At 71.1% G+C, this 56,759-nt stretch carries 50 protein-coding genes and 1 pseudogene (2 of these 51 running past the window's edge); 26 read left to right on the top strand and 25 right to left on the bottom strand.

Annotated elements, in window-relative coordinates; all coding sequences use genetic code 11:
- The 3 genes in view from hmgA to ACFY0U_RS28490 are tightly spaced (at most 27 nt apart) and all read left to right on the top strand, a layout consistent with a single transcriptional unit that may run on beyond the window.
- Positions 1–453: the final stretch of a homogentisate 1,2-dioxygenase gene (hmgA, locus tag ACFY0U_RS28500; protein ID WP_388640551.1), read on the top strand. 864 nt of this gene lie to the left of the window's left edge; 453 of the gene's 1,317 nt are visible here — the last part of the coding sequence; the start codon falls outside the window, past its left edge; its stop codon occupies positions 451–453.
- Between the two features lie 27 nt (positions 454–480).
- On the top strand, positions 481–1,230 hold the full coding sequence (locus ACFY0U_RS28495) for a GntR family transcriptional regulator (protein WP_388640548.1): 750 nt from the start codon (positions 481–483) through the stop codon (positions 1,228–1,230).
- 26 nt (positions 1,231–1,256) lie between these two features.
- Positions 1,257–2,414: a type ISP restriction/modification enzyme gene (locus ACFY0U_RS28490; protein ID WP_388640546.1), complete on the top strand. Its 1,158-nt coding sequence runs from the start codon at positions 1,257–1,259 to the stop codon at positions 2,412–2,414.
- Here ACFY0U_RS28490 and ACFY0U_RS28485 read toward each other — a convergent pair.
- Positions 2,411–3,130, bottom strand: coding sequence for a TetR/AcrR family transcriptional regulator C-terminal domain-containing protein (locus ACFY0U_RS28485; protein ID WP_388640545.1), 720 nt, complete (start codon positions 3,128–3,130; stop codon positions 2,411–2,413). The genes ACFY0U_RS28490 and ACFY0U_RS28485 overlap by 4 nt on opposite strands.
- Before the next feature lie 62 nt (positions 3,131–3,192).
- Here ACFY0U_RS28485 and ACFY0U_RS28480 point away from each other — a divergent pair, with 62 nt between their 5' ends.
- Complete coding sequence (locus tag ACFY0U_RS28480) at positions 3,193–4,140, top strand: ATP-binding cassette domain-containing protein (RefSeq protein ID WP_388640542.1); 948 nt, start codon at positions 3,193–3,195, stop codon at positions 4,138–4,140.
- Positions 4,137–4,919, top strand: coding sequence for an ABC transporter permease (locus tag ACFY0U_RS28475; protein ID WP_388640539.1), 783 nt, complete (start codon positions 4,137–4,139; stop codon positions 4,917–4,919). Before ACFY0U_RS28480 ends, ACFY0U_RS28475 begins: the two co-directional genes overlap by 4 nt.
- Before the next feature lie 232 nt (positions 4,920–5,151).
- Here ACFY0U_RS28475 and ACFY0U_RS28470 read toward each other — a convergent pair whose 3' ends face one another.
- The 3 genes from ACFY0U_RS28470 to ACFY0U_RS28460 form a co-directional block, all read right to left on the bottom strand.
- Positions 5,152–5,421 (bottom strand): hypothetical protein, encoded by a 270-nt coding sequence (locus ACFY0U_RS28470; RefSeq protein ID WP_388640537.1) that lies wholly within the window; start codon positions 5,419–5,421, stop codon positions 5,152–5,154.
- Between the two features lie 126 nt (positions 5,422–5,547).
- Positions 5,548–6,372 carry an anti-sigma factor domain-containing protein gene (locus ACFY0U_RS28465; RefSeq protein WP_388640534.1) on the bottom strand — a complete coding sequence of 275 codons (825 nt, stop codon included), beginning with the start codon at positions 6,370–6,372 and terminating at the stop codon, positions 5,548–5,550.
- A complete protein-coding gene (locus ACFY0U_RS28460) occupies positions 6,369–6,911 on the bottom strand; it encodes a sigma-70 family RNA polymerase sigma factor (RefSeq protein ID WP_388640531.1) in 543 nt (180 codons plus the stop codon). The genes ACFY0U_RS28465 and ACFY0U_RS28460 overlap by 4 nt, the downstream gene beginning before the upstream one ends.
- Positions 6,912–7,142: 231 nt before the next feature.
- Between ACFY0U_RS28460 and ACFY0U_RS28455 the strand changes: the two genes are divergently transcribed.
- The 4 genes from ACFY0U_RS28455 (at position 7,143) to ACFY0U_RS28440 (ending at position 13,498) form a co-directional block, all read left to right on the top strand.
- A complete protein-coding gene (locus ACFY0U_RS28455) occupies positions 7,143–8,678 on the top strand; it encodes a DUF4331 domain-containing protein (protein ID WP_388640530.1) in 1,536 nt (511 codons plus the stop codon).
- 93 nt (positions 8,679–8,771) lie between these two features.
- Positions 8,772–10,139 carry a tetratricopeptide repeat protein gene (locus ACFY0U_RS28450; protein ID WP_388640528.1) on the top strand — a complete coding sequence of 456 codons (1,368 nt, stop codon included), beginning with the start codon at positions 8,772–8,774 and terminating at the stop codon, positions 10,137–10,139.
- On the top strand, positions 10,136–11,848 hold the full coding sequence (locus ACFY0U_RS28445) for a sulfite exporter TauE/SafE family protein (protein ID WP_388640525.1): 1,713 nt from the start codon (positions 10,136–10,138) through the stop codon (positions 11,846–11,848). Before ACFY0U_RS28450 ends, ACFY0U_RS28445 begins: the two co-directional genes overlap by 4 nt.
- Before the next feature lie 57 nt (positions 11,849–11,905).
- The gene (locus ACFY0U_RS28440) at positions 11,906–13,498 is read left to right on the top strand and encodes a protein kinase (RefSeq protein WP_388640522.1); all 1,593 of its coding nucleotides are present in this window, start codon (positions 11,906–11,908) and stop codon (positions 13,496–13,498) included.
- Between the two features lie 4 nt (positions 13,499–13,502).
- On the opposite strand, the gene ACFY0U_RS28435 is transcribed toward ACFY0U_RS28440, so the two are convergent.
- Complete coding sequence (locus ACFY0U_RS28435; RefSeq protein WP_388640519.1) at positions 13,503–14,297, bottom strand: SGNH/GDSL hydrolase family protein; 795 nt, start codon at positions 14,295–14,297, stop codon at positions 13,503–13,505.
- 316 nt (positions 14,298–14,613) lie between these two features.
- Here ACFY0U_RS28435 and ACFY0U_RS28430 point away from each other — a divergent pair, with 316 nt between their 5' ends.
- The 7 genes from ACFY0U_RS28430 (at position 14,614) to ACFY0U_RS28400 (ending at position 24,295) form a co-directional block, all read left to right on the top strand.
- Positions 14,614–15,816, top strand: a complete 1,203-nt coding sequence (locus ACFY0U_RS28430) for a S8 family peptidase (RefSeq protein ID WP_388640516.1) — start codon at positions 14,614–14,616, stop codon at positions 15,814–15,816.
- A gap of 179 nt (positions 15,817–15,995) precedes the next feature.
- On the top strand, positions 15,996–16,385 hold the full coding sequence (locus tag ACFY0U_RS28425; protein ID WP_388640513.1) for a hypothetical protein: 390 nt from the start codon (positions 15,996–15,998) through the stop codon (positions 16,383–16,385).
- Between the two features lies 1 nt (position 16,386).
- The gene (locus ACFY0U_RS28420) at positions 16,387–17,484 is read left to right on the top strand and encodes a GNAT family N-acetyltransferase (protein ID WP_388640510.1); all 1,098 of its coding nucleotides are present in this window, start codon (positions 16,387–16,389) and stop codon (positions 17,482–17,484) included.
- Positions 17,485–17,862: 378 nt separating this feature from the next.
- On the top strand, positions 17,863–18,684 hold the full coding sequence (locus tag ACFY0U_RS28415) for a glycosyltransferase family 2 protein (RefSeq protein WP_388640507.1): 822 nt from the start codon (positions 17,863–17,865) through the stop codon (positions 18,682–18,684).
- Positions 18,681–19,670, top strand: a complete 990-nt coding sequence (locus ACFY0U_RS28410; protein WP_388640505.1) for a glycosyltransferase — start codon at positions 18,681–18,683, stop codon at positions 19,668–19,670. The genes ACFY0U_RS28415 and ACFY0U_RS28410 overlap by 4 nt, the downstream gene beginning before the upstream one ends.
- Positions 19,663–20,463 carry a polysaccharide deacetylase family protein gene (locus ACFY0U_RS28405; protein WP_388640504.1) on the top strand — a complete coding sequence of 267 codons (801 nt, stop codon included), beginning with the start codon at positions 19,663–19,665 and terminating at the stop codon, positions 20,461–20,463. Before ACFY0U_RS28410 ends, ACFY0U_RS28405 begins: the two co-directional genes overlap by 8 nt.
- Positions 20,456–24,295, top strand: a complete 3,840-nt coding sequence (locus ACFY0U_RS28400; RefSeq protein ID WP_388640501.1) for a lipopolysaccharide biosynthesis protein — start codon at positions 20,456–20,458, stop codon at positions 24,293–24,295. The genes ACFY0U_RS28405 and ACFY0U_RS28400 overlap by 8 nt, the downstream gene beginning before the upstream one ends.
- A 31-nt stretch (positions 24,296–24,326) precedes the next feature.
- Here ACFY0U_RS28400 and ACFY0U_RS28395 read toward each other — a convergent pair whose 3' ends face one another.
- Positions 24,327–25,748 (bottom strand): xylan 1,4-beta-xylosidase, encoded by a 1,422-nt coding sequence (locus ACFY0U_RS28395; RefSeq protein WP_388640498.1) that lies wholly within the window; start codon positions 25,746–25,748, stop codon positions 24,327–24,329.
- Between the two features lie 158 nt (positions 25,749–25,906).
- On the opposite strand from ACFY0U_RS28395, the gene ACFY0U_RS28390 reads away from it, so the two are divergent.
- Positions 25,907–27,001 carry a DUF5925 domain-containing protein gene (locus tag ACFY0U_RS28390; protein WP_388640496.1) on the top strand — a complete coding sequence of 365 codons (1,095 nt, stop codon included), beginning with the start codon at positions 25,907–25,909 and terminating at the stop codon, positions 26,999–27,001.
- Positions 27,002–27,111: 110 nt separating this feature from the next.
- Here the strand turns inward: ACFY0U_RS28390 and ACFY0U_RS28385 are convergent, their stop codons facing one another.
- Positions 27,112–27,480: a GntR family transcriptional regulator gene (locus ACFY0U_RS28385; RefSeq protein WP_388640493.1), complete on the bottom strand. Its 369-nt coding sequence runs from the start codon at positions 27,478–27,480 to the stop codon at positions 27,112–27,114.
- 72 nt (positions 27,481–27,552) lie between these two features.
- Between ACFY0U_RS28385 and ACFY0U_RS28380 the strand changes: the two genes are divergently transcribed.
- A complete protein-coding gene (locus tag ACFY0U_RS28380; RefSeq protein WP_388640491.1) occupies positions 27,553–28,482 on the top strand; it encodes a GNAT family N-acetyltransferase in 930 nt (309 codons plus the stop codon).
- Positions 28,463–28,966, top strand: a complete 504-nt coding sequence (locus ACFY0U_RS28375; RefSeq protein WP_388640489.1) for a DUF402 domain-containing protein — start codon at positions 28,463–28,465, stop codon at positions 28,964–28,966. Before ACFY0U_RS28380 ends, ACFY0U_RS28375 begins: the two co-directional genes overlap by 20 nt.
- A gap of 54 nt (positions 28,967–29,020) precedes the next feature.
- Here ACFY0U_RS28375 and ACFY0U_RS28370 read toward each other — a convergent pair whose 3' ends face one another.
- Positions 29,021–29,635 (bottom strand): class I SAM-dependent methyltransferase, encoded by a 615-nt coding sequence (locus tag ACFY0U_RS28370; RefSeq protein ID WP_388640486.1) that lies wholly within the window; start codon positions 29,633–29,635, stop codon positions 29,021–29,023.
- 173 nt (positions 29,636–29,808) lie between these two features.
- Here ACFY0U_RS28370 and ACFY0U_RS28365 point away from each other — a divergent pair, with 173 nt between their 5' ends.
- Complete coding sequence (locus tag ACFY0U_RS28365) at positions 29,809–29,943, top strand: hypothetical protein (protein WP_266829305.1); 135 nt, start codon at positions 29,809–29,811, stop codon at positions 29,941–29,943.
- Between the two features lie 29 nt (positions 29,944–29,972).
- Here ACFY0U_RS28365 and ACFY0U_RS28360 read toward each other — a convergent pair whose 3' ends face one another.
- Positions 29,973–30,422, bottom strand: a complete 450-nt coding sequence (locus ACFY0U_RS28360) for a GNAT family N-acetyltransferase (protein WP_388640483.1) — start codon at positions 30,420–30,422, stop codon at positions 29,973–29,975.
- Between the two features lie 159 nt (positions 30,423–30,581).
- Here ACFY0U_RS28360 and ACFY0U_RS28355 point away from each other — a divergent pair, with 159 nt between their 5' ends.
- Complete coding sequence (locus tag ACFY0U_RS28355; protein ID WP_388640481.1) at positions 30,582–31,577, top strand: lytic polysaccharide monooxygenase; 996 nt, start codon at positions 30,582–30,584, stop codon at positions 31,575–31,577.
- Between the two features lie 60 nt (positions 31,578–31,637).
- Here ACFY0U_RS28355 and ACFY0U_RS28350 read toward each other — a convergent pair whose 3' ends face one another.
- Positions 31,638–32,498 carry an esterase/lipase family protein gene (locus tag ACFY0U_RS28350; RefSeq protein WP_388640478.1) on the bottom strand — a complete coding sequence of 287 codons (861 nt, stop codon included), beginning with the start codon at positions 32,496–32,498 and terminating at the stop codon, positions 31,638–31,640.
- Between the two features lie 183 nt (positions 32,499–32,681).
- Complete coding sequence (locus ACFY0U_RS28345; RefSeq protein WP_388640476.1) at positions 32,682–33,125, bottom strand: MarR family winged helix-turn-helix transcriptional regulator; 444 nt, start codon at positions 33,123–33,125, stop codon at positions 32,682–32,684.
- Positions 33,126–33,222: 97 nt separating this feature from the next.
- Between ACFY0U_RS28345 and ACFY0U_RS28340 the strand changes: the two genes are divergently transcribed.
- Positions 33,223–33,597, top strand: coding sequence for a cupin domain-containing protein (locus ACFY0U_RS28340; protein ID WP_388640474.1), 375 nt, complete (start codon positions 33,223–33,225; stop codon positions 33,595–33,597).
- Here the strand turns inward: ACFY0U_RS28340 and ACFY0U_RS28335 are convergent.
- From ACFY0U_RS28335 to ACFY0U_RS28325, 3 genes are read right to left on the bottom strand one after another with little or no spacing between them, the layout of a single operon-like run.
- Positions 33,575–34,624 (bottom strand): NADAR domain-containing protein, encoded by a 1,050-nt coding sequence (locus ACFY0U_RS28335; protein WP_388640472.1) that lies wholly within the window; start codon positions 34,622–34,624, stop codon positions 33,575–33,577. The two genes, ACFY0U_RS28340 and ACFY0U_RS28335, sit on opposite strands and share 23 nt — an antisense overlap.
- A gap of 14 nt (positions 34,625–34,638) precedes the next feature.
- Positions 34,639–35,607, bottom strand: coding sequence for a hypothetical protein (locus ACFY0U_RS28330; RefSeq protein WP_388640470.1), 969 nt, complete (start codon positions 35,605–35,607; stop codon positions 34,639–34,641).
- Positions 35,604–39,059 carry a DNA polymerase III subunit alpha gene (locus ACFY0U_RS28325; RefSeq protein ID WP_388640469.1) on the bottom strand — a complete coding sequence of 1,152 codons (3,456 nt, stop codon included), beginning with the start codon at positions 39,057–39,059 and terminating at the stop codon, positions 35,604–35,606. The genes ACFY0U_RS28330 and ACFY0U_RS28325 overlap by 4 nt, the downstream gene beginning before the upstream one ends.
- A gap of 133 nt (positions 39,060–39,192) precedes the next feature.
- Here ACFY0U_RS28325 and ACFY0U_RS28320 point away from each other — a divergent pair, with 133 nt between their 5' ends.
- Positions 39,193–40,242, top strand: coding sequence for a DUF3533 domain-containing protein (locus tag ACFY0U_RS28320; RefSeq protein WP_388640467.1), 1,050 nt, complete (start codon positions 39,193–39,195; stop codon positions 40,240–40,242).
- Positions 40,243–40,453: 211 nt separating this feature from the next.
- On the opposite strand, the gene ACFY0U_RS28315 is transcribed toward ACFY0U_RS28320, so the two are convergent.
- Both ACFY0U_RS28315 and ACFY0U_RS28310 read right to left on the bottom strand, forming a co-directional pair.
- Positions 40,454–41,536, bottom strand: coding sequence for a S1 family peptidase (locus ACFY0U_RS28315; RefSeq protein WP_388640464.1), 1,083 nt, complete (start codon positions 41,534–41,536; stop codon positions 40,454–40,456).
- Positions 41,537–41,769: 233 nt separating this feature from the next.
- Positions 41,770–42,675, bottom strand: a complete 906-nt coding sequence (locus tag ACFY0U_RS28310; protein ID WP_388640463.1) for a slipin family protein — start codon at positions 42,673–42,675, stop codon at positions 41,770–41,772.
- 89 nt (positions 42,676–42,764) lie between these two features.
- On the opposite strand from ACFY0U_RS28310, the gene ACFY0U_RS28305 reads away from it, so the two are divergent.
- Entirely contained in the window at positions 42,765–43,634 is an 870-nt protein-coding gene (locus tag ACFY0U_RS28305; protein ID WP_388640460.1) for an alpha/beta fold hydrolase, read from the top strand.
- On the opposite strand, the gene ACFY0U_RS28300 is transcribed toward ACFY0U_RS28305, so the two are convergent.
- The 7 genes and pseudogenes from ACFY0U_RS28300 to ACFY0U_RS28270 all read right to left on the bottom strand — a co-directional run bounded on the left by ACFY0U_RS28300 (position 43,629) and on the right by ACFY0U_RS28270 (position 51,715).
- The gene (locus ACFY0U_RS28300; RefSeq protein WP_388640458.1) at positions 43,629–44,285 is read right to left on the bottom strand and encodes a hypothetical protein; all 657 of its coding nucleotides are present in this window, start codon (positions 44,283–44,285) and stop codon (positions 43,629–43,631) included. The two genes, ACFY0U_RS28305 and ACFY0U_RS28300, sit on opposite strands and share 6 nt — an antisense overlap.
- Positions 44,286–44,393: 108 nt before the next feature.
- Positions 44,394–45,299 carry a S1 family peptidase gene (locus tag ACFY0U_RS28295; protein WP_388640455.1) on the bottom strand — a complete coding sequence of 302 codons (906 nt, stop codon included), beginning with the start codon at positions 45,297–45,299 and terminating at the stop codon, positions 44,394–44,396.
- Between the two features lie 189 nt (positions 45,300–45,488).
- Positions 45,489–45,815 (bottom strand): annotated as a pseudogene (locus ACFY0U_RS28290) (DUF1684 domain-containing protein); the annotation flags it as partial.
- Positions 45,816–45,890: 75 nt separating this feature from the next.
- Positions 45,891–47,195, bottom strand: a complete 1,305-nt coding sequence (locus ACFY0U_RS28285) for an NtaA/DmoA family FMN-dependent monooxygenase (RefSeq protein ID WP_388640453.1) — start codon at positions 47,193–47,195, stop codon at positions 45,891–45,893.
- On the bottom strand, positions 47,192–48,241 hold the full coding sequence (locus ACFY0U_RS28280) for an LLM class flavin-dependent oxidoreductase (protein ID WP_388640450.1): 1,050 nt from the start codon (positions 48,239–48,241) through the stop codon (positions 47,192–47,194). The genes ACFY0U_RS28285 and ACFY0U_RS28280 overlap by 4 nt, the downstream gene beginning before the upstream one ends.
- A 39-nt stretch (positions 48,242–48,280) precedes the next feature.
- Complete coding sequence (locus ACFY0U_RS28275) at positions 48,281–50,137, bottom strand: FAD/NAD(P)-binding protein (protein ID WP_388640448.1); 1,857 nt, start codon at positions 50,135–50,137, stop codon at positions 48,281–48,283.
- Between the two features lie 375 nt (positions 50,138–50,512).
- Positions 50,513–51,715: a DUF5685 family protein gene (locus ACFY0U_RS28270; protein ID WP_388640446.1), complete on the bottom strand. Its 1,203-nt coding sequence runs from the start codon at positions 51,713–51,715 to the stop codon at positions 50,513–50,515.
- 290 nt (positions 51,716–52,005) lie between these two features.
- Here ACFY0U_RS28270 and ACFY0U_RS28265 point away from each other — a divergent pair, with 290 nt between their 5' ends.
- A complete protein-coding gene (locus tag ACFY0U_RS28265; protein WP_037715589.1) occupies positions 52,006–52,446 on the top strand; it encodes a cell division protein SepF in 441 nt (146 codons plus the stop codon).
- Between the two features lie 63 nt (positions 52,447–52,509).
- Here ACFY0U_RS28265 and ACFY0U_RS28260 read toward each other — a convergent pair whose 3' ends face one another.
- Positions 52,510–53,700, bottom strand: a complete 1,191-nt coding sequence (locus ACFY0U_RS28260) for an acyl-CoA dehydrogenase family protein (protein ID WP_388640444.1) — start codon at positions 53,698–53,700, stop codon at positions 52,510–52,512.
- A gap of 141 nt (positions 53,701–53,841) precedes the next feature.
- Entirely contained in the window at positions 53,842–55,437 is a 1,596-nt protein-coding gene (locus ACFY0U_RS28255) for an MFS transporter (protein ID WP_388640441.1), read from the bottom strand.
- Between the two features lie 263 nt (positions 55,438–55,700).
- On the opposite strand from ACFY0U_RS28255, the gene ACFY0U_RS28250 reads away from it, so the two are divergent.
- Positions 55,701–56,759: the 5' portion of a mannosyltransferase family protein gene (locus tag ACFY0U_RS28250; RefSeq protein ID WP_388640438.1), read on the top strand. 192 nt of this gene lie beyond the right edge of the window; the window shows 1,059 of its 1,251 coding nt (coding positions 1–1,059); it begins with the start codon at positions 55,701–55,703; the stop codon falls past the right edge of the window.

Raw genomic sequence — 56,759 nt, 5'->3', positions numbered from 1 at the left:
ACGATCTCGTACGACCATCCCGACCCGTCGATCTTCACGGTGCTGACGTCCCCGTCGGACACCCCGGGGCTGGCCGGCGTGGACTTCGTCGTCTTCGCGCCGCGCTGGCTGGTCGGCGAGAACACGTTCCGGCCGCCGTACTTCCACCGGAACGTGATGAGCGAGTACATGGGCCTCATCGAGGGCGCGTACGACGCGAAAGCCGAGGGCTTCGTGCCCGGTGGCGGCTCGCTGCACAACATGATGTCGGCGCACGGTCCGGACCGCGAGACCTTCGACCGGGCGAGCGCGGCCGAGCTGAAGCCGCAGAAGGTGGACGACGGGCTTGCCTTCATGTTCGAGACGCGCTGGCCGGTGACGCTGACCGCGCACGCGGCCCAGGCGGACCATCTGCAACGGCACTACGACGACGTGTGGCAGGGGCTGGAACGCCACTTCCGCCCGTTGCACTGATCGTCGGCGACCGGTACGGATAGCCCCGTGACCTCCTTCGCCCCGGACTCGATCGTCCTGAACCGCAAGCTGCCGCTCTGGTACCAGGTCTCGCAGTCGCTGCGCGCCTCGATACTCGGCCGCTCGCCCCGGGATCCGCTGCGGCTGCCCACCGAGGAGCAGTTGGCGGGCCATTACGGGGTGAGCGTGCTGACCATGCGGCAGGCGCTGAAGGAGCTGGAGGACGAGGGGCTGATCACCCGGCATCGCCGGCGCGGCACGTTCATCGAGCCGAACGCCCTGCGGGCGGCCCCGGTCCGGCTCCTCGGTTCGGTGGACGCGATCGTGGCGCAGCAGTCGGGCATGGCCACAGAACTGCTCGACCACGGCAGGGGGCCCGTTCCGGCCGAACTCGCCGAGTACTTCCCGGACCTGGAGGAGGTGGCCACGTACCACCGCCTCCGGGGCGACGAGAAGACGGGCGAGCCGACCAACCACGCCCGCAACTGGATCCGCCCCGAACTCGGCGCGCGCATCGACCTGGACGACCTGGTCCGCTGGCCGATGACCAAGGTGCTGCGGGATGTCGTCGGGGCGGACATCAGCCGCATCACGGACACGGTGGAGGCACGTCTCGCGGACCCGGAGACGGCCCAGCTGCTCCAAGTGCCGCTGCTGAGCCCGATCCTGCACTACACGGGGGTGACGTACGACGGGGAGGGACGGGTGCTGGACGTGGCGGTGATCCACTACCGGGGGGACCGCTTCTCCTTCACGGTGACGCTCGACGCCACCTGACCCGCATGTCATCGCCAAGTCGTACGATGCCCAGCGTGACGCACGACGACGCTCCGCTGCTCGCGGACCTCATGCCGTGGTCCGTCGCACCGCCGCGGCTCGGCCGGGGGTGGCCGACGGGACCCGACTCGGCATCCCTGAAGGCCCGCTGGGACGCCCTGCTGAAGGCCGAGGGCCCGGACCGGGAGGCCCTGTTCGAGCCGACGCGCTCGCGCACCCTGCGTTCCGCGGTGGGGCAGCTGCCGGGGCAGACGGCCGGGACGGAGAAGCTCGCCCGCGCGGCCGGGCCCTGCGCCGAGCCGGTTCGCGTGCTGCACGCCCCCTTCGACGAGCACTGGCTCATCCCCGACCACCGGCTGATCGACACGGCCCGCCCTGAGTTGTGGCGAGTGGCGGACGAGCACCAGGTCTTCGTCGCGGAGACGGCCGGCGGCCCCGGCCCGGTGCTGATCGCCACGTCCCTGCTCCCGCTGCTCCGCCCCGGTCGCATCCGCCCGCTGTACCGACGTCCCGACGGCGAGGAACCCAATCTGGCGCCGGGCCTGTCGGAGTATCTCGGCGAGCGGCTCAGGCGGCCGGTGGACCCGACGGACGTCCTCGCCTGGACCCTCACAGCCGTACTCCCGGACCTCGCCGTCCCCCTCACCGACGACCCCGAACTCTGGACCCTGGGCACCGAACTGGGCCACCGCCTCCTGTGGCTGATGCGCCGCGACGGCGACCGCCCCAAGCTCCCCGGCGGCCGCCGCCCCTACGTCCGCGCCCCGCTGCCGCCCCGCCCCCTCGGTCTCCACTACGACCGCGACGAGGAGACCCTCCACCTCGACGAGGGCCGCATCTCCCCCGTGCCCCCGCAGGCCTGGGACTTCGAGGTGGGCGGCGTACGCGTCCTGGAGGAGTGGTTCACGACGAGGACGACGGAACCGGAACCGGGCACCCTGTCGGCCATCCGCCCGACGACCTGGCCCCAGACCTGGACGTCGGAGCTGCTGGAGCTGATCACGGTCCTGGCACTGACCGCGGAAGTGACGCGCGAGCAGGCCGAGTTGACGGTGACGCCACGCATCACGGCGACGGAGCTGCGCAAGGCGGGGGTCTTCCCGGTCCCGGAGACGGCACGCAGACCGGCCTCGGTGTTGGATCACCACGAGGAAGGCCCAGAAGGCCAGTTGGGGCTGATTTAGTTCTTGGGCTCGAAGGAGTCCAGCAATCTCGTCAGCATGCGGTCGAACGTCGCCTCCGGGTCGTCCGGCGGAGCCACCCCCTGTGCGAACAGCGCCGCCAGGTGCGGGTACTCCCCCGTCATGACCTGCCCCATCATGTAAGCCCCCCGCACCGCCTCCTCCTTCTCCGCCGACCAGGAAGCGGAACGCGAACGCTCCGCGATGGCCAGCTCGTTGGCGACGAACGTCATCACGGAGCCGTTGATCATCCCGAACAGTTCCAGCTTCGTCCCCGGCGGCACATCGAGGCCCTGAAGCCGGGCAAGGACCCGGTCGAGGACGCGCAGAGCATTCGGGCTGATGGCGTACGCCGTCGACATCACCCGGATCACCCACGGATGCCGCCGCAGAATGCCGCGCGCCTGACGGGCCAGATCCAGCATGTCCGCCCGCCAGTCACCGCTCGGCTCACCGGACAGCTCGTACTCGCCGCTGATCAGATCGACCATCAGCTCGTACAGGTCCTCCTTGCGCGGCACGTAGTTGTAGAGCGACATCGTGCCGCAGCCGATCTCCGCCGCCACCCGCCGCATCGACACCGCGTCCAGCCCGTCCGCGTCGGCGATCCGGACCGCCGCCGCGGCGATGTCCGCTCGGCTGTACGCCGGTTTCGGGCCTCGGCCCGTGCGCTCGGGGCGCGCCCAGATCACCTCGGGTTCGGCCGCTCGGCCCGTCATTGATCATCACCTCCCCATCATCTTAGTTACGTACAGCGTACGTAGTGCGGTACCGTGACCGCATGACTTCTACGTACGCTGTACTTAGTGAGGGTCTGGAGCGGCGTTTCCGGGATGTCCACGCGCTGCGCGGACTCGATCTCGCGGTCGAGGAGGGCACGGTCTGCGGGCTGCTGGGGCCGAACGGCGCGGGCAAGACGACCGCGGTCCGGGTGCTGACCACACTGCTGAGGCCGGACGCGGGGACGGCCCGGATCGCCGGGTACGACGTGGTGCGCGAGGCCCCGCGGGTCCGCCGCCGGATCGCGGTCACGGGGCAGTACGCCTCGGTGGACGGCGACCTCACCGGCGCCGAGAACCTCCGGCTGTTCGCGCGTCTGCTGGGCGCCCCGCGGACCCGCGCCGCCGAGCTGCTGGAGCGGTTCGGACTGGCCGACGCCGCCGACCGGCCCGCCCGCACCTACTCGGGTGGCATGCGCCGCCGCCTCGACCTCGCCGCGAGCCTGATCACCCGGCCCACCGTGCTGTTCCTGGACGAGCCGACGACCGGGCTCGATCCGCACAGCAGGAACGAGATCTGGGACGCCGTACGGGAGTTGGTGGGCGAGGGGACCACCGTGCTGCTGACCACGCAGTACCTGGAGGAGGCCGACCGGCTCGCCGACCGTGTCGTACTGATCGACGAGGGGCGGGTCGCGCACCAGGGCACGCCCGCCGAACTCAAGGCACAGACAGGGCGGTACGCCGAGGTGGTGGTCGCCGAGGACGGCGGTACCCCCGCGCTGCACGCGGCCGCCGTGGTCCTGGACCAGCTGACCGGCGCCCGTCCGGTGCTCGACGCCGAGCGGCGCACCGCGGGAGCGGTCGTCCTCGACCCCGGCCTCACACTCCCCCGCATCGTCCGCGAACTCGACGCCGGCCGGGTGCCGGTCGTCGACGCGAGTCTGCGCCCGCCCACCCTCGACGAGGTGTTCCTGCGCCTCACCGCACGAGAGGAGGTCGCCGCATGAGCGCGGTGATCCACGACGGTACGGCGGTCCTGGGCCGGCACCTCCAGAGGGTCCGGCACGCGCCCGCGATCACGCTCATGACGCAGACGATGCCGATCGTCTTCTTGCTGTTCTTCGGTTACGTCTTCGGCAGCGCGCTCGCCATGCCCGGCGAGGAGTACCGGGCGTTCCTGGTGCCGGGGATGCTGGTGGCGACCGTCGCGAACGGCGTCATGACCGGGATGTTCACCGCCGCCGCGGACTCCCATCGCGGGGTGATGGACCGCTTCCGCACGCTGCCGATGAGCCGTTCGGCGGTGCCCGCGGGCCAGGCGGCCGCCGATCTGCTGGTGACGACGGTCGGGCTGGTTCCGCTGCTGCTCGTGGGGCTCGCGATGGGCTGGCGGATCGAGGGCGGGTGGCTCGCGGCGCTGGGCGCGTTCGGGCTGCTGCTGCTCTTCCGGCTGGCCGCGACCTGGGTGGGGATCCTGCTGGGGCTCGCCTCACGCAGCGAGGAGGCGGCCGGGCAGCTGGGCGGCGCGACCTTCATGCTGCCGCTGCTGTCCAACGCGTACATCCCCGTGGACGGTATGCCGGGCTGGCTGCGCACACTCGCCGAGTGGAACCCGATCAGTGCGGTCACCACGGCCGTACGGGATCTCTTCGGCAACGCGCCGGTCCCGGAGGGGGCCGCCTGGCCGGTGGCACATCCGGTCGCCGGGTCGCTCGCGTGGTGCGCGGTGCTGATCGGCGTGTGCGCGCCGCTCGCCGTGCGTCGGTACACGCGTGGGGAAAGCTGAGACAGGGAAGCGCTGAACTGCTGTTCGCCGGATGTGACTTCGGAGCACTCACGGCCCAACTGAGGGGCCCTGCCGTTGCATTCGAGCGGGGTGGGGTGGGTGGTGCACCCGCGCCCGGTGGACGTACCTGGCGCTGCCGCATGCCGTGGGGATGACGGACGACGGAGTCGCGGCAGGGCGCCGGGGCGGTAAGGCCGGCCGGGCGCGGGTCGGAAACGCCTGAGCGTGCGGGCTAGTGCCCGCCGAACAGCGACCGGCGCAGTCGACGCAGCGGAGCGAAGAGCGAGACGCGACGGACGCGCGCACCCCTGTCGCTGCGGTTCTGCGCGGGTTCACGGGCGGTCAGCTCACGCATCAGCGACGTCGCCTCGGCCGCCTCACGCTGCGGGACGACAGGGCCGCCCAGCACCGAGAGATGGCGGTCGAGGCGCGAACTGGTCGCGCTGCTCCCGCAAGTGATCGCAGGGACCCTCGCCCTGCTGCGCACTGTTATCTGTTCCATGTCACTCCCCACCCGTACGAGTCCACCCGGCCCGGGCAGGGTAACCCTATCGCCCTCATGGGGCACTCGTGTATCGCGGTCACAGGATTCACCTTCCCCGTAAGGGTGTTGACGACCCCTCCGTGGTTACTCTCCGAATCCAACCGATTTCAGGGCGAGTTGGACAACAGGCTGGGTAGTGGGCTGTGGTGATCCACCGTCGGGCTCGACGGTTACAGCCAGTGACGTGGCGGACTTGTCGAGACCGGACGTGACCAAGGGCGTGTCGGCGTCGAAGAGCCCGAGGGAGCGTGGTTGCGCGCCGGGGCGCATGAGCCACAACTGGTTCACGCGGTCCGCCGGAATGTCGTCGTATCCGCTGAGGGTGACGACCGCTTTCCCCTCCGACGCGGACGCGACGACTCCGATACCGCGGCCCTGCGCGTCCTTGCCGGTGCTCGCCCGGGCGTCGGGAGCTGCGAGAACGTGGGCGATCTCACTCGCCCGGGCCCTCTCCGCGTTCAGCTGGTCCCGGGTGTCGTTCGCCTGTACGGCGAACAGGGAGGCGACCACGAGAGCCGCGGCGGCCGTGGCGGTGGCGAACGGCACGAAGAGGGGGCGGCGCTCCCGGGGCGCACGGGAGCGTGCCGGCGGTGCCTGCGTGCCCCAGACGTGCGGCGGCAGCTGCGGCTCGTGCACCCGCATCGATTGCGCGCGCACCGGCTCCTGCGCGGTGGTGCGTACGGCGGCCAGGACCCGGTCGCGCATCGCCGCCGGCGCGGGGGCGGCCGTCGACCAGGCGAGCCGCACGGCGTCCTCGGTCAGGGCACGGACCTCGGCGGCGCAGGCCGGACAGTTCCTCAAGTGCTTCTCGAAGCGGGCCCGCTCGGCGGGCTCCAGGGCGTCGAGGGCGTAGGGCGCGGCCAGCGAGTGCGGGTCGTCGCGGCGGAGCAGTTTGTCGAGGAGGCTCACGCCACACCTCCCAGGCACTCGCGCAGCCGGGTGAGTCCGTCGCGCATACGGGTCTTGACGGTGCCCAGCGGCAGCGAGAGCCGCTCGGCCACTTCACGGTACGTGTAGCCGTCGTAGTAGGCGAGGGTGACGGACTGGCGCTGGAGCTCGGTGAGCCGTTCCAGACAGCGGCGCACCCACTCGCGTTCGAGTCCGGCCTCGACCTCCTCGGTGACGTGGTCGAAGGCGGGGCCGTTCGCCCGCCGGGCCACCCGCAGCTCGCGCTCGCCGGCCGCGCGGGCGCTGCGCACCCGGTCGACGGCCCGGCGGTGGGCGAGGGTGAGGACCCAGGACAGGGCGCTGCCCCGGCCGGGGTCGAACCGCGCGGCGGACCGCCAGAGTTCCAGCAGCACCTCCTGGGCCACCTCCTCCGACTGGGCCGGATCCCGCACCACCCGGCGCACCAGCCCGAACACCGGCCCGGACACCAGCCCGTACAGCTCCTCGAATGCCTTCTGGTCCCCGCCCGCGACAAGCACCAGAAGCTCGTCCGCCTCCAAGTCGCCTCCCCCTCCCGCAAAACCGCATCTGGGCCGGCCGGCCCCACGAGGTATTCGCAACGAACACACCTCCGGATGGGGTTACGGATCAGCGGGCCGAAAACGCGGGTCCGCGTTCGATGAAACATGATCCCCAATCCGCCGTAAGAACGTTTGGGATTCGACCAATCCACCCTGCCGACCGCTCCGAATCAGCGTTCGTCAGGCAAGTTGGGACTGAGGACGGACGGCATGACACCTATCTCCAGGAGCGGTGCGGGGCGCAGGAGCGTCGCGACCCTCATATGCGCTTCGCTGGCCGCCGGCGGGCTCGCAGCCGCCGGTGTGGCCACACTGGAACCGGGGGCGGCCAGCGCCTCCAGTCACCGGGAGGCCCCGCTCATCTCGGGGACCCCGCAGTACGACAACACGGACGTGTACGCCTTCGTCAGCCCGGACAAGCCGGACACGACGACGCTCATCGCGAACTGGATCCCGTTCGAGGAGCCGGCCGGCGGGCCGAACTTCTTCACGTTCGCCGAGGACGCCCAGTACGACATCCACATCGACAACAACGGTGACGCGCAGGGCGAGCTGCTCTTCCGCTACACGTTCAAGACGCATGTGAAGAACGACAAGACGTTCCTGTACAACACGGGGCCGGTCGAGAGCCTGGACGACCCCGACCTCAACATCACGCAGACGTACGACATCGAGCTCCTCAAGCTGAAGAACCAGCACGTGGTGTCGAAGACCAAGGTCGCCGACGACGTGCCCGTGGCACCGTCGAACGTCGGCAAGGCGTCGATGCCGGACTACAACAAGCTGCGCAAGGAAGCGATCTACAAGCTGCCGGGCGGCTCGACGACCTTCGCCGGCCAGGCCGACGACCCGTTCTTCCTGGACCTGCGCGTCTTCGACCTGCTGTACGGCGGCAACCTCTCCGAGGTCGGCCGGGACACCCTCAAGGGCTACAACGTCAACTCGGTCGCCCTCCAGGTGCCGACGGACATGATCACGGAGTCCAAGGACCAGCCGATCGTCGGCATCTGGTCGACGACCCAGCGCAAGAACGCGCAGGGGTACTTCACCCAGGTCTCGCGTCTGGGCATGCCGCTGGTCAACGAGGTCGTCAACCCCATCAAGGACAAGGACAAGTTCAACGCGTCCGCGCCCTGGAACGACGGCCAGTTCCTGAAGAACGTCACCAACCCGGAGCTGCCGAAGCTCATCGAGGCGATCTACAAGATCGACGCGCCCGACGAGCCGCGCAACGACCTCGTCGACGTCTTCCTCAAGGGCGTCGAGGGCCTCAACCAGCCGCCGCACGTGCGGGCGGCGGAGGAGCTGCGGCTCAACACCTCCATCAAGCCGACCGCCGATCCCAAGCGGCTCGGGGTGCTGGACGGCGACAACGCGGGCTTCCCGAACGGGCGTCGGCTCTCCGACGACGTGCTCGACGCCGCGCTCCAGGTGGTCGAGGGTGAACTCCTCGGTGCCAAGAACGACTTGGGCGACGCGGTCGACAAGAACGACAAGAAGTTCGGCAAGTCCTTCCCGTACCTGGCCAACCCGACCGCGGGGTCCCGCGGAGCGCTGGCCAAGGGCACGAGCGGCGGGAACGACGTCCGTAACCAGCTGGGCGACGCGCTCCAGCCCGCCGGCTCCTCGACCGGGATGGACGACACCACTCTGGTCGCCGCGTCCGCCGGTGCCGGGGCGGCCGGTATCGCCCTGATCGGTGCGGGTCTCATGTGGTGGCGCCGGATGCGGACTCGGCCGTACTAGGCCACCCCTGACGGGCGCGGCCCGCACGTACTCATCCCCCACGGCGCGGGCCGCGCCTGCACATCCAGCCGGAACGATCCATAGGAGAGGGCAATGGTCCCGGGTACGAACGACGGCGAGACGGCAGCCTCCGGAGGGCGGCTGCGCGCCGTGCAACTCGGCGGTTCCGCCGTTCTGTTGGCCATTGCCCTCACCGCCGGTTCCATCGCCGTCGGCGCCCTGCGCGACGACGGCGGTACGACCGTCGCGGCCGCGCCGAGCGCCATGTCACCGGCGTTGCTGTCCAGTGGGGACCTGGACGCGAGCATCTCCTCTCTGCAGGCCCATCTCCGTTCCCAGCCGAAGGACTTCGGCGGCTGGGCCACCCTCGGGCTCGCCTATGTCGAGCAGGCCCGCACCAAGGGCGACCCCTCCCGCTACCCGCAGGCCGACAAGGCCCTGAGGCGGTCGCTGGAGCTGAGGGCCGGCAACGAGCAGGCCCTCGCCGGCCGTGCCGCCCTCGCCGCGGCCCGGCACGACTTCGAGGACGCCCTGACGTACGCGGACCGGACGCTGAAGCAGAACCCCTACAACGAACGCGCCCTGTCCTCCCGTATCGACGCCCTCGTCGAGCTCGGCCGCTACGCCGAGGCCGCGAAGGCCGCCGACACGGCGGACTCCCGCAAGCCGGGCATCCCGGTCTTCACGCGGTACGCGTACGTCCACGAGCTGCGCGGCGACGTGAGCACGGCGAAGCGGGTGCTGAAGCAGGCCTTCAGGTCGGCGGCCACCCCCGGCGACGTGGCGTACGTCGCCACGCAGCTCGGCCAACTCGCGTGGAACCAGGGCGAGTACGAGGAAGCCCTCGACCACTACGCGCGAGCCCTGGCCGCCGACGAGGACTACCTCCCCGCGCTTGAGGGCCGCGCCCGTGCGCAGGCCGCGAGCGGCGACGAGAAGGAAGCGGTCCGCGGCCTGGAGAGCGTCGTCGCCCGCTACCCGCTGCCCGGCCCGCTCGTCGAGCTCGGCGAGCTGTACGACGAGCGCGGCGAGACGGACCGGGCCGACGACCAGTACGCCCTGGTCGACGCCTGGACCGCGCTCGCCCGCGCCAACGGCGTCAACGCCGATCTGGACACCGCGCTCGCCGCCGCCGACCACGGCGACAAGAAGGCGGCGCTGCGCGCGGCCCGCGCCGAGTGGGACCGCCGGCACACCGTGCACACGGCGGACGCCCTGGCCTGGGCCCTGCACGTCAACGGCGAGGACGAGGAGGCCCTGCCGTACGCCCGCCGGGCCACCGCGACCGGCTACCGCAACGCCTCGTTCCTCTATCACCGGGGCGTCATCGAACGCGCCACGGGCGACGAGAAGGACGCCCGCACCCATCTCAAGGCGGCCCTGAGGCTGAACCCCGGCTTCTCGACCCTGGGTGCCGGCGAGGCCCGCAGGGCGCTCAAGGACCTGGAGGCGGCCAAGTGAGGTCCCGTCGTCTGTTCGCCTCCGGTGCGGCCGTGCTCACGGCCGCGTGCGCGCTCGTCCTCCTCCCCTCCGGAGCCGCGAGCGCGCACCCCCTCGGCAACTTCACCGTCAACCGCTACGACGGCCTGGTCGCCGCCCCGGGACAGCTGCGCGTCGACCACGTCGAGGACCTCGCCGAGATCCCGGCGACCCAGGCGAAGCCGGACATCGAGAAGCTGGGCTTGGCCGACTGGGCCGCACAGCGGTGCGCGACGGCCGCCCGGGACAGCGAGGTCACCGTCGACGGCCGTACGGCCGCCCTGACGGTCCGGGACAGCGAGGCCCGGGTGCGGCCCGGTCAGGCGGGGCTCGACACCCTGCGCGTGGAGTGCGAGCTGACGGCACCGCTCCCCGAGACCTCCACGATCGCTCTCGGCTTCCGGGGCGCGGGCGCGGACTCGGGGCCCGGCTGGCGGGAGATCACCGCGCGCGGCGACCGGATGACGCTCACGGCGTCGGACGTACCGACGAAGTCGGTCTCCCGTGAACTGACCGACTACCCGCAGGAGTTGCTCTCCTCCCCCGCCGACACCACGACGGCGGACCTGCGCGTACGACCCGGTGGCCCCGCCCTCGCCGAGGAGCGGACCGACGCTCCGGCGGCCTCCGTGCTCCCCCGTGGCGCCGACCGCTGGACCCGGGCGCTGGACTCCCTGGTGGCCCGCCACGACCTCACCTTCGGCTTCGCCGCGCTGGCCCTGTTCATCGCCACAGCCCTGGGCGCGCTGCACGCGCTCGCCCCCGGCCACGGCAAGACCCTCATGGCGGCGGTCGCGACGGCCCGCGGCGGCAAGGCCCGCCTCAAGGACGTCATGCCGCTGGCCGCGTCGGTCACGGTGACCCACACGCTCGGTGTGGTCGCCCTGGGCCTGCTGGTCACGGCGGGTTCGGGGGCGGCGCCCTCGGTGATCACCTGGCTGGGCATCGCGAGCGGGGTGCTGGTGACGGGGGCGGGCCTGACGCTCGTACGACGGGCGTTGCACCACCGCAAGCACGCGCGGGGCCACGGGCACACGCACGGGCACGGTCACTCCCACGACCACGGGCACGACCACGACCACCCGCACGGACCCGACGACGGCGGACACGGGCACGACCACCCGCACGAGCCCGCCCCGACCCCCGAGCGTCAGCTGGCCCTGGTCGCCGCGCACAGCCACGCCACCGCCGACACGCCCGGCCACACACACGATCACCCGCATCACCCGCACGAGCACGACGACAGCCACGACCACGACCACAGCCACCCGCACCCCCATCCCCACCCCCCTTCGCACACCGTCGAGCACACCCACGGCGGCTTCACGCACACCCACTCCACCGCCCCCACCCTCCGCGGCACGATCCTCCTCGGCTTCGCCGGTGGCCTGGTCCCCAGCCCCTCCGCGGTCGTCGTCCTCGTCGGCGCCATGGCGCTCGGCCAGGCCTGGTTCGGCTTCCTCCTGGTCGTCGCGTACGGCGTCGGTCTCGCCCTCACCCTCACCGCGGCGGGGTTCGCCGTCGTGAAGCTGGGTACCGGGATGAACCGGCTGCTGGACCGGCGTCCCCGCTGGACCGCGCATCCGGTGACGGCGCTCGTCCGCAGGTCCGCACCCCTGATGTCGGCGCTTCTCGTTGTGGCACTCGGGGCCGGATTGGTGCTCAAGGGGGCGGCATCCGCACTTGGCTGAGCTACTTTTGGGGAGAAATGACGCTAAGTCACGCGGAGTTGCGAATGGGGGACGCACGTGTCCGAAGATCCGGGCAGTGAACGTCTGATCGCGGGCCGCTACCGCCTCCTGTCCCCCCTCGGCGAGGGCGGCATGGGGACCGTGTGGCGCGCCCGCGACGAGGTGCTGCACCGTGAGGTCGCGGTGAAGGAGGTGCGCGCGCCCTCGGGTCTCGCGGGCTCGGACGTCGAGCGGATGTACGCCCGGCTGGAGCGTGAGGCGTGGGCCGCGGCCCGGGTCTCCAACCGCAACGTGGTGACGGTGTACGACGTGGCCACGCAGGACGGCCGCCCGTGGATCGTCATGGAGCTGGTCCGCGGTGTCTCGCTGGCCGACGTCCTGGACGCGGAGGGCCCCCTGCCCCCGCAGCGGGCCGCGCACATCGGCGCCGAGATCCTCTCCGCGCTGCGGGCCGCGCACGAGGCGGGGGTGCTGCACCGGGACGTGAAGCCGGCCAACGTGCTGCTGTCGAACGACGGCCGCGTGGTGCTCACCGACTTCGGTATCGCCCAGGTGGAGGGCAGCTCGGCGCTCACGATGACCGGCGAGGTCATCGGCTCGCCCGAGTTCCTCGCCCCGGAACGGGCGTTGGGCCGCACCCCCGGCCCCGAGTCCGACCTGTGGTCGCTGGGCGTGCTGCTGTACGCGGCGGTCGAGGGCAACTCTCCGTTCCGCCAGAACACCCCGCTCAGCACCCTGCGCGCGATCGTCGACGAGGAGCTGCCGACCCCGTACCGGGCCGGTCCGCTCACCCCGGTCATCGAGGGCCTGCTGCGCAAGGACCCGGCGGAGCGGCTGCCGGCCGACCGTGCCGAGCAGGAACTGCGGATCATCGGTGCCGGGGGCACGCTCCGCGCGGACTCGCCGCCGCCGACGCCCTATCCGCCGACGATCGCCGCCTTCCCCGCGGAACCGCCGACGACCCCCTTCCCGACGGCGCCCACGCCCCCCACGCCGTCCGTCCCGACCACCAGGACGTCCCCCGAGCCGCCCGACCGCAACCGCCGTGCCGCCGTGGTCCTGATCGCGGGCCTCGCCGCTCTGGCGTTCGCGATCGCGGGACTGACGTACGCGCTGCTGAATCGCGACGACAACGGGGGCAACCAGGGAAACAACGAGACGAGCCGGTCGACGGGTGAGAGCACGCCGACCGAGACGGACGAGGACAGTGAGGAGCCGCCGCCGGCTTCCACCCCGGACCGGACCACGACGAGCGCTCCGCCGCCGGTGACCGTCCAGGCCACGCTGGCGGGCGCGAACACGCAGTACACGGGGCCCTGTCCGCCGCCGAACGCCGAGGCGCCCGCCTTCACGGCGACGATCACGGTGAGCCGGGTGCCGGCGGAGGTGCGCTACCGCTGGGTGTCGTCGGACGGCGATGTCATGGACAACGGCTGGAAGACGCTGTCGTTCCCGGCGGGCGGCTCCACCTCCAAGCAGGACAAGGTGGTCGCGACGACGAACGACGACAGCGGGACGTTCGAGAGCGACATCAGTGTCGAGGTCCAGGATCCGCAGCACGTGACGTCCAACGTGGTGCCGTTCTCGGTGACGTGCGAGACGGAGACCCCGACGGGCGGGGCCTCCGCTTCTCCTTCGGCTACCGAGTGACGGTTCAGGCCGCGCTGTTCAGTACGGGCAGATAGCCGCCGGACTGGCCGGCCGCGGTGGGGTGGTACGACTCGCCGATGTTGAGCCAGTTGAGGCTGTGCAGCCAGGAGCTGCCGGAGCAGATCTCGTGGCCGGTGAAGGTGGGGCGGACGTCGCCCCAGGTGAAGCCGTGGTTCGCGGCGCGCTTGGCGATGGCGTTGTCGAGGTAGTCGGCGGCGTCGTTGATCGCCTTCCGCTTGGTCTCGGAGAGGCCGACGCAGCTGGTGCCGAGCTTGTAGAAGCGCGGGTAGCCGAGGACGACGACGTGGGCGTTGGGGGCGCGGGTGCTGATCGCCGAGTAGACGCTGTCCAGTCGGCCGGGCAGCGTCGAGTCGACGTAGGCCTTGGCGGTGTTGATGCGGGACAGGCAGGAGCTGTCGGACTGGAGCACACAGGTGGTCATGACGTCGGAGAAGCCGGCGTCGTTGCCGCCGATGCTGATGGAGACGAGGGCGGTGGCGCTGTTCAGCGGGGCGAGCTGGTTCGCCAGAACATCACTCGTACGAGCACCTGAGCAGGCCGTGAAGGCGAACGACGAGGGTGAGTTGGCGGCGGCCCAGAGGTAGGGGTGCGCCTTCGTGCTGCGCTTGCAGTCGCCGCTGGAGGAGATGTAGCTGCCGGCGCCCACTCCGGAGGAGTAGGAGTCGCCGAGGGCCACGTACGGGCCGGTGGCGGCCTGCGCGGGGGTTGCCCCCGCCAGTGCGGCGCCGACGGCGAGGAGGAGCGTGGTGACGTAAGCGGCAAATCGGGAACGTCTCATGGAACCTCCCTTTAGCAGGATCTCTGCCACAACCGTCGTAGCAACTACGCGTGTTGACGGGAAGTGTCCATGCCAAGACTTTTCCGTCCTTACTCATCGCACCCGCATATGTTCATGGCGTGTTTGATTACGCGTGCATGACAGATTTGTTGACAGGTACTCAACTCCCTTGATCTACACCCGTAGATCACCCAGTCTTTACTCCAGCCCGGGACGGGAACGCGACGTTCCGGGTCGTGTGCGCGATCACGCGCACACCCCCCACGGACGCGCACCCCACACGAACGCGCGTCGCCTAAGAGGAGGACTCCCTCGCATGGCACAACTGCGTAAGTTCCGGATCGCCGCGATAACCAGCCTGGCGACCGCCGCCCTCGTGGGCGGGCTCACCGCCCTTCCCGCCGAGGCCGCTCCGGCCGAGGGCAAGGTCCTTGCCGCCGACTCCCCCACGGCGATCAAGGACAGCTACATCGTCACCCTGAAGAAGGGCTCCACCGGCTTCAAGTCGACCTCGGCCGCCGGTAAGAGCCTGGTCAAGGAGTACGGCGGCACGGTCAAGAAGACGTTCGGCAGCGCGCTGAACGGCTACTCCGCCACCCTGTCCGCGGCCGAGGCCAAGAGACTGGCGGCCGACCCGGCGGTGGCCTCCGTCGAGCAGAACCAGCGCGTCCACGTCGACGCCACGCAGTCCAGCGCCCCCTGGGGCCTCGACCGCATCGACCAGGCCGCGCTTCCGCTTTCGGGCACCTACACCTACCCGGACACCGCGGGCGCCGGCGTGACGGCCTACGTCATCGACACCGGTGTGCGCATCACCCACTCGCAGATCAGCGGCCGTGCGTCCTACGGCTACGACGCGGTCGACGGCGACACCACCGCCTCCGACGGCAACGGTCACGGCACCCACGTGGCCACCACGATCGCGGGTTCCACCTACGGTGTCGCCAAGCAGGCGAGGATCGTGGCGGTCCGGGTGCTCGACAACGCCGGCTCCGGCACCACCGCGGGCGTGGTCGCGGGCATCGACTGGGTGACCGCCAACCACTCGGGTCCCTCCGTCGCCAACATGTCGCTCGGCGGCGGCGCCTCGACCGCCCTGGACACGGCAGTGCGCAACTCCATCGCCAGCGGCGTGACCTACGCCGTGGCGGCCGGCAACAGCAGCGCCAACGCCTCCTCGTACTCCCCGGCCCGGGTCACCCAGGCCATCACCGTCGGCGCCACCACCAGCACCGACGCCCGGGCCAGCTACTCGAACTTCGGCTCGGTCCTGGACATCTTCGCGCCGGGCTCCTCGATCACGGCGGGCTGGTACACCAGCGACACCGCGACCAACACCATCTCCGGTACGTCGATGGCGACCCCGCACGTCGCGGGCGCGGCCGCGGTCTACCTCGCGAGCCACACCTCGTCCACCCCGGCCCAGGTCGCCACGGCCCTGACCGGCGGTGCCACCACGAACGTGGTCACCAGCCCGGGCACCGGTTCCCCGAACCGGCTGCTGCGGCTCGTGCCGTAACCCGTAGGGAGCGCACCACCTGAACGACCGTTCCCCGGAGGCGACTTCCGCCTCCGGGGAACACGTGTCTCATTGTCCGTACCAACCGCGATACACGGCCCTTTTCGGTCTTGACGACCCCGGCGCCCCTGCGCGACATTGAAGCCTCGCATCCGGCGCTTCGGGGGGCAAAGTCGCCAATGCAGACCATACGTAACAGCACATCATCAACGGACCTGTCGCCGCTGCTCGCGGGTGCCGCGACGGCTGTCGGCGCGTTCGGCGCGATCCTCGCGCTCGCCGGCTCGGACTCACCGCTGCGCGGCCCGTTCACCCTGTTCTTCCTGCTGACGGCACCGGCCGTGGCGATCGCCGCCGCGCTGCGCGGCCTCGAACCGCTCGGCCGGGTGCTCACCGCGCTCGCGGGCTCGGTCGTCGTCAACATGCTGGTGGCGCAGGGCATGCTCGCCACGCACCGCTGGTCGTGGCGGGGCGGGATCGTGGCCGTGACCGCGATCAGCTCGCTTCTTCTCCTGCTGGTCTGGGTGCGGCGACGACACGGCCGCACGACGACGGGACGGACTCCCTGACGTGGACATCAGCGTGTACCGCCCCGGTGAGCTCAGCGCCGCCGACCGGGCGGCGTGGACGTCGTTGCAGTCCAAGGCCCATCTCCAGGGATCGCCGGAGCTGGCGAACCCGTTCCTGTCCCCCGAGTTCGCGCTCTCGGTGGGCCGCTACCGGCGAGGGGTGCGGATCGCGGTGGTGCGCGAGGGCGGGGAGCCCGCCGCGTTCTTCCCGTACCAGAGAAGCGTCACCGGGGTCGGCCGGGCCGTCGGACTCGGCGTCTCGGACGCCCAGGGTCTGGTGCACCGGCCCGGGTTCGTGTGGGACGCGCGGGAGCTGCTGCGCGCCTGCGGGCTCGCCGTCTGGGAGTTCGACCACCTGGTGGAGGGCCAGGAGGCGTTCGCGGTCGGGGCCACCGGCGGTTTTCCGTCGCCGGTCATGGACGTCGACCAGGGCTACGAGACCTATCTGGCCCATCTGCGGTCCCACGCGCCGAAGTTCACCAGAACCACGCTCGCCAAGGAACGCAAACTCGGCCGGGACGCCGGCGAGGTGCGCTATGTGCACGACGAGCGCGATCCGGCGGCCCTGCGCACCCTGATGGACTGGAAGTCCGCGCAGTACCGCAGGACCGGGCGGAGCGACCGCTTCGCCCACGAGTGGATCACCCATCTCGTGGAGCGGCTGTTCCACACCCGTTCCGATCCGTTCGCGGGGATCCTGTCGGTGCTGTACGCGGGCGGCAAGCCGATCGCGGCGCACTTCGGGCTGCGCAGCGAACGGGTGCTGGCCTGCTGGTTCCCGGCGTACGACCCGGCGTTCTCGAAGTACTCGCCGGGTCTGGTCCTGCATCTGCGGATGGCGGAGGCGGCCGCCGCGGACGGGATCGCGTATCTGGATCTCGGGCGGGGGCAGAAGGAGTACAAGGACTCCCTGAAGACACGGGAGATCACCGTGTCGGAGGGGTGGGTGACCCGGCGTCACCCGGTCGCACTCGGGCACAGGGCGCGCCGCGCCCCCGTCCGGGCGCTGCGCAACACCGTCCAGTCGCGGCCGGAGCTCTTCGAGCCGGCCGACCGGATCCTGAAGAGGATGGGCAGGATCCGTTCACGGACCCCATAGGTTCCGTAACGGTCAAACCAACAAAAAACGTGAGGCCTGGTTCCAGGTCTTGCCATAGGGGTTCAATCGTCAATACCGTCGTACATCTCACCCGCATCGGAACGTCACCCAGCGGTACTAGGGGAGGGCTCAAGGACCGCGACGGACCGGGGCGGGGCGCGGTAGGGGGGTGCCGTGCTCGGTGACCGCACATGTGACCGAGTCGTACCGCGCGACCGGCGGCCGTTTCGGGCGTCGGCCGGCTTTGCCAGCTCACCCGGGTTTGCTCGGAGATTCCTTTCGGCATGCCGCAGGTGAAACAAACCCCCCTTTCGAACCGGACAACAGCCGGGCCGCCCAGGGGCGGGCGGTCCAGCCGGACGAGAGGGAACCAGACTCATGAGCTCTGTTCTGCGCTCGGCGACCACGGGCCAGGATCTGTCCGCGGCCGCCAAGTACCGGCCTGTCTCCACTCACCTGGCCATCGCGCCTCCGGTGAGTGTGGTGATTCCCGCCATGAACGAGGCGGAGAATCTTCCGTACGTCTTCAAGACCCTGCCCGACTGGATCCACGAAGTGGTCCTGGTGGACGGGAACTCCACCGACGACACCGTCGAAGTGGCCCGTGATCTGTGGCCGGAGGTGAAGGTCGTCCGCCAGCGCGGCAAGGGCAAGGGTGACGCGCTGATCACCGGGTTCGAGGCGTGCACCGGCGACATCATCGTGATGGTCGACGCCGACGGCTCGGCCGACGGGAACGAGATCCTCAGCTATGTCTCCGCCCTGCTCTCGGGCGCGGACTTCGCGAAGGGGTCCCGGTTCGCCAACGGCGGCGGCACGGACGACATGACCTTCATCCGCAAGCTCGGCAACTGGGCGCTGTGCACGATCGTCAACCGCAAGTTCGGCGCCCGCTACACGGATCTCTGCTACGGGTACAACGCGTTCTGGCGGCACTGCCTCGACAAGATCGACCTCGACTGCACGGGGTTCGAGATCGAGACCCTGATCAACATCCGGGTGGTCAAGGCGGGCCTGAAGGTGCAGGAGATACCGAGCCACGAGTACCTCCGCATCCACGGCGCGAGCAATCTGCGGGCCGTGCGCGACGGGTTCCGGGTGCTCAGGGTGATCCTCGGCGAGCGCTCCAACCGGCGTGAGCTGCGCCGCCAGGCCCATCACTCCCCGATGCTCGACTCGGTCCGGGGAGAGGTGTCTTGAGCGGTCCCGACATCTCCGTCGTGATCTGCGTCTACACCGAGGACCGCTGGGAGGACATCCTCGCGGCGGTCTCCTCGGTCGCGGCGCAGTCGTATCCGGCGCGGGAGACGCTGCTGGTCGTCGACCACAACGCGGCGCTCCTGGACCGGCTGGCCAAGGAGTACAAGGAAGTCGAAGCCGTGCGGGTGCTCGCCAACGCGGGCCCCCGCGGCCTGTCCGCGGGCCGCAACACCGGGATCGCCGCCTCGCGCGGCGAGGTGATCGCCTTCCTCGACGACGACGCCGTCGCCGAACGCGACTGGCTGCGCCACTTCGCCGCGGGGTACGCCGATCCGCGGGTGATGGCCGTGGGCGGTCGTACGGTGCCGATCTGGGCGTCGGGGCGCCGTCCCGCCTGGTTCCCCGAGGAGTTCGACTGGGTGGTGGGCTGCACGTACAAGGGGCTGCCGCCGGGTCTGGTCCGGGTGCGCAACGTCCTCGGCGGCAACGCCTCGTTCCGCCGTACGGCGTTCGACGCGGCCGGCGGTTTCGCCACCGGTATCGGGCGGGACGGCGACAAGCGGCCGCTGGGCTGCGAGGAGACCGAACTGTGCATCCGGCTCTCCCGGGCCAGACCGGACGCGGTCCTGCTGATCGACGACCGGGCGGTGATCCACCACCGGGTGCCCGAGGCGCGTGAGCACTTCGGGTACTTCCGCACGCGTTCCTACGCCGAGGGCCTGTCGAAGGCGCTGGTGGCGCGCAGTGTCGGCGCGGACAAGGGCCTTGAGTCCGAACGCCGGTACACCACCCGGGTGCTGCCCGCCGGGGTGGTGCGCGGGCTGCGCGACGCCGTGCTGGCGAGGCCGGGCGGCGCGGGGCGCGCGGGTGCGATCGTCGCGGGGGTGCTGACGGCCGCCGGTGGGTACGTGGTGGGCAGTGTCCGGGCCCGCAGGGGCGGCGCCACGTTCCGGGTGGCGCGGATCGAGGGGGACGCGCATGGGTGACGCACGTGTGCCGATTCTCATGTACCACGCGATCGCGAGCGAGCCGAACGAGGCGACCCGCGAGCTGTCCGTGACCCCGGAGGCGTTCGAAGAGCAGATGGAGATCGTCGGGAGTCTCGGGCACACCCCGATCACCACGGCCCAGCTGGCGGCGAGTTGGTGCTCGGGCCGTCCGCTGCCCGAACGGCCCGTCCTGGTGACCTTCGACGACGGCTACGAGGGTGTGCACCGGCACGCCCTGCCCGTGCTCGCCAAGCACGGGTTCGCGGCCACGCTGTTCGTGTCCACGGGATGGCTGCGCGGCCCGCACGACAACGGCCACGCCCTGGACACCATGCTGGACTGGCCGCAGGTCCGCGAACTCGCCGCGGAGGGCGTCGAGATCGGCGGGCACAGCCACACCCACCCGCAGCTCGACCAGCTCGACGACGACGCGCTGCGCCGTGAGCTGATCCTCTGCAAGGAGATCGTGGCGGACCAGCTCGGCACCGTCCCGGCCTCGTTCGCCTACCCGTACGGCTACTCCAGCCGCCGGGTGCGCGAGAAGGTCCGCGAGACGGGGTACGCCCAGGCCCTCGCCGTCGGCAACGGGCTCGCCCGCCGCCGCCAGGGGCCGTACGCGCTGCTGCGGGTCACCGTGCGCCGCGGCACGGACGCCGAGGAGTTCCGTCGGCTGATCGAAGGCCGGGCCATCGCCCGGAACTTCGCCCGGGACCGCGCGTTCACCAAGGGGTACGCCATGGTCCGAAGAGCACGACAGGTCCGCCGGAAGGCCATCCGTTCCCGTGTCTGACACGACGACCACCCCTGAGGCCACCGAGCCCGCGGCCAAGGCGCCCGAGCAGCCGGGGCGCCGCCTCCGGCTGCCCGGGCTCGGCCGGTCGCCGGGCGGCAGCCAGCTGTTCCGCAACGCCTACGCCCTGATGCTGAACACGGGGATCTCCGCCGTGCTCGGCCTCGGCTTCTGGCTGGCCGCGGCCCGCTACTACTCCGAGTCCGCGGTCGGCCAGGGCTCCGCCGCGATCGCCGCGATGAAGCTCCTGGCGGGGCTGACCGCGGTGACCCTGACCGGCGCCCTGGCCCGCTTCATCCCGGTCGCGGGCCGGGCCACCGGACGGCTCATCTTCCGCACCTACGCGGGCAGTTCGGTGGTCGTGGCGCTGGCCGCGGGCGTCTTCCTGCTCACGCTGGGCCTGTGGGGGCCGTCGTACGGATTCCTCAACGACCCCTCGCACGCGCTGTTCTTCGTGCTGGCGGTGGTCGCCTGGTCGGTGCTGACCCTCCAGGACGGGGTGCTGACCGGGCTGCGCAGCGCGCTGTGGGTGCCGGTCGGCAACACCGTGTTCTCCGCGGTGAAGCTGGTGCTGCTGATCGCCTTCGCCACCGCGATCCCCACCATGGGCGTGTTCGTGTCGTGGGTCGCGGCGATCGCGGTGTCGGTGCTGCCGCTGGGCTGGCTGGTGTTCCGGCGGCTGGTGAGCCGGCATGTGAAGGCCACCGAGAACCACGCGCAGCCGCCGTCGGTGAGGGAGATCGGGCGCTTCCTCGCGGGCGACTACACCGGCTCCCTGTTCTCGCTCGCCGTGGTCTATCTCGTCCCGGTGATCGTCGCCGCGCAGGTCAGCTCCGAGGACAACGCGTACTTCTACATCACCACCACCATCGGCGGCACGGTCAACCTGCTCGCCATCAACATGGGTGCCTCCCTCACGGTCGAGGGCTCCCACGACCCGGCGCGGCTCGCCTCCAACACCCGCGCGGCGCTCAAGCGCATGGCGCGGATCATGCTGCCGGTGTGCGCGGTCCTGTTCTTCGGCGCGCCCTGGATCCTCGGTGTCTTCGGCTCGGGCTACGCCGACGCGGCGACCCCGCTGCTGCGCTGGTTCGCGGTCGGCGCGGTGCTGCGGGTCGTCATGGAGACGTACTTCGCGGTGCTGCGCGCACAGAGCCGTACCGCCGGACTGGCGTGGCTCCAGGGCCTGTTGTGCGCGCTGGTGCTCGGGCTGACCCTGGTGCTGCTCCCCCGGATGGGGCTGACCGGCGCCGGTGTCGCGGAGATCTCCTCGCTCGCGGTGATCGTGGCGATCGCCGCGCCCAAGCTGTACAAGATCCTCAAGGGGGCGCCCGCGGGGTCCGTTCCCGAGGACGCGGCGCCCGACGGGGATCTCGCCGACCTGGGGGCGCGCGAGGCCACCGTCCCGCTGGGCGTCCGCAGGCGCGGGCCCGCCTGGGCGCTCGACCAGGACACGCTCGGCCTCGGCGTCCACGTCGACTTCGACCACCTGGAACGCCGGCCGGACGTGCGGCCCGGTCCGGGCACCCCGCCCACGGGTACGCCCGTGGTGCGTCCCCGGCCGCATGCCGAGCCGCACCGGCCGACCTGGGCGAAGCTGCCCGAGGTGGGGCTGCCGGTGGAGGCGCGGGAACCGGGGTCCGAGGCCTCGCTGGGGCCGGTCCAGACGTCGTCCGGGGTGTCTTCCGAGGCGTCGTCCGAGGCGGAGGTGGACGCGCCGTTCGAGGCCGCCCGTCCGGTCGTACGGGAGGAGCCACCCGTACGGGAAGAGGTGCCGGTGTCCGAGGAGCCGCCGCTGCTGTCGTGGCAGGAGCGCCTCCAGCCCAGCCGGGTCGGGGTCGTCCTGGGCTGTCTGCTGACCGCCGCGCTGCTGCTGTACTGGGTGCCCGCGGTGCGCCTCGGCGAAGCGGACCTCGACGAGATGGGCGGGCTCGGGCTGATCTCCGTGCTGCCGCTGCCCACGCTGGTCGGTGCCGCGCTGCTGGCCGTGGCCTTCGCCTCGCTGCTGTGGCTGGCCCGTGAGCACAAGGCGCTGCTGCTGATCACCCTGCTGGCGACGGTCGTGTCGCTGCACGCGCTGCCCGCGGTGATCGAGACCGAACCCCGCTTCGCGACCGCCTGGCAGCATCTGGGCTTCCTCGACTACATCGACCGGACCGGCTCCGCCGTCCCCGACCTGGACGCGCGCTGGAGCTGGCCGGGCTTCTTCGCGGCGGCCGCGTTCGTCGCCGAGGCCTGCGGGGTCACGGACTTCACCGAGGTGATCCGCTGGTGGCCGCTGGCCATCCAACTCCTCTACCTGGCCCCGATGTTCCTGCTCGTGCGCCATATGCGGGCGAGCTGGCGGGCCAAGTGGACCGGCCTGTGGGTGTTCGTGCTCAGCGGCTGGGTCGGCCAGGACTACTTCTCCCCGCAGGGCTTCACCTATCTCCTCTATCTGGTGTTCGCGGCGCTCCTGCTGGTCTACTTCCGCGCCCCGCGCGTGATCTGGACGAAGATGCGGCCCGGCGAGGCGGAGGTCGAGCCGACGAACCGGCGCCAGCGGGCCGTGCTGCTGATGGTCGTCATAGGGCTGTTCGCGGCGAGCGTCCCGGCCCACCAGCTCACCCCGTTCGTGATGCTGGGCCTGCTCGCGGCCCTCGTGCTGATCGGCAAGTCCGAACTGCGCGGCCTTCCCATCCTGTTCGCCGTCATGGTGGCCGTGTGGGTGGGCTTCATGGCCGAGCCGTACTGGTCCGGGCACTTCGACGAACTGTTCGGCGGGGTCGGCGGCGTCGGCAGCAATGTGCAGTCGTCGGTGGGCGGCCGGATCGAGGGCGGCAGTTCCACGCACAAGCTCGTCCTCTACACGCGCGTGCTGCTGGCCGGCGGTGTGATGGCGTTCGCCTGCTGGGGCTGGTGGCGCCGCCGCGACCACCACTACCGGGAGCGCTCACTGCTCGTCCTGACCTTCGTACCGTTCCTGGGCTTCGGTATGCAGTCCTACGGCGGTGAGATGGCGCTGCGGGTCTTCATGTTCGCCCTGCCCGGCGCGGCCCTGCTGATGGGCCTCGCCCTGTTCCCGCGCACCGGGATCACGGCGAAGGAACGCGACAAGGACCGGGTGAGCCTGGCCCCGCTGGCCGCGCTCATGGCGGGTCTGCTGCTCATGGGCGGCTTCCTGATCGCCCGTTGGGGCAACGAGCCGTTCGAGCGGATCCGGCCCGGCGAGGTCGCCGCCATGGACTTTGTGTACGCCCATGACGACCCGACGGTACGGCTGCTGTGGCTGAGCAACGACACGGTCAGCAACGTGACGCCGGCGATGCCGTGGGGCTCTCGGGACATGGAGCGGGTCGAGTACGTGCCGACGCTGGCGCCGACCGACCCCGTGCTGGTGTCGAGTCTGGTCAAGGCGCTCAGGGACGCGGGACCGAACTCGTACCTGATGATCAACCGCAGTCAGGTGACGTATCTGGAACTGGACGTCGGCTACTCCAAGATGTGGGAGCCGCGGCTGATCCAGAACCTGGACAAGCGGGCGGAGCTGAAGAAGGTCTACGTCAACGCGGACGTCACCATGTACGCGCTGGCCAAGCAGCCCGCGGGCAAGGCTCCGAAGGCGGATCCGGGTCCGATCGGGCCGCAGGTGACCTGGACGCCCTGGTCGGTGGTCGGGGGTCTCGCGGCGCTGGCGCTGATCGTGCTGCTGACGGCGCGCGAGGTGGTCCGGGTCGCGGTCCGGCCGGGTGTGCGCCAGCTGCGGTGGCTGCAGAGCAGCTTCTGGTTCTCGCTGCCGCTGCTGGCGGTGCTGCTGGCCTCGCTGGTGCAGCGGTTCGTGACGATGAAATAGCTCCTGCGAGGCTCTTACGAGGTCAAGTGGGTCAGCGGCTCAGCCACTTGACCTCGTAGGCGGCCATGTCGAACGTCTTCCCGTCCACCTTCGCGCTGATCTGGCGGTCGAGGGTGTTGACCACCAGGACCGTCTTGTCGGTCGCCAGGACCCGTACGTGGGGCACGTCGTCGGCGGCGACGGACACCGTCCGGTACGAGGTGCCCGGCCGGAACTCCTTGCTGAACCGGCTGAGGAGGTCGAACATGGGCAGGTTCTGCCCGCCGTCCTTGCCGCTGGTCGGCGTCCACAGGCAGCCCGCGCAGTCGGTGCCCTTCTCGTTCTCCGGGTTCCAGTAGAAGGCGGAGGTGGTGCCGCCCTTGGCCAGCGCGATCATTCCCGCGGCCTGCACGGCGACGCGGCGGGTCTCGGACCAGCCCTCGCGCTCGTCCCGGCTGTCGGCGGGTTCGACGTAGTACTCGGCCCACCACAGCGGGAGGTCGCCGGTCTGCTGCCGCACCCACTTGCTGACCGCGGTGAACTTGTCGGTCGCCGCGAACTCGTTCGGCAGCAGTTCGTCGTCGTTGGTGTAGCTGGAGCCGTCCACGACCACGAAGTCGGCGCCGGCCTTGTGCGTGTTCCAGTAGTCGAAGGCGTCGAGGATCCGCTGGTCCATGGCGCCCCAGGGGCCCTTGAAGGTCTTCGAGGCGTCCTCGGAGCGCGGGTCGAGACTGTCCATCACGAGATACGGCCCGCCGACCATGATCTGGGGGTTGACCTTCTTCAACGCCTTGTGGACGAGGTTGTAGAGCTGGGTGTAGCCCTCGTAGTCCCAGCGGGCCTCGGCGTCGTTCCAGAAGCCCTTGAACTCGTTCCAGACGATGAAGTGCCGCACGTCCGGGTAGCGCTTGGCGACCGTCGCGGCGAGCGCGGCGTAGTCCTTGAAGTGCGCGGGCTCCGGCGCGGTCTCCAGCGCGGCCTGGCTCCAGTCGGTGTTGCCGACGCCGGACTCGCCGCCCTTCATCCAGTCCGGGGCGCAGCACAGGGTGACGACCGGGGTCGAGCCGGAGGCGCGGACGAAGTCGATCCGGCGGTCCATGTCCTCGAAGTCGTAACGCCCCTTGACCGGCTCGGGGTTGTCGGCGCCCCAGCCCATGACGTGCTGGTTCTGCGGCAGCCCGCCGAGGTCCACGAGCCGCCCCTCGACCCGCTCGACCGCGGTCGGGTCGCCCTCGTCGGCGCTGAACTGGGTGTGGGTGAAGCCCCAGCCCACCTCAGGGGTCTCCGCGTCCGGTGTGCTGGTGGGGGTGCCGTGCGCCTTGCTGCCGTTGCGTGTGGTTCCGTCGGTGCTCGCGCCGTTCCCAGGAAGCGTGTTGAGGAGGGTCACGACCAGGGCCAGAGCCGCGGCGCCCACTCCGAGCAGTGCGGTGAGCCGCCACCGCCGTGCCCCCGAATTCCACCCATGACGTCCCATCAAGGGCAACAGTAATCGGGAGGCCACAGCTACGGCAGAGCTTTGAGATGTACAGCTCTGCAACAGGACGGAGGCGCCGCAAACGGTCTCATCCGACACACCGGACGCAACGCGGAAACCGGATGCATACGACGCCCCCGTGCCGGATCATGGCGGGCATGTCTGCGAACCCATACGACGCTCTGCCGGTCCGGCTCAACGTCGACGACAGCGACTCGCCGTCCGATGTCGTCGACGCGCTGTTCCTCGGCCGCTTCGCGACGGGCGAGCAGCCGTACTCGCACGCGGCGAACATCGACCGCGTACGGTCGAGCGCCACGCTGCTCCCGGACAACGCCCGTGTGCTACGCATCGCCCGCGACGACGACCGCAGCGCGACCCTGGCGGAGGGCGACGGCTGGACCCTGCTGGTCTCCCGCTGGAACCGCGGCGCGGACATCACCGTCACGGCGACCTCCGCCGAGCTGGCGCAGAAGGTGCTCGACCAGGCCACGGAGGGCGCCTCGGACGAGCCCGAGCCGCAGCCCGAGAACGTGACCATGGGCTTCTGGTACTACTCCCCGCGCCGCGGCCCGCACCGCACGACCCGGCAGATCGCGGCCGGCACCTGGGACGAGGTCCGCAAGAACTACACGGCGCCGGTCGCGGACGCGATGCACGGCCTGATGAGCACGACGCCGGAGGACATCGCGGGCCGGCTGCTCCTGCTGCACGGTCCGCCGGGGACCGGCAAGACGTCGGCGCTGCGGACCCTGGCCCGGTCCTGGCGGGACTGGTGCCAGGTGGACTGCGTACTGGACCCCGAGCGGCTCTTCACCGACGTCGGCTATCTGATGGACATCGCGATCGGCGAGGACGACTCGACGGGCAAGGGCCGCTGGCGGCTGCTGCTCCTGGAGGACTGCGACGAGCTGATCCGCGGCGAGGCCAAGCACACGGCGGGCCAGGCCCTGTCCCGGCTGCTGAACCTGACCGACGGCCTGCTGGGCCAGGGCCGCAACGTCCTGGTCGGCGTCACCACCAACGAGGACCTGGAGCGTCTGCACCCTGCCGTCGTCCGCCCCGGCCGCTGCCTGGCCCGCATCGAGGTGGGCCCGCTGACCCGCCGCGAGGCGGTCGACTGGCTGGGCACGGAGGAGGGCGTGGGCCGCGAGGGGGCGACTTTGGCAGAGTTGTACGCGCTGCGGCGGGGCACGTCACCGACGACATTGCCGGAGCCGAGGGAGGGCGCGGACGCGGGCCTGTACCTATAAGCCGCCGGTCCACTGAACGCGCCCCAAAGGGGCGCGGGGCTGTGTCAATTTGCGGCTCCGCCGCGCGGGCGCGACCAGCCCCAACGGCGCAGCAGACGAAAACCAAACACTCACCCCTCGTAAGCCGCCCGCAGGGCATCCCGCACAGCCGCCAGCGCATCGGCCTCGGTCTGTCCCAACCTCCGGGCCCGCTCCACGTACACCTGCGCGGCCGACGCCAACTCCCGCTCGGCGGCCGAGCCGGCGGCAGCCACGAGCGTCCCGTTGCGCCCCCGCGTCTCGATCACGCCGTCGGTCTCCAGCGCCCGGTAGGCCTTGGCGACCGTGTTCGGGGCGAGGCCCAGCGACTCGGCCAGTCCGCGTACCGTCGGCAGCCGGTACCCGACCGGCAGCACCCCCGATCGCGCCTGTTCGGAGATCTGCGCCCGCACCTGCTCGTACGGCGGCGCGCTGTCGTCGATGTGGATCTTCAAGGTCACGGGGTCGATTGTCCCGCACCCGCCGGAAAATGAGAGGCAGCGGGACACTTCTCCCCCGTAGCGTCCGACCACATGACTGTGATCGTGCGCGACCTGCGTCCCGACGTACGGGCCGACTTCGAGGACTTCGTCCGGGTCCGCGACCTCGCCATGCCCTTCTTCCTGTCGACCCCCGACGGACTCGCCTACGACCTCACCCATATGCACCCGGACGCCCACTACCGCCCCCTCCTCGCGGAGGCGGACGGCGAGGTGATCGGCACCGCTCAGGTCGGTCTGGTGTACGACAGCCCGGAGCCGGGTCAGGGCTACGTCAATGTGTACGTCCACCCGGAGCGCAAGCGCCGGGGCGCCGGCGCGCTGCTGGTCCGCGCCGCCGAGGAGCATCTGGCGGCCCACGGTGCGACGAAGCTGTTCGCCTGGGTCCTGGACGAGCCGGGCAACCGCGCCTTCGCCGAGCGGCACGGCTATCGGGCGAGCCGCTCGGCGCACTTCCTCCGCCTGGACCTGGCGAACGGCACGCTGCCGCCGCTCCAGGACCCGCCGCCGGGCGTCGAGCTGCGCACCGGTGCCGACTTCGCGGACGACCCGCGCCCGCTGTTCGAGCTGGACTCGGAGACGCTGGCGGACGAGCCGAGCGACGTCGACTACGAGTTCACGGACTACGAGGCGTGGCTCCGGGAGACCTGGCACCAGCCGCTGATGAGCCCCGAGCTGACCTCGGTCGCCGTGGTCGACGGCCGCCCCGCCGCCTTCAGCCTGGCCCGCACCGACGGCGCCACCCGCTACGGCACCGCCATGACCGGCACGGCCCGCGCCCACCGCGGCAGGGGCCTGGCCAAGCTCGCCAAGAACGACTCCCTGCACCGCGCCCGCGCCGCGGGGTTCACGCAGGCGTTCACCGGCAACGACGCCGGGAACGGACCCATGATCGCCATCAACACATGGTTCGGATACGAGATCTGCGCCACGGAGGTTCGGTATGTCCGCGAACTCGGCTGAGACGACTCGGCAGTTGGATGTGGTGCTGGTCAAGGCGGGCCGAACGAAGATCCGTTACCCGGCCGAGCTGGTCGGCGACGACGGCAACCACATCACGGTCCGCGCCGCGTGGGCGGGCGAGGGCGTCCGTGACTTCGGCTTCGTCCGCTTCGAGCCCGGGGACGTCTTCACGGAGCACTACTGGCGGGACCGCTGGTACGCGGTCAAGGAGGTCCGCGCCGCCGACGGCACGCTCAAGGGCTGGTACTGCGACATCACCCGCCCCGCTCTGCGGTCCGGCGCCGAACTCGTCGTGGAGGATCTCGACCTGGACCTGTGGCGCTCCGCCGACGGGACGGAGGTGCTGCGTCTGGACGAGGACGAGTTCGCCGAGAGCGGGCTGGCACAGACGGATCCCGAGGCGGCGGGCGCCGCGATGAGGGCTCTGGACGAGCTGGAGGTGCTGGCCTCAGCCGACGGCGGTCTGGAGTCGCTGCTGGCCTGAGTGGTCCGCCGGAAGGGCCGCGAGGTGCCGTCGGCGCGACGGCACCGGCCTGCTTCAGACGGCCGCCACCACCGCGTACCGCTCGTCCGTCACGGCCCTGCCCCACAGCAGCGGATCGCCGGACAACCGCTCGACCCGCACGTGTGCGGCGACGGACTCCAGGAGGGCGGTCAGCCGCTCGGCGGGTATCCCGACCGGGCTGACCTCGCCCCAGACACCCTCGACGAGCACCAGCCGCCCGCCCGGCCGCAGCAGCTCATGCCAGTGGCGCAGGGCGCGGCCGGGGTCCGGGAGCGCCCACAGCACATGCCGGACGAGGACGACGTCGAAGCGCTGCTCCCCCACCGGCGGTGCCGCCGCGTCACCGACCAGGAACGCCGCGTCACGTCCGGCGAGCTTGGCGCGGGCGAGGTCCACCATCGCCGGGGAGCTGTCCACGCCGGTGACGCGGTGTCCCTGCTCGGCCGCGAGGAGCGACAGGCTGCCGGTGCCGCAGCCCAGGTCGAGGATGTCGCAGGCGCGGCCGGGCAGCCAGGAGCGCAGCCGGTCGGCCCAGGCTGCGCGCACCTCGGGGTCGCGCAGGCCGTGGTCCGGTTCGTCGTCGAAAGAGGCGGCTTCCGCGTCCCAATCCATGGCCGCGTCGGCGTCGAATTCCCTGTGATTCGCCATGGTCCACAGCGTGCCACCCGGCACTGACAATCAGACGGCGGTGGAACACCACTCGAAAGCCAGTCGAAATCGTGATGGTCACCACTGACAGATTCGCTCCGATGAGTAACTCTCCCCAAAAGGGTCTACCTCCGCGAGAACGCGGAACACGGTAGGCACTGAAGGAGGCAGCCATGCGCCGCGTAACCGTGCAGAAGCCCCTGAAGAAGTCGGACAGCCGTCGGATCCGCGAGGAGGCCGACGAGAGCTCCGCCGGACGCCCGGAGGTGCGAAAGGACATCGCGCGCACCTGGTGGCCGGACGGCTGACGCCGCCATGACCCGGCGCATGAGACGCCTCAGTCCAGTCGCTTGCGGTAGTGGACGCGGTCATAGGGCCCGTCCACTCGCCGTTCCACGACCTCGTATCCGTACCTCGGATAGATCTTCTGGTTCTCCCACATCAACGCGTTGGTGTAGAGCCTGACCTCGGGCAGACCTCGCGCACGCGCGTGTGCGTCCACGAAGCGCAGCAGCCGTCCGCCCACGCCCTTGCCATGGGCGTGGGGGTGGACGGCGATGCTGTCGAGAAACAGATGGTCCGGGTGCTCCTCGACCACCACCAGCCCCGTCACGGGCTCCCCCGTCACGAACACCCGCCCCGCGGCCACGTTCGCCGCGTGGTCCGCCTCCATGGGCTGCGGCACCACCCCGATGCGCTCGATGTAGTGGCGGTACGCCGCATCGGTCACGCTCTTCACAGCCGGCACATCGGCGGCGACGGCCTGCCGGATCTCGTCGTCGGTCATGCCGCGAAGGTACCTACCTGATCGCAGTCTGAGCACTCCCTTAACGGCACCATAAGGATCACCGCCAGCCGCTCCCAGCAGGCGATTTCCGGGTTTCTTGGGGCTAGCTTGCTGATCGCCCCCACGGGATTCCCAAGAACCGCTGCGAGGAGTTTCCCCATGCCTGCACGCCGTAAGGTCGCCGTCGTCGCCACCCTCGGCCTGACCCCGCTCGCCCTCACCGCGCTGGGCGCCGCGCCCGCGTCGGCGCACGGCACGATGGGTGACCCGGTCAGCCGGGTCGCGCAGTGCTATGCGGAGGGTCCCGAGAGCCCGAGGTCCGCCGCGTGCAAGGCGGCGGTCGCGGCCGGCGGTACGCAGGCGCTGTACGACTGGAACGGCGTCCGCATCGGTGACGCGAACGGACAGCACCAGTCGCTGATCCCGGACGGCAGGCTGTGCAGCGCGAACAGCGACGAGTTCAAGGGCCTCGACCTGGCCCGCGCGGACTGGCCGACGACGAGCGTGAGCAGTGGTTCGTACACCTTCAAGTACCGCGTGACCGCCCCGCACAAGGGCACCTTCAAGGTGTACATCACGAAGGAGGGCTACGACCCGACGCAGCCGCTGGCCTGGGACGACCTGGACCTGGCCAACCCGGTGGCGACGGCCACCGACCCGACGGCGACGGGCGGCCACTACACGTTCTCCGGCACCCTCCCGAAGCGCTCCGGCGCGCAGCTGCTGTACGGCATCTGGCAGCGCTCGGACAGCCCGGAGGCGTTCTACTCCTGCTCGGACGTGACGTTCGCGGGCGGCGGCTCGTCCGGGTCCGGCCCGGAGAGCGGCGCGTCCCCGGCCCCGAGCGCCTCCGCCCCGTCCGAGGAGCAGATCGAGGAGGGCGAGGACGAGTCGACGGTCGAGCACCACGGCCACGGTGACCAGGACGCCGACACCTCGGCGGAGCCGACCGCGACGGAGTCGGAGACGACCGCCGCCGCGCCCGCGAACGAGGTGAAGGCGGCCGGTGCCACGGAGGACCTCGCCGAGACCGGTGGCGACAGCAGCACGGCGTACCTCGCCATGGGCGGCGCGGCCGTCCTCGCGGTGGGTGCGGCGATCCTCTTCGGATCGGTCCGCCGGCGCGCGGTGAGCGGTGGCCGGCACGGCCGCTGAGACCACCACGGGGGGCGGGGGCTGTCCGGCGGCTCAGGCCGGGCAGCCCCCGTTCGTGCGTCAGCCCAGGACCGACGCGCAGGTCGTCGGGGTGGCGTGGGCGGGGTCGAGCGCGTTGGTGACCTCGTGGAAGGCGATCAGGTCGAACAGCCCGATCGCCGCGTGCTCGGAGAGATCGAGCGGGCACAGGTCCTGGATCACCACGTTGTTGACGCCGGCTCCGCTGAGGAACTGACTCCGGTACGGCGTGACCACCTCGTCGTACTTGGTGGCGAGGACGGTGTACGTCACGCCGGGGACGGTGTCGCCGCCCTCGTTGAGCTTGGTGAGGAAGGGCGATCCGGCGACCTGGTCGGCGAGGGCCGGGGTGTTCTGCGAGAGCAGGTCGCCGGCTCCGGGGAAGTAGTCCAGCAGCTGGGTGAGGCCGCCCAGTGTGGTGCCGTGGTTGCTGGGCGCGATGCCGACGAGGGCGTCCACCTTCGCGGCTCCGCCGAGGAACTTGAGGTAGTAGCGGGGCATCATGCCGCCCTGCGAGTGGCCGACGAGGTCGGTCTCGGCGGCGCCGGTCGCGCCGAGCACCTTGTCGACGAAGGCGGACAGCTGCTCGGCCGACTTGTCGATGGGGCCGAGGCCGTGGAAGACGGGGACGCCGGGCAGTTGGCCGTAGTCGAAGGAGTAGACGCAGTACCCGCGGTTCTTCAGGTACGGCGCGAGGCCCAGCCAGTTGTCTACGGAGTTGGCGAAGGTGCCGTGCACGAGGACGACGGGGTGGGGATGGGCGGCGGACGGCTTGCAGGAGAAGTCGTTCCAGCCGCTGCTGGGAGCGGTGGCGGCATGGGCGGTGGCGGCGGGGACGACGGTGACCGTGGCGGTCAGCAGCAGCGCGGTCAGGGGTCTGAGCAGGCGTTTCCAGGGCAGCATCGAGTGATCTCCTTGCGGCTCAAGGGAGTTGCGACGGCCTTACGCCCTGTGATCCGGATCACGAGGATGCTGTTCATTCGTCAAGTTACGAATGAGTAGTGCACTTGTGAAGTTACGCGTCAGTAAAAACTTCCAGTGCTAATCGGGGACGAGTACGGCTCAAGTGCGTTCACTGATGAACCATCACCAGGTGGGCCTGATGGGACCATAGGGGGCGATGCGCGCCAATTGATCACGCAACGCCCGCACTTCACCCTCACCGATCAGCTCGACCCACGCCCCGACGGCCTCCGCGGCCGCCTCCTCCGCGGCCCGGGTGCACGCCCACCCGCGCTCGGTCAGCACGACGAGCCTGGCCCGCGCGTCATCGGGATGCGGCCGCCGCTCGACGTACCCCTTCCGCACGAGGTCCTCGACGAGCTGACTGGCGGCCTGCTTCGTCACTCCCAGATGGACGGCGAGGTCGGTGACCGTGGCCCCGTCCGGGGCGAGCCGGGTGAAGGCGAACCCGTACATGGGCCGCGCCTCGAATCCCCGCGCGACGACACCGTCGTTGATGCGATGCGTCAGTTCACCCGCGGCGGCGAGCAGGACGGCGGACAGGGCGAGGGCTTCGGTGTTCTGCACGGATGCATTGAAACACCCTTGACAGGTTGGTCAAGCAGCTTGACTATAGGGGCATATAGTCAACCTGCTTGACCACTTATCGATTCGGGGGCCCGCCATGCCAGTTGTCCGCTCGTCCGAAGCCGTCACCCACGAGATCCACGGCGCCCGTTTCGTCTCGTACGCCACTCCCCTCAGCGGCAGCAAGGAGCTGTGCGCGTGGCGCGGCGAGATCCCGGCGGGGACGAAGGCGCCCGCTCACACCGTCAACCGCGAGGAGATCTTCCATCTGCTCGACGGCGAACTCCTGATCACCCTCGACGACGAGACCCACCGCATCGCGGCGGGCGACACCCTGATCATCAACCCCGGCGCGACCCTGAGCGTCGAGAACCCGACCGACCGGACCGCGATCTCCTGGGTCACCACGTCCATCGGCCTGGAGGCAACGCTGGCCGACGGCACGGTCATCACCCCGCCGTGGGCCAACTGAGCTCGGAGCGCACCAACTCCAGCAGCCGGCCGACCCAGTTGCGGCCGCCGCGGGAGCCGGCGTCCCGCCAGTAGGGGGACTCCTTGTGGCCGGTGTAGGTGATCGTCGCGTTTCCGGTGGCGAGGAGGATCTCGGCGAGGTCGGGGTGCTGGGTGAACTTCGCGCGCAGCAGGCCGGTCATGACGGCGAGGCGTACGTCGGGCCAGTCGTCGCCCTGGTGGCTCTCGGCCAGGGTCTCGTAGCCGTCGTGCACGGAGGGGTGGGTGGCACCGGCGAAGTGGATCTCGGCGGGGTAGTTGTTGCGCAGCACGAAGAGGTCGAGCTCCTCGGGCCAGCCGCGGGGATAGATGACGTCGTGCAGGACGACGGGCGGCGGGACGGGCTCGGCCGGGTCGTCCGCGTACACCGGCCTCGGCCGCTCCGTGACTCCGTGGTCGTATTCGTCGAAGAACTCCAGAACGTCCCGGTGCATCTCCCGCGTCACCACCGGGCCGTCTCCGTCCACGGCCTCGCCCACGTCGGTGAGCAGGATCCTCAGGGGGCGGTCCTGGCGTTCCATGTCACCCAGGACGTAGACGCGAAGGTGCGCCGGAATCGCCAGGTACGCCTGGCGCAGCGCCTCGCGGCTCGGCTCGGTCGGCTCCTGGCGGTAGCGCCGGATCGCCTCGTGGCAGCGCTGGGCCGCCGTCGGCCTGCCGCTCAACTCCTCGATACGGTCGGCCACTTCGAGGAGAAAGTTCTCCGTGGTGAGCGGCTCGGGGTACCGGGCGCCCCACCGGGACGGCGGCTCGGGAAGTGGCGGCGCCTCGGGGTCCCGCACCGCGACGATCCCCTTGGTCAGCCTGCGCTCCAGCCCGGCCAGATCGATGAGGTCGGCCCCCTCGCACTTGATCGCGCCGTCCGCGTACACGACGAGATCGTCCACGTAGTACCCGTCGCCGAACTGGTGCCGGCGCCAGACATGACACCAGACCCCGTCGACCCGCTCCCCGTCCACCGTCCGATACGTCGGCCCCCGCCATGTCATGCGGGCACCCTATGTCACGCCGCCAGCGACCCCGGCATCACCGCGTGCGGCCCGAACCTGGCGCGCACACGGTCCGCGACCTCCTCGATACGGCGGAGCTTCTCGTCGGCGGGGTCGAAGGTGAGCTGGTGGGAGGCCTGTTCGGCGGGGCCGAGGCTCTCGGCGCGCAGGGACAGCGAGCGGACCCGGGCGCGCTGGAGGCCGAGTGCCTCGTACATCTCGTAGGCCGTCCTGGTCAGCGCGGCCGAGTGCGCGGTGGGTTCCTTCAGGGTGCGGGTGCGGGTCGTCGAGGAGCGGTCGGCGTAGCGGACGGTGAGGGCGAGGGCGCCGCAGACCTTGTCCAGGGCGCGCAGCCGGGCGCCCAGTTCGTCGGCGGCTGAGAGCAGGGCCCGGCGGTGCCGGTCGGGGTCCAACTCGTCGCGGGTGAAGGGGCGTTCGGTGGCCAGGGAGCGGGAGATCGCGTTCGGGACGACCCGGCCGCGGTCGACTCCGCCCGCCTTCTCCCGCAGTTCGCGGCCGACCCGCGCACCCACCAGACGCTGGAGCGTGGACAGGGGGGCGGCGGCGACCCGGCCGAGGGTGTCGAGGCCGTACTCGCACAGGGTGCGGGCGGTGGCCGTGCCGACGCCGGGGAGCGCGCCGACGGGCTTCCCGGCGAGGAACTCCGCACCCTCCTCCTCGGTCACCGCGCAGGTCAGCCCGGGCCGCGCGTCCTTCATCGCCATCCGGGCCAGCATCCGGCCCGGCCCCGCGCCGATCACACAGTCGACCCCGTACAGCGCGAGGGCGCGGACCCGGATCACCGAGGCCAGTTCGACGGCGTCCCGCCCGAAGTACCGTTCGGCGCCCCGCAGATCGGCCAGGGCCGCGTCCGGTGGCAGCGCCTCGACGACCGGTGTGAACTCCTCCAGCAAGCCGAGCAGACCCGGCAGGGCCGCCTCACCCGTCGGCGGCAGCTGGAAACGTACGCAGAGGATGGTCATCCCGCACTCCCCGGACTCTGGTGCCACAACTTCCGTACCTGTGAAGGCTCTTGACCCGCGGGTCGCAGATCCGCCCACGGATGCAGTTCGTATCCCGTCGGCATTTGGATGCGCCGGCCGCCGGTCGAATCGCCGGCTCCTTCGGGCACGGGCTCCGCCAGCCGGGCGGAGACCGCGTCGAGGCCGTGTCCGTCGCGCAGTTCGACCAGTTCGGCGAGGTTCCAGGCGGCGGCGCCCACCACGCTGAGGCTGCGCGGGCCGCGCCGCTGCACCACCCCGCGCACCAGCAGCAGCCAGGAGTGGAAGACGGTGTGGGCGCAGGCGTCGTGCGAGTCGTCGAAGAAGGCGAGGTCGACCAGGCCGGTGCCGTCGTCGAGGGTGCTGAAGATGACCCGCTTGCCGGACCGGATCGGCGGCGTCTGGGTGGCCGCCTTGGCGCCCGCGACCAGGACCGTCTCACCGTGCCGCGCGTCCCGCAGCCGGCGTGCGTCGACCACGCCCAACTCCGCCAGGAACTCCCGGTGGTCGTCCATCAGATTGCGCGAGGCGTCCATCGACAGCACACCCAGTTCGGCACTGAGTTTCTCGGCGGAGGACAGGTCCGGCAGCCCGGCGGACGCGGTCTTCCGCCCGCCCGCCAGCGGGAGTTGCCCTCCCCCAGCGCCCCTGGCCCCTCGGTGCAGCTCGGTCAAGTGCAGTTGCAGATCACGTCGGTTGGCGCCGAAGGAGTCCAACGCGCCCACCTGTGCCAGCCGCTGGGCGAGCGGCCGGCTCGGTCGCGCCCGCTCCCAGAAGTCCAGCAGCGAGGCGTACGGCTGCCCGTCCGCGATCCGCGCCGCCTCGGCCTCGCTGATGCCGTACACGTCGGAGAGGGCGAGCCGCAGCCCCCACACCACAGGGGATTCAGACACCAGTTCGATACGGTGTGCGACCGCCGACCGGTTCACGTCCAACGGCAGGATCGGCACCCCACGCCGCCGCGCGTCCGCCAGCAGCAGCCGCTTCGGATACATCCCGGGGTCGTGTGTGAGCAACCCGGCGTAGAAGGCGGCCGGGTGATGCGCCTTGAGCCACGCCGACTGGTAGGTCGGTACGGCGAAGGCGACCGCGTGCGCCTTGCAGAAGCCGTACGAACCGAAGGCCTCGATGATCTCCCAGGTCCGCTGAATCGTTTCCGCGGAATAGCCCTTCACCGCCGCGTGCTGCGCGAACCAGAACCGGATCCGCCCCTGCGACTCCGGGTCGGACAGCCCGCGCCGCACCCGGTCCGCCTCGCCCCGCCCGCAGCCGGTCATGATGTCGACGATGTCGATGATCTGCTCATGGAAGACGACGACCCCGTACGTCCCCTTCAGCGGCTCCTCCAGATCCGGGTGCGGATATCTGATGGGCGCCCGTCCGTGCCGCGCCTCGATGAACGGCCGCACCATGTCGGCGGCGACCGGCCCCGGCCGGAAGAGCGAGATGTCGACGACGAGGTCGTGGAAGGTGGCCGGCTGGAGCCGTCCGACCAGGTCGCGCTGGCCCGGGGACTCGATCTGGAAGCAGCCCAACGTCTCGGTGGAACGGATGAGTTGATACGTAGCCGGGTCGCCCGGCGGTACGGCGTCCAGGTCGACCCGGTCCCCCGTCGCCCGCTCCACCTCCGCGACCGCGTGCGCCATCGCCGACTGCATCCGTACGCCCAGTACGTCGAGCTTGAGCAGCCCGAGGTCCTCGACGTCGTCCTTGTCGAACTGCGACATGGGGAAGCCCTCGCCGCTGGTCGGCATGACCGGCGTACGGGCGAGGAGGGAGGCGTCGGAGAGGAGCACCCCGCACGGGTGCATGGCGACTCCGCGCGGGAGGGCGTCAAGGGCCTCGGTCAGTTCCCAGAGTCTGCCGTACCGCTCCTTCTCCCCCGCCAGCGCCTTGAGTTCGGGCAGCTCCTCCAGGGCCGCGCGGGCGTCCCGGGCGCGGATGTGCGGGAAGGATTTGGCGATGCGGTCGATGTCGGCGGGGTCCATGGACAGGGCCGCGCCCACGTCCCGGATCGCGTGCCGCACCCGGTATGTCTCCGGCATCGCGACCGTCGCCACCCGCTCGGTGCCGAACCGGCCGATGATCGCGCGGTAGACCTCCAGGCGGCGGGCGGACTCCACGTCGATGTCGATGTCGGGCAGCACGAGCCGGCGTTTGGACAGGAACCGCTCCATCAGCAGCCCGTGTTCGACCGGGTCGGCGTGGGCGATGCCGAGGAGGTGGTTGACCAGGGAGCCGGCACCGGAGCCGCGCGCCGCCACCCGGATGCCCATGTCCCGTACGTCGTCCACCACTTGAGCGACCGTCAGGAAGTAGGAGGCGTAGCCGTGGTGGGCGATGATGTCCAGCTCCCGGTGCATCCGCTCCCAGTAGACGCGCTGATCGGCGTACCCCTTCAGCACCATCCCCGCCGCCACCCGTGAGGCGAGCGTCCGCTGGGCGGTGCGGCGGCTCGCGCCGACGAGGTGCGGTTCGGGGAAGTGGACGGTGCCGATGCCGAGGTCGTCCTCGGGGTCGACCAGACACTCGGCGGCCGTCGCCCGGGTCTGCTCCAGCAGACGGTGGGCGGTGTCACGCCGGAAGCCCGCGGCCTCCACGATCCGCTCGGCCGCCGTCAGCATGGCGGACGCGTCCTTGAGCCAGGCCTCGCCGGAGTCCAGCTCCTTCGTCGGGTCGACGGGGACCAGACGGCGGGCGGCGTCCAGGACGTCGGCGACCGGGCCCTGGCCGGGGTCGGCGTAGCGGACGGCGTTGCTGAGCACGGGGCGGATGCGCTGTTCGGCGGCGAAGCCGACGGTACGGGCGGCCAGCCGCAGGGAGCCGGGCCCTGTGCCCTCACGGCCGTGCCAGACGGTCTCCAGGCGGAGGGCGTCGCCGTAGATCTCACGCCAGGGGGCCAGGAGCCGGGCCGCCCGGTCGGGACGTCCGGCGGCGAGGGCGCGACCGACGTCGGAGGCGGGGCCGAGCAGGACGGTCAGGCCGTCCCCTTTGTTCTCGCTCCAGGGCAGCAGGGGCGTGCCCTCCGCGCCCTTGGCCCCCTTCTCGGAGTGTGCCGCCGTGACGAGCCGGCACAGGTCGGCCCAGCCGCGGGCGCCGTCCCGGGCGAGGAAGGTGACACGGGGTGTCGACTCGTCGATGAAGGCACCTCCGCGCACGGGCGCACGGCGCTTCTCGGGTCGTACGGAAGCGCTCTGCCCCGCGGGCTCCGGCGCGGGTTCCGCCACCGCCAGCTCCACCCCGAACACCGGCCGCACCCCCGCCTTCGCGCAGGCCTTGGCGAAGCGGACCGTGCCCGCGAGGGTGTCGCGGTCGGTGAGGGCGAGGGCGTCCATGCCCCGCTCGGAGGCGCGCTCGGCCAGCCGCTCCGGGTGGGAGGCGCCGTAGCGCAGGGAGAACCCGGAGACGGTGTGCAGATGCGTGAACCCGGGCACCCGCGCCTCCATTTTCGAACATCAGTTCCCAACTGCCTCACCCCCACCATACCCCCAATCCCGAACATCTGTACGACAACCGTTCGGCCGCCTCCCACCTGCGGAAACGCCCCTCACCTCGGACTGTGGGGACATGACACAGAACAGCTTTCTCGCCGAGGTGAAAGACGCGGTCACCCCGCGGGCCACGCTGCTGGTCATCGGAGTGATCGCCCTCCAGTTGCTGTTCATCGCGTCCTATGTGGGGGCCCTGCACAACCCGAAGCCGAAGGACGTGCCGTTCGGGGTGGCCGCGCCGCGGGCCGCCGCCGAGCAGGCGGTGGCCCGGATGGAGAAGCTGCCCGGCTCTCCCCTGGACCCGCGCGCGGTGGCCGACGAGGCGACGGCCCGGAAGCAGATCATGAACCGGGACATCGACGGGGCACTGGTCATCGACCCGGCCGGGACCACCGACACGCTCCTCGTCGCGAGCGGTGGCGGCACCGTCCTCGCCACGACTCTGGAGAAGTACCTCACCGCCCTGGAGACCCCCCAGCGGCGGAGCCTGAAGACGGTGGACGTGGCTCCGGCCTCCTCCCAGGACTTCGACGGCCTTTCGGCCTTCTACCTGGTCGTCGGCTGGTGCGTCGGCGGCTATCTGTGCGCCTCGGTCCTGGCGATCAGCACCGGCGCCCGGCCCGCCAACCCGCGCCGCGCGGTGATCCGGCTGGTCGTGATGGCGCTGGTGTCGATCGTCGGCGGACTCGGCGGCGCGGTGATCGTGGGGCCGATCCTGGGCGCCCTGCCGGGCAGCGTCCTGGCCTTCTGGGGGCTCGGCGCGCTGGTCACCTTCGCGGTCGGGGCGGCGACCCTCGCCCTCCAGGCGGTCTTCGGGATCATCGGCATCGGCATCGCGATCCTGCTCGTGGTGATCGCGGGCAACCCGAGCGCGGGCGGCGCCTTCCCGCTGCCGATGCTGCCGCCGTTCTGGCGGGCGATCGGCCCGGCACTGCCACCGGGCGCGGGCACCTGGGCGGCCCGCTCGATCGCCTACTTCAAGGGCAACGACACGACCGCCTCCCTGCTGGTGCTGTCGGCCTGGGCGGCGGCCGGGATCGCGGTCACGCTGGGGGCGGCGGCACTGCGCAAGAGGCGTGAGGGCGAACCGGCGCCGACTCGCGGCGGGGCCGCACAGGAAGCCTGAGGGCGAACCGCCGCCGGCTCGGACGCCGTAGTACGGGTGGCCACCGACAGGAGACCGCCACGATCAAACCCGCATCCGCCGACGGCGCTCCACCCCCACCAGGGCCACCCGCACCCGACCGCGAAACCCGCACGGGCGGTGCGGGTGGTGCGGGTGGGAAACGAAAATCCCGCCCCCGAAGGGGCGGGACTCCGCACACCACCACGAACCGTCAGCCGATCGACGTCCCCGTGGCCGACAGCGCCTCGGTCACCGGCTGGAAGAAGGTCTCCCCACCGGAGGTGCAGTCACCACTGCCCCCCGAGGTGAGTCCGATCGCACTGCTCCCGGAGAACAGCGAGCCGCCACTGTCCCCGGGCTCGGCGCAGACGTCCGTCTGGATCAGCCCGTTGACGATGTCACCGTTCCCGTAGTTCACGGTCGCGTCCAGCCCCGTGACCTTCCCGGAGTGCACCTGCGTCGTGGAACCGCTGCGCGTGACCGACTGCCCGACCGTGGCCTGCGCGGCCCCCGTGATCGCCTGCGCGGACCCGTTGTAGAGGTTCACCTCGCTCGGGTGGTCGACCTCGGCGGTGTACTTGACCAGCCCGTAGTCGTTGTCCGGGAAGCTGGACACCTCGTTCGTGCCGATCTCGGTCCCGCTCGAGTCCGACCAGGTGGAGATGGACTCGGTGCAGTGCCCGGCGGTGAGGAAGTACGGCTCCCCGCCCTTGACCACGTTGAAGCCGAGCGAGCAGCGCCCGCTGCCACCGGTGATCGCGTCACCACCGGCGACGAAGGGCTTGAACTCCCCCTTCGTGCGCTGGAGTTCGGCCGCGCCACCGAGCCCGTCGACGACCTTCGTGAGCTTGGCCCACTCCGCGTCGGAGACCGTGCGGTCGGCAGTGACGACCACCTTGTTGGTGGTCGGGTCGGTCGCCCAGGACGTACCCGGGATCGTCGCGTCCTGCTTGAGCGTGGAGCGGGCGCTCTTCAGCTCGGCGAGGGAGTTCGCCACGACCCGCGCCTGGGCGCCGGCCGCCTCGACGGTGTCGGCGGCGGTCTCGCTGAGGACGTTCACGACGAGGTTCTTGGCCTTCGCGTCGTAGTACGTTCCCGCCGCCGCGGCCCCGAGGTCCTCGCCGAGGCTCGATGCGAGCTTTCCGGCCGCGGCGACCGACAGGGTCCGGGGCGCGGCGGTCTTCGCGGGCTCGCTGGCGTTCGCAGTCTGGAAGGTGATGCCCGCGGCGACCAGTGCGGTGATTCCCGCACCTGCCAGGGCCGCCCGCCGCTTGGGTATGCGTCGGTGCTTCAACTCGCGTCCTCCTGTGGGGGGTCGGCCCGGTCGGTTGTGGGGACCTCGCGGGCCGGAAGGCTGGTTGACGAGCCCTTACTCTTCCGAACCCGGCGGGGAGCGCACAAGGTTGAGTTCCGGACGCGCGTAGAACGCGGTTGCACGCCCCCCAGAGATTGACCGTGCACAGTCACGCCAGGCGAGTTCGCAGTGCAAACACTACGTGCGGGTAATCAATGAGCAGCCTGTGAGGTCTAGTCCTGTCTTGAATTCGACCCTGCCTGGCCGACGTCCAAGCGAGGCGTGGGGGGCGGCAGTTGCTCCTGCACCGGTTGCTGCTCCACCGGAGGCACCGGTTGCTGCTCCACAGGGGGCACCGGTTGCTGGACCGGAGCAGGCCCCTGCTGTGCCCTCTCCAGGAACCGCAGCAGCTCGACGGGGAAGGGCAGCACCAGCGTCGAGTTCTTCTCGGCCGCCACCGCCACCACCGTCTGCAACAGCCGCAGTTGCAGCGCGGCCGGCTGCTCGGACATCTCCTTGGCCGCCTCGGCGAGCTTCTTCGACGCCTGGAGTTCGGCGTCCGCGTTGATGACCCGGGCCCGCCGCTCCCGGTCGGCCTCGGCCTGCCGGGCCATGGAACGCTTCATCGTCTCGGGCAGGGAGACGTCCTTGATCTCGACCCGGTCGATGGTGACGCCCCACTCCACGGCGGGACTGTCGATCATCAACTCCAGCCCCTGGTTGAGCTTTTCCCGATCCGACAGCAGATCGTCCAGCTCGCTCTTGCCGATGATGGACCGGAGCGAGGTCTGCGCCATCTGCGCGACCGCGAACCGGTAGTCCTCCACCCGCACGACCGCCTCCGCCGGCGCGGTCACCTTGAAGTAGACGACCGCGTCCACCCGCACGGTGACGTTGTCCCGGGTGATGCCCTCCTGCCCCGGCACCGGCATCGTCACGATCTGCATGTTGACCTTCCGGAGCTTGTCGATGCCCGGAACGATCATCGTGAACCCCGGCCCGCGCACTTCGGGGCGGAGCTTGCCGAGACGGAAGACCACGCCCCGCTCGTACTGCTTGACGACCCGTGCCGCCGCCATCACGTACACCGCTCCGGCGGAGGCGAGTGTCACGCCCGCTGCCACCAGCTCCTCGACCATGACGGCCCCCAGGGTCCGAATCAGGTGCTCAAGGTGTGTACTTCGACGGTAACTCCGCGATGTACACGATGGGGAGACGGAGGACGCAGGTGCTCGACGGCATACAGACGCGCGACGGCAGGTGGCTGACGGTCGAGGAGTACGGCGACGGGGACGGCACACCGGTGGTGCTGCTGCACGGCACCCCGGGCTGCCGGTCCGGGGTCGTGCCCGAGGACGTGGTCAAGGCGCACCCCTGGGTGCGGTTCATCGCCTACGACCGTCCCGGCTACGCGGACTCGGACCGCCACCCCGGACGCCGGGTCGCCGACGCGGCTCGGGACGTGGCGGACCTGGCCGACGCCCTCGGGCTGGAGAAGTTCTCCGTGCTCGGCCGCTCGGGCGGCGCCCCGCACGCCCTGGCCTGTGCGGCGCTGATGCCCGCGCGGGTACGGCGGGCGGCGGCGCTGGTGTCACCCGCGCCGCCGGACGCGCAGGGGCTGAGCTGGTTCGAGGGCATGGCGGCCTCCAACGTCGAGGACTACACCCTGGCGCTGACCGACACGCTCGCCTTCGCGGAGCGGCTCGCCTCCCGTGCCGCCGCCATCCGCCAGGACCCCGCCCAGCTGCTGGTGACCATCCGCGACGGGCTCACGGACGCCGACCGGCGGATCGTCTCCCAGCCGGCCGTCGGCGACATGCTGCTGCGCAACTACCGCGAGGCGCTGCGCACTTCGGCGTACGGCTGGCTCGACGACGCCCTCGCCCTGCTGAGCAACTGGGGCTTCGACCCGGCGGACATCAGGCGCCCGGTCCTGCTGTGGCACGGTGCCCAGGACCGGTTCTCCCCGGTGGGCCACTTCGAGTGGCTTCTGAACCGCGTCCCCCGCGCCCGTCCCGTCCTGGACCCGGACGCCGGCCACTTCGGGGCGATCGAGGCGCTGCCCGCCGTACTGGACTGGCTGTGCCCGGCGTCATGATCCGGGGCGCTCCATCCGGGCGCCCCGCATCAGGTCCATGACCCGCTCGTGGCTGTCCCCCACGGCGTCGGTGACCCGCAGCCGCACACGCAGCTGGTCGATCTCGCCGACGAACCGGCGGCCGTACGCCCCGGCCCGCATCCCCCCGTTGCCCAGGGGGAACCCGGCGCCGGTCAGCCGGAGGTAGTAGTCCTTGCCCTGTACGAACCCACGGTCGGCGAGCTCCTCCAGCACCCCGGCGTGGTCGGTCCATTCGGTGAGTTCCCCGCCTCGCGGGACGAAGCAGTAGTCCACCCGCTCCACCACCGCGTGCTGCGAGCCGCCGTTCACCACTTCCACATGCCAGCCGGGCTCGTCCGGGCCGAGGTCGCCGATCGTCCAGGAGGAGCTCCAGCCCAGTGCGGGCCGTACCGTCCGCGCGTACTGGGCCCGCCCGAACACGGCCGCGAGCGCCACCGCGAGCAGCGCGCCCAGCGGGTTCATGTCCATGAGCCGCAGTCGCCAGGGCCACTGGTGGGCCAGGTCGCCGGTGATGTTCGACCGCACGATCTCCCACAGCAGCACCAGCGTGAGCAGGATCAGCAGCACCAGCGGCGCCACGAACAGCAACGGGCTTCGGCGTACGCGCCGTTGCCGGTCGTCGAAGTCCAACTCGCCGTCCCCTCCCCCGTGTCGGGGCAGACGATAGCGAGCCCCCGCACGGCAGACGCGTGCGGGGGCTCATCAAAGGTGCTGCTGCGGCGCGGGCCGTTCCGGGACCTAGTAGATGCTGACGCCGTAGGCGCTCAGGGCCTCGGTGACCGGCTGGAAGAAGGTCGTGCCACCGGAGGTGCAGTTGCCGCTGCCGCCGGAGGTGAGACCGTACGCGGTGCCGTTGCTGCCGTAGAGCGAGCCGCCGGAGTCGCCGGGCTCGGCACAGACGGTGGTCTGGATCAGACCGCCGACGACGTCGCCGCCGCCGTAGTTGACGGTCGCGTTGAGGGCGGTGACCCGGCCGCTGTGGGTGCCGGTGGTGGAGCCGTCACGGATGACGGTGGTACCCACGGCCGGCGTGGCGGCGCGGGTGATGTCCACACCGTTCGCGGTGCCGGGACGGCTGACGGTCCCCGAGTACCGCACGATGCCGTAGTCGTTGCCCGGGAAGCTGGAGCCGGTGGTCGTGCCGATGACCGTGGTGCGGCCGGAGTTGGAGTACCAGGTGCCCGCGCCGTCGGTGCAGTGACCGGCGGTCAGGAAGAACTGGACGCCGCTGCTGTTCTGGACGTTGAAGCCGAGGGAACAGCGCCAGCTACTCGCATAGATGGCGTCGCCGCCTTGGATCAGCTTGTTGAACTTGCCTGGGGTCTTCTTGATCGTCAGAGCACCGGCGTTGGCGCCGGCCTGCCGCTTGATCTTGGCGATCTCCGCCTTGGAGACCGTGCTGTCGACGGTGACGACGACACGGTTGGTCTTGCTGTCGACCGCCCAGGCGGTGCCCGGGATGTCGGCCTTGAGCACCGAACCGCTGGCGCTCTTGAGCTGGTTGGTGCTGAAGGGGGTCGCGTCCGGGGCGGCGTTCGCGTTGGGGATCGCGATCGCGGCGGCGGCCACGAGGCCGGTGGAAACGGCGATCAGCCGGGTCCGTCTCGTTATGCCGCTGCGGGGGGTGGTGCGCTTGATCCTCACTTTTCGTTCCCTCCCAGGGAGGTTGGGGGCCCGCGTGGGGTCGGGGCCCGTGAGGCGCAGCCAGAGGCATGAATGTCCGGATTCCGAACACGCCGTGCCCCTGACAAGCGCTGTGGGGGAGTATTCGGCCGAACGACCGGTAGCCGCAAGGGCGCCTTTCGGCCGTCAACCTTTGAACCACCCATGTGCTCACCGTGAGCTGACCACTCCTCGGAGCAGGGTGCGCTCCCCCGCCTCGATGGCGGCGCCCGGCGTGTTCCCCGGTGGCGGGAAGGGGCAGATGAAGAGGTCGGCGACTGCGCGCGGCGGAAGCAGAGCCCGGCTGAAGTCGACCGTCGTGCGCCCCTCGGCGCCGGGTGCGGCGGGCCGCAGAAGCCGGAAGCGACGGCTGCTCGACCCGCTCGCCGCATCGCCGAAAACCGCCCACAGCGATCCGTCCGCCTCGACCGTCACCTGGAGCGTGAACTCCTGTCCCTCAAGACTGAACACCGGCTCCCCGCCCAGCCCGAGGCCGCGCCGCCACACGGACGCCGCGCCTCCCACGCCGGGCCGAAGTCCCGTACGCCCCAGACTCCTTCACGCCCAGTCTGATCAGCCCTTCCACACCGGTTCGGAAAGCCCGAGGTGGGAGCGGAGCGTGGTGCCCTTGTACTCCGTGCGGAACACCCCGCGCTCCTGGAGCAGCGGCACCACCCGGTCCACGAACTCGTCGAGTCCGGCCGGGGTGAGATGGGGTACGAGGATGAAACCGTCGGCGGCGTCGCGCTGCACGAACTCGTCGAGCTCGGCGGCGACCGTCTGCGGGGTCCCGATGAAGGACTGCCGGCCGCCCGCCTCGATCACGGTCTCCCGGATGGACAGCCCCTTCTCCTTCGACAGCGCCCGCCACTTCTCGGCGATCTCGCGGGTGTTCCCGCGCCGGGTCCGGCCCTGGGTGAGCGCCGGCTCGGCCACCGGGTCGATCTCGGGCAGCGGACCGTCCGGGTCGTACGCGGAGAGGTCGACGCCCCAGATCTGCTCCAGCGTGAGGATCGCGGTCTGCGGGGAGGTCTGCTGCCGGCGGATCTCGGCGGCCCGCTCCTGCGCCTCCGCGGCGGTGTCGCCGAGGACGACACTGACCCCGGGCATGATCTTCAGATCCTCGGCGGTACGGCCGTACTTCGCCAGGCGCCGCTTCACATCGGCGTAGAAGGCCTGACCGCCCTCCAGCGAGGTCTGCCGTGTGAAGACCACATCGGCCGTACCGGCGGCGAACTCCCGCCCCTCGTCGGAGTCCCCGGCCTGGATGACGACCGGATGCCCCTGCGGCGAGCGCGGCACGGTGAACTCGCCCGCGATGTCGAAGTGCCGCCCACGGTGGGCGAACGGCCGGGACAGCCCCTCCGGCGTCCACGCGTCCCACAACTCCCGTGCGGTGGCGACGAATTCGGCCGCCCTCGTGTACCGGTCGGCCCGGTCGAGGAACCCGCCGCGCCGGAAGTTCTCCCCGGTGAACGCGTCGGAGGAGGTCACCACGTTCCAGGCGGCCCGGCCGCCGCTGAGATGGTCCAACGTGGCGAGTCTGCGGGCGAGTTCGTAGGGCTCGTTGAAGGTCGCGTTGACGGTGGCGGCGAGCCCCAGCCGCTCCGTGACGGCGGCGAGCGCGTTGAGCACGGTGATCGACTCCGGGCGCCCGACGACGTCCAGGTCGTGGATCCGGCCCTTGTGCTCGCGCAGCCGCAGCCCCTCGGCGAGGAAGAAGAAGTCGAAAAGACCGCGTTCGGCCGTGCGGGCGAGGTGCTCGAAGGAGGAGAACTCGATCTGGGACCGCGAGCGCGGATCGGTCCAGACGGTGGCGTTGTTGACGCCCGGGAAGTGCGCCGCGAGACGGATCTGTTTGAGCGGTCGTTCGGTCATGACGCTTCCCCCGCGTACTGGTTGGCGGGCCGGGCCAGACCCAGGTGGTCCCGCAGCGTGCTGCCCGGGTAGAAGGTGCGGAACAGTCCGCGGTGCTGGAGCAGCGCCACCGTGCCGTTGACGAGCCGCTCCAGGTCACGGCGTGGCTCGGCGGGCGTGAGGTGGAAGCCGTCGACGGCGCCCTCCCCGTGCCAGGAGGTGATCAGGTCCGCGAGGTCGACGGGGCCGCCCCGGTACAGCGGGCCCTGCGCGGTCTGCCGGGGGCCGCCCCCGCCGTGGCCCGGCTCGGCCGCGTGCTCCCCGTCACCGAGGTCGACGACGAGGCTCGCGAGGATCCGCAGTTCGTCGGGCTTGCGTCCGAACCGCACCGCGGTGGCGCGCAGTTGATCCCGTACGGCACGGGCGTGCGCGGCGCTCACGGACCGTACGAGAGCCACGTCCGCGTACCGCGCGGCGGTCTCCCGGGCCTGCCCCTCGGAGGCGTCGACCACCCGGACCGGGTGGCCCTGCGGAGGGCGCGGCACGATCGAGGGGCCCCGCACCGAGAACCCCGTGCCCTCGAAGTCGACGTAGTGCAGCTTGTCCCGGTCGATGAAACGGCCCGTCGACTCGTCCCGGATCTCGGCGTCGTCCTCCCAGCTGTCCCACAACCTCGCGGCCACGTCGGCCACTTCACCGGCCTCCCGCCACAGCGCGTCGGCGGGGGCTGCGTGCCGGCGGCCGAAGAGACGGGCCTCGCCCTCGGTGGTCGACACGTCGAGCCGCCAGCCGGCCCGGCCCCGGCTGACCCAGTCGAGGGTCGCGACGGCCGCCTGGACGTGGAAGGGCTCGGTGTGGGTGGTCGTGACGGTCGGGACGAGACCGATCCGGCCGGTGGCCGGGGCCACCCGGGACAGGACGGCGAGCGCGTCGAGCCCGGGGCGGGCGAAGGTGTCGTCCAGCGTCACGAAGTCCAGGACACCGACTTCGGCGAGCCTCGCCAGCTCGACGTAGGAGCCGGCGTCGTAGACGGACTGTTGGTCGACAGCCGCAGAAAGATGCAGCATGGGTTCCCTTGCAATCGTAGGGACTTGGGACGCGCCCCTTCAGGGGCGCGAGGAACTGCGCGACCAGCCCCCACCGGCCCGCAGATTCGATGGCACTCGCAGCGGAGCGTTCACGCGCCCGGCGAGGGAGGCGAGGAAGTCCAGCGCCGCCCGTGCCGTCGCGTCGTTCTGCCGGAACGCCGGGCCGCCGGTGCGCGGCCGGGTGAAGGCGCCTGGGGTACGGCCGTCGGTGAAGGGGCCGAGCGCGAAGCGCCGGGGATGCGGCCGGCCGGCCCGGTCCAGGATCCGGCCGTCGCCGGGGTCCACCCGGAGCAGTCCGTCGGGGGTCTCGGCGGCCCCGTCCTCGTGCAGCTCGCGCAGCAGGGCGTCACGGGCCCGCCCGACCGTGGGCTCGGGCAGCCGCGCCTCGACCAGCGCGCGCGCCTCGACACCGAACCCGGGCAGTGTCGCGCTCGTGGCCCGGAAGACACCGTCCCGCGCGGCCACCGAGACGTCCGCGCCGAGAAACTTGACGACGCCCGCCCGCGAGAGCGCCTGGAGCTGCCGCAGCCGGGGTCCGGGCGGCCCCGAGGCCAGATAGCTGAAGAAGCCGTGCCACCAGGGTCCGGTGCCGCCGAGCCGGATCAACTGGCCGTAGACGGACAGCAGTCCGAGGAAGACCGACAGGTCCTGGCTGTACGCGGGGTCGTGCCGTCTGCTCAGATCCCGCTCGACATACCCCCGCAGCCCTTCCTGGAGCTCCTCGAACGACCCGTACCGCACCCCCTCCAGCGGCCGGTCCAGCGCGTCCAGGTCCAGCCGGTCGGCCGGGTCGGGCACGGCGGCCTCCACCAGGGCCCGGACATCCGCGGGGTCGCCGACCGCGTACTTCTCCTCGAAGTCGACCCAGGACATCGTGGTCCGCTCCCCGTGCACCGTGAACAGCCGGTGGTAGTGCGCGAACCCCAGCTCCTTCTCCACGAGCGGCCACACGTCCCGCCGGAAGTCGAACCCCGTCGGCCGGGCGAGCAGTTCGTCGACCTCGGCGGGTCCGAAGAACCGGGGCAGCGGCGGGCGTTCACCGGTCCAGTCGTAGCCGATCTTCGAGTGGTACGGCACTCCGCGCCGCGATCCGACGTACAGCACCGGCTCGCGTCCGGACGGCACATAGGTGTCGCCCTCGTACCGCCCGCCCCTGCCCTCCGTCAGCAGCACCATCAGGTCGACGAAGGCGAGCCCGAAGCCGCGGACGAGGACGTCCGAGCCGGGTGTGAGCGCGGACAGGTCGCTGTCGGCGGTGAAGTCGGGCGGGAGGTGGACGAGGTCGTGATCCGCCGCGTAGGCCGCCAACGCCCGTTGCTCGTCGTCGAGTTCGGCGTCGAGATGGCCGAGCGCGAGGACGACCAGGTCGGCGAGGAGCGGGCGCGGGCGGCCCTCCAGCCACACCTGCTGGCGGCCCTCGCGCGGTCCGCTGACCCGCAGGGCGCGCCGCGGATGGTGGTGCACCCGTACCGACGGGGGCAGCGCGGCCACCGCCTGCTCGTGCACCCAGCGCAGATAGCCGCCCTGGAGCTGCCGGTCCGCGAAGGTGGTGCCGTCGATGCCGGCCCATTCGTGCAGCGTGGGTCCCGGGCGCACCGGTCCGGCCATGTCCACCGTCTCGTCGGTGAACATCGTGACGTCCTCGGCGTGCGAGTTCATCCACAGCAGCGGCGACTGCGCCTGTCGCCAGATGCGCCCGGCACCCGGCGCGTGCGGGTCCACGAGATGGATGTCGAGGCCCGAACCGTCGTACAGCTCGGGCGCGTTGGCGGCGATCCGCTCGATGAGACCGGTCCCCCGCGGCCCGGCCCCGACGATCACGAGCGAGGGTCGGCGCAGGGGGGCGGAGGCTTGGGCGTGGGTGTCGGAGGGCATGCGAAGGCTCCGTGACAGCGAGTCGTGAGAACTCGGGCGGGTGCCTTCACACAAGCGCGCCGCGCGGCGCGGGTGCGGCCGAGCCCCTCAGCAGGGCCGCCCCTTGAGACTACGGGGGCGTTTCCCCTCACTGTCAAGGCTGTCCATACTGTGAGCCGTACGTCTCAAGTCGGTTGACGCACAACCGGATGCCTGTTCCACTTACCCCATGCATCCGCAGCAGTGGCTGGTCAAGCGCTCCCACATCGACCTCGGTCGCGTGTGGTCCTGTTCCTGTTGAGCTGACCCCCTGCGCGCCCTGATTCCCGGGCGTCCTTTCGCGTTCTCCTCCTTCGCCTTCACACGCGCCCTCCCCTCATTCAGCGCATCTCGCTCTCAGCAGCTGCACCCGCAGTCGCACCCGTCGCACCCGCAGTCACACCCGTCCCCGCAGCAGCTGCAACACTCACAGCAATCGCAGCAGTCACCGCAATCGGCCTGATTGCACAGCCCTTCCCGCCGCTGCCGGCTCCACGGGTCCTCGAACTCCCCGCAGCACATCTGGCACGTACAGGCCAGCCCCATCCACACCGCACACCCCGCGAGCAGCCCACGCCGGTCCCGGCGAGGCGGCTCCGGGGGCGGCGGAACACCCGGACCGCCCGGACCGGGAGGCGCGTAAGGGTGGGAGAGCTCGGCCGCATGCCCGCAGGACGACGAGCCGAAGGCCCGGTCCACAGAGGTCCGCAGCTCATGCACCAGCAGCACATGCGCCAGCTTCTGGTCACCGCTGTGCTTTTCCGGGGAGACCCCGGCCCCCCAGGCGGCCTCCCGCAGCGCGAGCCGTATCCCGTGCACGGCGTCGTCCGCGAGCCGCCGCGCCTCCGCCAGGGACGTCCCGGTGGCCGTGAGCGGGTTCCACGCCCCCGACGCGGCGTCGGCCTCCCGGTCCTCCACGGCGTCCAGCAGATGTGCGAGCCGCCCGAAGAGCCGCCCCGCCTCGGCGAGCGGTTCGGCGTTGCCCGGCCGCCCGGCGAGGACCGCGGTGTGGGCGAAGGCGGCCGCGGTGGCCGTCTCGGTCGGTTCGGTGACGGTCAGGATCGGCGTCCCGGGCCCGGCCAGCGTCTCGATGCCCAGCTGCCGGTCCACCGCGTCGACGAGCACGGCGGTGTCGAACCCGACCGCGGATCCGCTGCGGGCCCCCGCCGCACCCCAGCTCGACGCGACCCGGCGGGCGGCGAGCGCCACCGGCCTGCGGGCCAGCAGCCCGTCCCCGTCGGCGACATGGTCACGGACCTTGGCGGCGGCGAGCACCAGCGAGACGGCGGCCGAGAGCCGGGCGCCCTCGCCGTCGGCGACGGAGGCGGTGCGCATTCCGCGCAACGGGCAGGGGCCGGCCGTACGACGCCCCGAAGCCCCCCGATCGGTCTGAGCATCCGTCAGAACCGATATCAGCAAGCCGTCGTAGTTGGTGACGATGCGTGCGAACTGCCCGTGATCCTTGCGCAGCGCGAGACACAGCCCGCACAAATGCGCCATCCACTGGGTCTTGAGACTTTCACCGAGCCGATGGCGGCAGGGCCTGACGATTCCGAACACGACGATCCCCCGTGGTCAGTGCGATGTTGAGCGGCGGCATCGTATCGGCCCGGTCGTTCACCCGTACGCCCCGCCCATCACCCATACGCCGCGAAGAATCATATTTCACTCACAGTCAGCAGCCGTATGGGGAACGGCCCTTGTGAATCCCGGGCTCTCGACGAATGCGCTGTGCACCAGTACCGTCACAAACCCCCCGCGCGGCGTCTATCCACATGGCGCGTCATCCGCATCATGGATGACCATAGGGATACGTAAAGCGAGAAAGACCGCTGTGAGAGGAGGCGTCCATGGGATCGGTGCGCAAGGCGAGTGCCTGGCTGGGCCTCGTTGACGACAACGATGACGAGCGTTACTACGACGACGACGGCTACTCCGAAGGAACCGAGCCCGGGGATGCCTGGGTCACCGACCCGCGGGTCAAGGTGGCCTCGGACGTCGCCGAGGAGAAGGGCCGTCGCATCGGCACGGTCACTCCGGACAGCTTCCGGGACGCGCGCGCCATCGGCGAGCTCTTCCGGGACGGGGTGCCCGTCATCATGAACCTCACCGCCATGGAGGCGGGCGACGCCAAGCGGGTCGTCGACTTCGCGGCCGGCCTGATCTTCGGGCTGCGCGGTTCGATCGAGCGCGTGTCCACACGCGTGTTCCTGCTGACCCCCGCCAACACGGAGATCGTGAACGGCGACCCGGCCGCGCACCGCACGGACGGCTTCTTCAACCAGAGCTGAGGCAGGGCCGCTCACCGGCCCTGCCCCCGCGCAGGGTTCACCGAAAGGCTTCGACGGAGAGGCTTACCGGAACGCGTCGAGCCCGGTGAGCGCCTTGCCCAGTACCAGCTGATGCATCTCGACGGTGCCCTCGTAGGTGAGCACCGATTCCAGGTTGGTCGCGTGCCGCATGACGGGGTATTCGAGGGAGATCCCGTTGGCACCGAGGATGGTGCGCGACGTACGACAGATCTCGATCGCCTCCCGTACGTTGTTCAGCTTGCCGAAGCTGACCTGCTCGGGACGCAGGCGCCCGGCGTCCATCCGCCGCCCCAGATGGTGGGCGAGCAGAATCCCCTTGTGCAGTTCGACCGCCATGTCGGCGAGCTTGGCCTGGGTGAGCTGGAAGCCGCCGATGGGCCGCCCGAACTGCTCCCGCGACTTCGCGTAGTCGACGGCCGCCTCGAAGCAGGACCGCGCCGCCCCCATCGCACCCCAGACGATGCCGTAGCGGGCGTGCGACAGACAGCTGAGCGGACCCTTGAGCCCGACGACCTCCGGCAGTACCGCGTCCGCGGGCAACCGCACGTCGTCGAGGACGAGTTCGCTGGTGACGGAGGCGCGCAGCGACCACTTGTGCTTGATCTCCGGCGCCGAGAAGCCGGCCGCCTCGGTCGGTACGACGAACCCGCGGATCCCCTCGTCGGTCTGCGCCCACACGACGGCGACCCCGGCGACGGACCCGTTGGTGATCCACATCTTGCGCCCGTTGAGGACCCAGTCCGTGCCGTCCTTCTTGGCGTAGGTCCGCATCGCCGCGGGGTCTGACCCGTGGTCGGGCTCGGTCAGTCCGAAGCACCCGATGATCTCGCCGGCGGCCATCCGCGGCAGCCAGGTCCGCTTCTGCTCCTCGCTGCCGAACCGGTGGATCGCGTACATGGCGAGCGAGCCCTGCACGGAGACGAGGGAGCGGATCCCGGAGTCGGCGGCCTCCAGCTCAAGGCAGGCGAGTCCGTACTGCACGGCACTGGCCCCTGCGCACCCGTATCCGTCGAGCGACATGCCGAGCGCCCCGATCCCGCCGAGCTCACGGGCGAGTTCACGGATGCCGGGCAGCTCGCCGCTCTCGTACCACTCGGCGACGTAGGGCAGCACCCGGTCCGCCGCCCACGACCGCACGGTGTCCCGGATGGCGAGGTCCTCCGGGTCCAGCAGGTCGTCGAGGCCGAGCGGGTCGGCCGGATCGAACGGGGGCAGCTTCGCGGACGCGGACATGGGGCACCCTCCGGCGACTCGATAACGCGACTCGTCAATGCGACTCGACAATGCGAGTCGACAACGCGACTGAAAACTAGCAGCGCTAGTTACGGCTCTCCGGCCGACGTTACGGGTGCAGTGTCGCGCACGTCCAGTACCTCAGGCGGAGACGCGGGCCTCGGCGACTTCGCGGGGCGCGGGCACCTCGACCGACACCGCCTCGCACTGCATGGTCCGCGGCAGCCGCAGCGCCATCACCGCGCCGAGCAGCAGCAGGCCCGCGCTGACCAGCAGCGTGACATGGAGCCCGTGGACGAAGCAGTCCCGCGCGGTCCGGCGCAGGGTCTCCCCGGCCGCCCCGCCGAGCCGCCCGGCGATCTCGTACGCCTCGCCCAGGGAGTGCCCCGCCGCGGCCGAGTCGGACGCCGGAACGCCCCGCACCGACGAGAGTCCGGGCGCGTACGCCGCGTTCATCACACTGCCGAGCAGGGCGATACCGATGCCCGCGCCCAGCTGGTACGAGGTCTCACCGATCGCCGCGGCCCCGCCCGCCTGCTCCGGCGGTGCCTCGCTCAGCATCGACTCGTACGCCCCGAAGAGCGTGGTCTCCAGGCCGAAGCCCAGCAGGACGAAGCCGAAGAGCAGCAGCGGCGCATTGTCCTCGCCGCCCATCGCCATGAGCGTCAGTACGGCGACCGCCGTCAGGACGAAGCCGAAGCAGACCATCCGGCGCGGTCCGAAGCGCCGCAGCATCCGGGCGCCGGCGAGTCCGGAGGCCATCGCCGCGATGGTCAGGGGCAGCAGCCGCAGCCCGGTCTCCAGCGGGGAGAGCTCCAGCACCAGTTGCAGATACTGCGCCGCGATCAGCTCCAGGCCCACCAGCGCGAGCATGGCCAGCACGATGCAGCCGACGGAGGTGCTGAAGGCGGGGCGCGAGAACATCCGCAGGTCGACGAGCGGATGGGCACGGCGCCTCTGCCGTCGTACGAAAAACACCAGCAGCGCGGCGCCCACGACCAGCGGCAGCGCCGTGATCCCGTCGAACTCCCCGCTGCCCAGCCTCTTCACGCCGAGAACCAGGCCGAACAGTCCGGCCGCGGCCATCAGCGCGCCGACCACGTCCCAGGGGCCGTCGACGGTGCCCTTCGACTCGGGCAGCAGGAGGCGGCCCACCGGCAGGCTGACCAGCATCAGCGGGATGTTGACGAGGAAGACCGAGCCCCACCAGAAGTGTTCGAGGAGGAAGCCGCCGAGCAGCGGTCCGACCGCGGCGCCCACGGCCGCCACCGCGCTCCAGATGCCGATGGCGAGGGCGCGTTCACGCCGGTCGGGGAAGACCTGGCGGAGGATCGAGAGCGTGGCGGGCATGATCATCGCGCCGCCGACGCCGAGCAGGGCCCGCGCCACGATCAGCACCTGGGCGTTGTCCGCGAGGGCGGCCATGCCGGAGGCGACACCGAACAGGGCGTAGCCGAGGAGAAGGACCCGTCTGCGGCCGACGCGGTCGCCGAGCGTGCCGAACAGGATCAGCAGCGAGGCGCAGACGAGGGGGTAGACATCGACGATCCAGAGCAGTTCTATCGCGCCGGGCTTGAGGTCCTCGGTGACGGCGGGGACCGCCACGTGCAGCACGGTCGCGTCGACCGCGACCAGCAGCAGGCTCACACAGAGGACGACGAGGACGACCCAGCGGTTGGCACCGGCCCCGGCCGCCCGACGGCGCAGCGCAGCGGCGGCCGTGGTCGTCCCGGACATGTACGTACCTCCCAGATGTTCCCTCGCGGTCGGCGGGCACACGGGGTGGGGACTCCCCGTGATCTCGGCCGGAGAGGAGCGGTGATCTCCGGCCCGCGCAACGAAGGCGAGTGACACGTCAGCGTACGCGAGTTCACCCGTCGGCCAAGTGGTGGACCTCTCACACTCCGCGAAGAACACGTGTGGCGTACGCCACTCCCCCTCCCCTTACCTCCACGCCCCGGTGGGCGGATCGGTTCGGCGCGCGGTCGATAATCGGACCCGTGACCGATCTTGAGACGCGCGCGACTCCGGTGCCGAGCGCCCTGCGCCGCGCGGCCCCGGCCCTTCTCGGGTACGCGGCCGTCCGCGCCCTGGGCCTGCTCACCCTGGCCCTGTGGAGCGCCGCACGCGACAAGAGCGCGTACACGCTGCTGACGGCCCGCTGGGACTCGCTCTGGTACACGCGGGTCGCCGAGCTGGGATACGGCTACGAGGTGCGGCTGCCCAACGGGGACGTCCACTCGAACCTGGCCTTCTTCCCGCTGCTGCCGTGGCTGGAGCGGGGCATCGCGGCGGTGACGCCCCTGTCCCACGCCGACGCGGGCTTCGCCGTCAGCCTGCTCGCCTCACTGGCGGCGGCCTGGGGCGTCTTCGCGGTGGCCGACCATGTGTACGGCCGCAGGGCCGGGGTCTGCGCGGTGCTGGTCTGGGCGGTGCTGCCGGTCGGGATCGTGCAGTCGATGGCGTACAGCGAGTCCCTGTTCACGGCCCTCGCCGCGTGGTCGCTGTACGCGGTCCTGACGGGCCGCTGGGTGACGGCGGGCGTCCTGGCGTCCCTGGCGGGTCTGACCCGGCCGGTGGGACTCGCGGTGGTCGCGGCGGTGTGGGTGGCGGGAATCGTCGCGTTCCGGCGGGACCGGGCCGCCGCGGGTGATCCCTCGTCCAAGCGGGAGCGCAGCGTGGCGCGGACGGGTGGCGCGAGCGCCGGCGAACATGCCCCCGACCGGCGCGATCCCGCTCCCCACGGCGCCCACCCCCTCACCCGCGCCCTCGCCCTGCTCATCGCCCCCCTCGGCGCCGCCGCCTACGTCCTCTGGGTCGGCCATCGCACCGGCAAGGGCCCCCTCGGGTATCTCGACGTCCAGGCCGGGTGGCGCAACGGGTTCGACGGGGGCTACGCCTTCGCGCGGTTCGTCGGTGAGAAGTTCATGTCGTTCCCGTCGGCGCTCGCCGGGGTGGGGCTGATCGTCGGTGTCGGGCTGGTGGTGTGGCTGTACGTCGTCGGCGTACGGCAGCGCCAGCCGCTGCCGCTTCTGGTGTACGCGGGTCTCGTCACCGCG

This window comes from Streptomyces sp. NPDC001536 (assembly GCF_042894505.1).
Taxonomy (GTDB): domain Bacteria; phylum Actinomycetota; class Actinomycetes; order Streptomycetales; family Streptomycetaceae; genus Streptomyces.
Note: the sequence above shows the minus strand (reverse complement) of the source record. Positions and strands in the feature narration are given on the sequence as shown.

Coding starts and splice junctions, on each gene's coding strand:
- ACFY0U_RS28490 (WP_388640546.1), top strand. CDS start 1,257: ATGCCCAGCGTGACGCACGACGACGCTCCGCTGCTCGCGGACCTCATG.
- ACFY0U_RS28485 (WP_388640545.1), bottom strand. CDS start 3,130: ATGACGGGCCGAGCGGCCGAACCCGAGGTGATCTGGGCGCGCCCCGAG.
- ACFY0U_RS28480 (WP_388640542.1), top strand. CDS start 3,193: ATGACTTCTACGTACGCTGTACTTAGTGAGGGTCTGGAGCGGCGTTTC.
- ACFY0U_RS28475 (WP_388640539.1), top strand. CDS start 4,137: ATGAGCGCGGTGATCCACGACGGTACGGCGGTCCTGGGCCGGCACCTC.
- ACFY0U_RS28470 (WP_388640537.1), bottom strand. CDS start 5,421: ATGGAACAGATAACAGTGCGCAGCAGGGCGAGGGTCCCTGCGATCACT.
- ACFY0U_RS28455 (WP_388640530.1), top strand. CDS start 7,143: ATGACACCTATCTCCAGGAGCGGTGCGGGGCGCAGGAGCGTCGCGACC.
- ACFY0U_RS28450 (WP_388640528.1), top strand. CDS start 8,772: ATGGTCCCGGGTACGAACGACGGCGAGACGGCAGCCTCCGGAGGGCGG.
- ACFY0U_RS28435 (WP_388640519.1), bottom strand. CDS start 14,297: ATGAGACGTTCCCGATTTGCCGCTTACGTCACCACGCTCCTCCTCGCC.
- ACFY0U_RS28430 (WP_388640516.1), top strand. CDS start 14,614: ATGGCACAACTGCGTAAGTTCCGGATCGCCGCGATAACCAGCCTGGCG.
- ACFY0U_RS28425 (WP_388640513.1), top strand. CDS start 15,996: ATGCAGACCATACGTAACAGCACATCATCAACGGACCTGTCGCCGCTG.
- ACFY0U_RS28415 (WP_388640507.1), top strand. CDS start 17,863: ATGAGCTCTGTTCTGCGCTCGGCGACCACGGGCCAGGATCTGTCCGCG.
- ACFY0U_RS28405 (WP_388640504.1), top strand. CDS start 19,663: ATGGGTGACGCACGTGTGCCGATTCTCATGTACCACGCGATCGCGAGC.
- ACFY0U_RS28395 (WP_388640498.1), bottom strand. CDS start 25,748: ATGGGACGTCATGGGTGGAATTCGGGGGCACGGCGGTGGCGGCTCACC.
- ACFY0U_RS28390 (WP_388640496.1), top strand. CDS start 25,907: ATGTCTGCGAACCCATACGACGCTCTGCCGGTCCGGCTCAACGTCGAC.
- ACFY0U_RS28380 (WP_388640491.1), top strand. CDS start 27,553: ATGACTGTGATCGTGCGCGACCTGCGTCCCGACGTACGGGCCGACTTC.
- ACFY0U_RS28375 (WP_388640489.1), top strand. CDS start 28,463: ATGTCCGCGAACTCGGCTGAGACGACTCGGCAGTTGGATGTGGTGCTG.
- ACFY0U_RS28370 (WP_388640486.1), bottom strand. CDS start 29,635: ATGGCGAATCACAGGGAATTCGACGCCGACGCGGCCATGGATTGGGAC.
- ACFY0U_RS28365 (WP_266829305.1), top strand. CDS start 29,809: ATGCGCCGCGTAACCGTGCAGAAGCCCCTGAAGAAGTCGGACAGCCGT.
- ACFY0U_RS28360 (WP_388640483.1), bottom strand. CDS start 30,422: ATGACCGACGACGAGATCCGGCAGGCCGTCGCCGCCGATGTGCCGGCT.
- ACFY0U_RS28355 (WP_388640481.1), top strand. CDS start 30,582: ATGCCTGCACGCCGTAAGGTCGCCGTCGTCGCCACCCTCGGCCTGACC.
- ACFY0U_RS28350 (WP_388640478.1), bottom strand. CDS start 32,498: ATGCTGCCCTGGAAACGCCTGCTCAGACCCCTGACCGCGCTGCTGCTG.
- ACFY0U_RS28340 (WP_388640474.1), top strand. CDS start 33,223: ATGCCAGTTGTCCGCTCGTCCGAAGCCGTCACCCACGAGATCCACGGC.
- ACFY0U_RS28335 (WP_388640472.1), bottom strand. CDS start 34,624: ATGACATGGCGGGGGCCGACGTATCGGACGGTGGACGGGGAGCGGGTC.
- ACFY0U_RS28330 (WP_388640470.1), bottom strand. CDS start 35,607: ATGACCATCCTCTGCGTACGTTTCCAGCTGCCGCCGACGGGTGAGGCG.
- ACFY0U_RS28320 (WP_388640467.1), top strand. CDS start 39,193: ATGACACAGAACAGCTTTCTCGCCGAGGTGAAAGACGCGGTCACCCCG.
- ACFY0U_RS28310 (WP_388640463.1), bottom strand. CDS start 42,675: ATGGTCGAGGAGCTGGTGGCAGCGGGCGTGACACTCGCCTCCGCCGGA.
- ACFY0U_RS28285 (WP_388640453.1), bottom strand. CDS start 47,195: ATGACCGAACGACCGCTCAAACAGATCCGTCTCGCGGCGCACTTCCCG.
- ACFY0U_RS28280 (WP_388640450.1), bottom strand. CDS start 48,241: ATGCTGCATCTTTCTGCGGCTGTCGACCAACAGTCCGTCTACGACGCC.
- ACFY0U_RS28275 (WP_388640448.1), bottom strand. CDS start 50,137: ATGCCCTCCGACACCCACGCCCAAGCCTCCGCCCCCCTGCGCCGACCC.
- ACFY0U_RS28265 (WP_037715589.1), top strand. CDS start 52,006: ATGGGATCGGTGCGCAAGGCGAGTGCCTGGCTGGGCCTCGTTGACGAC.
- ACFY0U_RS28260 (WP_388640444.1), bottom strand. CDS start 53,700: ATGTCCGCGTCCGCGAAGCTGCCCCCGTTCGATCCGGCCGACCCGCTC.
- ACFY0U_RS28255 (WP_388640441.1), bottom strand. CDS start 55,437: ATGTCCGGGACGACCACGGCCGCCGCTGCGCTGCGCCGTCGGGCGGCC.